45 protein-coding genes and 2 pseudogenes (1 of these 47 cut by a window edge) are annotated in these 57,671 nt (G+C 63.9%); 20 read left to right on the top strand and 27 right to left on the bottom strand.

Annotation, left to right across the window (positions count from 1 at the left end; all coding sequences use genetic code 11):
* Window positions 1-55 carry the 3' end of a hypothetical protein gene (locus GSQ90_RS20540; protein WP_158816766.1) on the top strand. The gene continues 203 nt to the left of window position 1, outside the view, so the window shows 55 of its 258 coding nt (coding positions 204-258); its start codon lies beyond the left edge, outside the window; its stop codon occupies window positions 53-55.
* A 192-nt stretch (window positions 56-247) separates the two neighbouring features.
* Here the strand turns inward: GSQ90_RS20540 and GSQ90_RS20535 are convergent, their stop codons facing one another.
* Window positions 248-1,039: an SDR family oxidoreductase gene (locus GSQ90_RS20535; RefSeq protein ID WP_158816765.1), complete on the bottom strand. Its 792-nt coding sequence runs from the start codon at window positions 1,037-1,039 to the stop codon at window positions 248-250.
* A 155-nt stretch (window positions 1,040-1,194) separates the two neighbouring features.
* On the opposite strand from GSQ90_RS20535, the gene cobT reads away from it, so the two are divergent.
* From cobT to GSQ90_RS20510, 5 genes are all read left to right on the top strand, one after another.
* On the top strand, window positions 1,195-2,217 hold the full coding sequence (gene cobT / locus GSQ90_RS20530) for a nicotinate-nucleotide--dimethylbenzimidazole phosphoribosyltransferase (protein WP_158816764.1): 1,023 nt from the start codon (window positions 1,195-1,197) through the stop codon (window positions 2,215-2,217).
* 4 nt (window positions 2,218-2,221) lie between these two features.
* Window positions 2,222-2,386, top strand: coding sequence for a DUF4160 domain-containing protein (locus GSQ90_RS20525; RefSeq protein ID WP_174247512.1), 165 nt, complete (start codon window positions 2,222-2,224; stop codon window positions 2,384-2,386).
* A gap of 61 nt (window positions 2,387-2,447) precedes the next feature.
* Complete coding sequence (locus GSQ90_RS20520) at window positions 2,448-2,708, top strand: DUF2442 domain-containing protein (protein WP_158816763.1); 261 nt, start codon at window positions 2,448-2,450, stop codon at window positions 2,706-2,708.
* Window positions 2,705-2,824, top strand: coding sequence for a nicotinate-nucleotide--dimethylbenzimidazole phosphoribosyltransferase (locus GSQ90_RS20515; RefSeq protein WP_246731693.1), 120 nt, complete (start codon window positions 2,705-2,707; stop codon window positions 2,822-2,824). Before GSQ90_RS20520 ends, GSQ90_RS20515 begins: the two co-directional genes overlap by 4 nt.
* Complete coding sequence (locus GSQ90_RS20510; protein WP_158816762.1) at window positions 2,817-3,629, top strand: class I SAM-dependent methyltransferase; 813 nt, start codon at window positions 2,817-2,819, stop codon at window positions 3,627-3,629. Before GSQ90_RS20515 ends, GSQ90_RS20510 begins: the two co-directional genes overlap by 8 nt.
* 21 nt (window positions 3,630-3,650) lie before the next feature.
* Here GSQ90_RS20510 and GSQ90_RS20505 read toward each other — a convergent pair whose 3' ends face one another.
* Entirely contained in the window at window positions 3,651-6,236 is a 2,586-nt protein-coding gene (locus GSQ90_RS20505; protein WP_158816761.1) for an MMPL family transporter, read from the bottom strand.
* A gap of 245 nt (window positions 6,237-6,481) precedes the next feature.
* Here GSQ90_RS20505 and GSQ90_RS20500 point away from each other — a divergent pair, with 245 nt between their 5' ends.
* From GSQ90_RS20500 to GSQ90_RS20490, 3 genes are all read left to right on the top strand, one after another.
* A complete protein-coding gene (locus GSQ90_RS20500; RefSeq protein ID WP_158816760.1) occupies window positions 6,482-7,618 on the top strand; it encodes an ABC transporter substrate-binding protein in 1,137 nt (378 codons plus the stop codon).
* Between the two features lie 147 nt (window positions 7,619-7,765).
* Window positions 7,766-7,984 carry a DUF3311 domain-containing protein gene (locus GSQ90_RS20495; RefSeq protein WP_158816759.1) on the top strand — a complete coding sequence of 73 codons (219 nt, stop codon included), beginning with the start codon at window positions 7,766-7,768 and terminating at the stop codon, window positions 7,982-7,984.
* Window positions 7,981-9,450, top strand: a complete 1,470-nt coding sequence (locus GSQ90_RS20490; protein ID WP_158816758.1) for a sodium:solute symporter — start codon at window positions 7,981-7,983, stop codon at window positions 9,448-9,450. The genes GSQ90_RS20495 and GSQ90_RS20490 overlap by 4 nt, the downstream gene beginning before the upstream one ends.
* Window positions 9,451-9,504: 54 nt before the next feature.
* Here GSQ90_RS20490 and GSQ90_RS20485 read toward each other — a convergent pair whose 3' ends face one another.
* Complete coding sequence (locus GSQ90_RS20485) at window positions 9,505-10,410, bottom strand: protein-L-isoaspartate O-methyltransferase (RefSeq protein WP_158816757.1); 906 nt, start codon at window positions 10,408-10,410, stop codon at window positions 9,505-9,507.
* A 113-nt stretch (window positions 10,411-10,523) separates the two neighbouring features.
* Window positions 10,524-11,228: a helix-turn-helix transcriptional regulator gene (locus GSQ90_RS20480; RefSeq protein ID WP_158816756.1), complete on the bottom strand. Its 705-nt coding sequence runs from the start codon at window positions 11,226-11,228 to the stop codon at window positions 10,524-10,526.
* 185 nt (window positions 11,229-11,413) lie between these two features.
* On the opposite strand from GSQ90_RS20480, the gene GSQ90_RS20475 reads away from it, so the two are divergent.
* Together GSQ90_RS20475 and GSQ90_RS20470 are read left to right on the top strand one after the other, a co-directional pair.
* Window positions 11,414-11,725 (top strand): NIPSNAP family protein, encoded by a 312-nt coding sequence (locus GSQ90_RS20475; protein WP_158816755.1) that lies wholly within the window; start codon window positions 11,414-11,416, stop codon window positions 11,723-11,725.
* Window positions 11,722-13,173 carry an MFS transporter gene (locus tag GSQ90_RS20470; RefSeq protein WP_158816754.1) on the top strand — a complete coding sequence of 484 codons (1,452 nt, stop codon included), beginning with the start codon at window positions 11,722-11,724 and terminating at the stop codon, window positions 13,171-13,173. Before GSQ90_RS20475 ends, GSQ90_RS20470 begins: the two co-directional genes overlap by 4 nt.
* 27 nt (window positions 13,174-13,200) lie before the next feature.
* On the opposite strand, the gene GSQ90_RS20465 is transcribed toward GSQ90_RS20470, so the two are convergent.
* On the bottom strand, window positions 13,201-14,034 hold the full coding sequence (locus GSQ90_RS20465; RefSeq protein WP_158816753.1) for a helix-turn-helix domain-containing protein: 834 nt from the start codon (window positions 14,032-14,034) through the stop codon (window positions 13,201-13,203).
* Window positions 14,035-14,207: 173 nt separating this feature from the next.
* Here GSQ90_RS20465 and GSQ90_RS20460 point away from each other — a divergent pair, with 173 nt between their 5' ends.
* Together GSQ90_RS20460 and GSQ90_RS20455 are read left to right on the top strand one after the other, a co-directional pair.
* On the top strand, window positions 14,208-14,573 hold the full coding sequence (locus GSQ90_RS20460; protein ID WP_158816752.1) for a nuclear transport factor 2 family protein: 366 nt from the start codon (window positions 14,208-14,210) through the stop codon (window positions 14,571-14,573).
* 17 nt (window positions 14,574-14,590) lie between these two features.
* Window positions 14,591-15,598: an NAD(P)-dependent alcohol dehydrogenase gene (locus GSQ90_RS20455; protein ID WP_158816751.1), complete on the top strand. Its 1,008-nt coding sequence runs from the start codon at window positions 14,591-14,593 to the stop codon at window positions 15,596-15,598.
* A gap of 107 nt (window positions 15,599-15,705) precedes the next feature.
* Here GSQ90_RS20455 and GSQ90_RS20450 read toward each other — a convergent pair whose 3' ends face one another.
* The 5 genes from GSQ90_RS20450 to GSQ90_RS20430 all read right to left on the bottom strand — a co-directional run bounded on the left by GSQ90_RS20450 (window position 15,706) and on the right by GSQ90_RS20430 (window position 22,067).
* The gene (locus GSQ90_RS20450) at window positions 15,706-17,154 is read right to left on the bottom strand and encodes an NCS1 family nucleobase:cation symporter-1 (RefSeq protein WP_158816750.1); all 1,449 of its coding nucleotides are present in this window, start codon (window positions 17,152-17,154) and stop codon (window positions 15,706-15,708) included.
* Between the two features lie 123 nt (window positions 17,155-17,277).
* Window positions 17,278-18,267 (bottom strand): PDR/VanB family oxidoreductase, encoded by a 990-nt coding sequence (locus GSQ90_RS20445; RefSeq protein WP_158816749.1) that lies wholly within the window; start codon window positions 18,265-18,267, stop codon window positions 17,278-17,280.
* An 8-nt stretch (window positions 18,268-18,275) separates the two neighbouring features.
* Window positions 18,276-19,031 carry a GntR family transcriptional regulator gene (locus GSQ90_RS20440; protein WP_158816748.1) on the bottom strand — a complete coding sequence of 252 codons (756 nt, stop codon included), beginning with the start codon at window positions 19,029-19,031 and terminating at the stop codon, window positions 18,276-18,278.
* Window positions 19,032-19,036: 5 nt separating this feature from the next.
* Window positions 19,037-20,125, bottom strand: coding sequence for a Rieske 2Fe-2S domain-containing protein (locus GSQ90_RS20435; RefSeq protein WP_371418417.1), 1,089 nt, complete (start codon window positions 20,123-20,125; stop codon window positions 19,037-19,039).
* A 379-nt stretch (window positions 20,126-20,504) separates the two neighbouring features.
* A complete protein-coding gene (locus tag GSQ90_RS20430) occupies window positions 20,505-22,067 on the bottom strand; it encodes a HAMP domain-containing sensor histidine kinase (RefSeq protein ID WP_158816747.1) in 1,563 nt (520 codons plus the stop codon).
* 311 nt (window positions 22,068-22,378) lie between these two features.
* On the opposite strand from GSQ90_RS20430, the gene GSQ90_RS20425 reads away from it, so the two are divergent.
* Window positions 22,379-22,990: a glutathione S-transferase family protein gene (locus GSQ90_RS20425; protein WP_158816746.1), complete on the top strand. Its 612-nt coding sequence runs from the start codon at window positions 22,379-22,381 to the stop codon at window positions 22,988-22,990.
* 66 nt (window positions 22,991-23,056) lie between these two features.
* On the opposite strand, the gene GSQ90_RS20420 is transcribed toward GSQ90_RS20425, so the two are convergent.
* The 3 genes from GSQ90_RS20420 to GSQ90_RS20410 are packed head-to-tail and all read right to left on the bottom strand — an operon-like array spanning window position 23,057 to window position 26,734.
* Complete coding sequence (locus GSQ90_RS20420) at window positions 23,057-24,106, bottom strand: substrate-binding domain-containing protein (protein ID WP_158816745.1); 1,050 nt, start codon at window positions 24,104-24,106, stop codon at window positions 23,057-23,059.
* Window positions 24,107-24,134: 28 nt separating this feature from the next.
* Window positions 24,135-25,172 (bottom strand): ABC transporter permease, encoded by a 1,038-nt coding sequence (locus tag GSQ90_RS20415; RefSeq protein WP_158816744.1) that lies wholly within the window; start codon window positions 25,170-25,172, stop codon window positions 24,135-24,137.
* On the bottom strand, window positions 25,169-26,734 hold the full coding sequence (locus tag GSQ90_RS20410; RefSeq protein WP_158816743.1) for a sugar ABC transporter ATP-binding protein: 1,566 nt from the start codon (window positions 26,732-26,734) through the stop codon (window positions 25,169-25,171). Before GSQ90_RS20410 ends, GSQ90_RS20415 begins: the two co-directional genes overlap by 4 nt.
* Window positions 26,735-28,187: 1,453 nt before the next feature.
* On the opposite strand from GSQ90_RS20410, the gene GSQ90_RS20405 reads away from it, so the two are divergent.
* The 4 genes from GSQ90_RS20405 (at window position 28,188) to GSQ90_RS20390 (ending at window position 32,306) form a co-directional block, all read left to right on the top strand.
* Entirely contained in the window at window positions 28,188-29,033 is an 846-nt protein-coding gene (locus GSQ90_RS20405; RefSeq protein ID WP_158816742.1) for an AraC family transcriptional regulator, read from the top strand.
* Window positions 29,034-29,061: 28 nt separating this feature from the next.
* On the top strand, window positions 29,062-29,418 hold the full coding sequence (locus tag GSQ90_RS20400) for a VOC family protein (protein WP_158816741.1): 357 nt from the start codon (window positions 29,062-29,064) through the stop codon (window positions 29,416-29,418).
* Between the two features lie 215 nt (window positions 29,419-29,633).
* Window positions 29,634-29,900 (top strand): SRPBCC family protein, encoded by a 267-nt coding sequence (locus GSQ90_RS20395; protein ID WP_371418416.1) that lies wholly within the window; start codon window positions 29,634-29,636, stop codon window positions 29,898-29,900.
* Window positions 29,901-30,092: 192 nt separating this feature from the next.
* Window positions 30,093-32,306, top strand: coding sequence for a caspase family protein (locus tag GSQ90_RS20390; protein WP_158816740.1), 2,214 nt, complete (start codon window positions 30,093-30,095; stop codon window positions 32,304-32,306).
* A 39-nt stretch (window positions 32,307-32,345) separates the two neighbouring features.
* Here GSQ90_RS20390 and GSQ90_RS20385 read toward each other — a convergent pair.
* Window positions 32,346-33,224, bottom strand: a pseudogene (locus GSQ90_RS20385) (NAD(P)-dependent oxidoreductase); the annotation flags it as partial.
* A 215-nt stretch (window positions 33,225-33,439) separates the two neighbouring features.
* On the opposite strand from GSQ90_RS20385, the gene GSQ90_RS20380 reads away from it, so the two are divergent.
* Window positions 33,440-34,564, top strand: coding sequence for a TRAP transporter substrate-binding protein (locus tag GSQ90_RS20380; RefSeq protein WP_158816738.1), 1,125 nt, complete (start codon window positions 33,440-33,442; stop codon window positions 34,562-34,564).
* A gap of 69 nt (window positions 34,565-34,633) precedes the next feature.
* Here GSQ90_RS20380 and GSQ90_RS20375 read toward each other — a convergent pair.
* The 13 genes and pseudogenes from GSQ90_RS20375 to GSQ90_RS20315 all read right to left on the bottom strand — a co-directional run.
* Window positions 34,634-35,533, bottom strand: a pseudogene (locus tag GSQ90_RS20375) (SMP-30/gluconolactonase/LRE family protein); the annotation flags it as partial.
* A 40-nt stretch (window positions 35,534-35,573) separates the two neighbouring features.
* The gene (locus tag GSQ90_RS20370) at window positions 35,574-35,786 is read right to left on the bottom strand and encodes a tautomerase family protein (RefSeq protein WP_158816736.1); all 213 of its coding nucleotides are present in this window, start codon (window positions 35,784-35,786) and stop codon (window positions 35,574-35,576) included.
* Between the two features lie 25 nt (window positions 35,787-35,811).
* Window positions 35,812-36,762 carry an ABC transporter permease gene (locus GSQ90_RS20365; protein ID WP_371418415.1) on the bottom strand — a complete coding sequence of 317 codons (951 nt, stop codon included), beginning with the start codon at window positions 36,760-36,762 and terminating at the stop codon, window positions 35,812-35,814.
* A complete protein-coding gene (locus GSQ90_RS20360; RefSeq protein ID WP_158816735.1) occupies window positions 36,762-37,733 on the bottom strand; it encodes an ABC transporter permease in 972 nt (323 codons plus the stop codon). Before GSQ90_RS20360 ends, GSQ90_RS20365 begins: the two co-directional genes overlap by 1 nt.
* A 1-nt stretch (window position 37,734) precedes the next feature.
* On the bottom strand, window positions 37,735-39,207 hold the full coding sequence (locus GSQ90_RS20355; protein WP_158816734.1) for a sugar ABC transporter ATP-binding protein: 1,473 nt from the start codon (window positions 39,205-39,207) through the stop codon (window positions 37,735-37,737).
* Window positions 39,208-39,258: 51 nt separating this feature from the next.
* Window positions 39,259-40,227 carry a substrate-binding domain-containing protein gene (locus tag GSQ90_RS20350; protein WP_371418419.1) on the bottom strand — a complete coding sequence of 323 codons (969 nt, stop codon included), beginning with the start codon at window positions 40,225-40,227 and terminating at the stop codon, window positions 39,259-39,261.
* A gap of 272 nt (window positions 40,228-40,499) precedes the next feature.
* The gene (gene mctP, locus GSQ90_RS20345; protein ID WP_158816732.1) at window positions 40,500-42,071 is read right to left on the bottom strand and encodes a monocarboxylate uptake permease MctP; all 1,572 of its coding nucleotides are present in this window, start codon (window positions 42,069-42,071) and stop codon (window positions 40,500-40,502) included.
* Window positions 42,068-42,244 carry a DUF3311 domain-containing protein gene (locus GSQ90_RS20340; protein ID WP_158816731.1) on the bottom strand — a complete coding sequence of 59 codons (177 nt, stop codon included), beginning with the start codon at window positions 42,242-42,244 and terminating at the stop codon, window positions 42,068-42,070. The genes mctP and GSQ90_RS20340 overlap by 4 nt, the downstream gene beginning before the upstream one ends.
* Window positions 42,245-42,378: 134 nt before the next feature.
* Window positions 42,379-43,710 (bottom strand): aspartate aminotransferase family protein, encoded by a 1,332-nt coding sequence (locus GSQ90_RS20335; protein ID WP_158816730.1) that lies wholly within the window; start codon window positions 43,708-43,710, stop codon window positions 42,379-42,381.
* A gap of 39 nt (window positions 43,711-43,749) precedes the next feature.
* Window positions 43,750-44,775, bottom strand: coding sequence for a GTP 3',8-cyclase MoaA (gene moaA, locus GSQ90_RS20330; RefSeq protein WP_158816729.1), 1,026 nt, complete (start codon window positions 44,773-44,775; stop codon window positions 43,750-43,752).
* Between the two features lie 86 nt (window positions 44,776-44,861).
* Window positions 44,862-45,446 (bottom strand): L,D-transpeptidase, encoded by a 585-nt coding sequence (locus GSQ90_RS20325; RefSeq protein ID WP_158816728.1) that lies wholly within the window; start codon window positions 45,444-45,446, stop codon window positions 44,862-44,864.
* Window positions 45,447-45,792: 346 nt separating this feature from the next.
* On the bottom strand, window positions 45,793-46,053 hold the full coding sequence (locus tag GSQ90_RS20320) for a hypothetical protein (RefSeq protein WP_158816727.1): 261 nt from the start codon (window positions 46,051-46,053) through the stop codon (window positions 45,793-45,795).
* A 185-nt stretch (window positions 46,054-46,238) separates the two neighbouring features.
* Complete coding sequence (locus tag GSQ90_RS20315) at window positions 46,239-46,508, bottom strand: hypothetical protein (RefSeq protein ID WP_158816726.1); 270 nt, start codon at window positions 46,506-46,508, stop codon at window positions 46,239-46,241.
* 561 nt (window positions 46,509-47,069) lie between these two features.
* Between GSQ90_RS20315 and GSQ90_RS20310 the strand changes: the two genes are divergently transcribed.
* Window positions 47,070-57,671, top strand: a 10,602-nt coding sequence (locus GSQ90_RS20310; RefSeq protein ID WP_210254935.1) for a VWD domain-containing protein, incomplete at its 3' end; no start/stop codon positions are given.

Raw genomic sequence — 57,671 nt, 5'->3', positions numbered from 1 at the left:
CCTAGCCGAAGGATCCGCGTCGCAACGAGGTTCGCTGTCGCCGCTGTGGGCGTGAGAGAACGGTCTATTCTGGCGAGATCGGGTGCGCGTCAACCGGACGCGGCGGTATAGGGAACAAGGTGGTTTTTCCGGTTTCTCACCTTGACCATCGAATGGGTAGTCGAGCGCTTGTCCCGCCCGCCCCGATCGCGCCAGATTGTTCCGCGCCCTCGCGCGGCGGTTCAATCGTCGCCGCTCCCTAGCGCCCTCAAAGGCTCTCCACATTGCCGTCGACGCCGATCGACTGCCCCGACATGTTACGCCCCGCGTCCGAGACCAGGAACAGCACGGTCGCCGCGACGTCCTGCGCTGACGTCATGCGGCGCAGCGAGATGCGGTCGACATAGGTTTTCTCCATCTCTTGATAGGCGACGCCGACTTGTTTGGCGCGCGCCTCGATGACGCCGGTCATGCGCGGCCCCTCGATGATGCCGGGCAGGATCGCATTGACGCGGATATTGGCGGGGCCGAGTTCCTTGGCCAGACTCTGGGTGAAGCCGATGACGCCCCATTTGGCGGCGGAATAGGGCGTGCGGAGCGCATAGCCAAAACGCCCGGCGGCCGACGAGAGATTGACGATCGCGCCGCCGCCCGCCGCCTTCAGCATCGGAACGGCGTGATGGGCGCAGAGGAACTGGCCCGTCAGGCAGATGTCGATCGTGCGCCGCCAGTCGGCCGGCTTTATGTCCTCGACGCCGCCGGTCGGGCCAGCGATCCCCGCATTATTGATCAGCACGTCGAGCCCGCCAAGATTGGCGCGCACGTCCGCGAACAAGCGCGCGACATCGGCCTCCGAAGAGACGTCCGCCTTGCTGCGCCCGGCGTCCGGCCAGGCCTTGGCGAAATCGCCAAGGAATTCCTCCGACACGTCGCAGATATGGACCCGCGCGCCATGAGCGAGCAGAAGATCGGCGATCGCGCGCCCGATGCCCGAAGCGCCGGCTGTGACGAGGACGCGCATTCCCGGCGGAAGCGCGAAAGTGTTGGGCGGTTGCGGCATGGGGCTCCCTCGATTCCTCGCGATTTTCGAGTCGCGTCGTCGCCCATCGTATAGGAACTCGCCGGCCAATGAAATTTGACGCCGGCGGCGCCCATTTCCGTTTGCCGCGAAATTGCTTTACGAGGCGGCGTCCTTAAATCTTGCGAGACCTTCTCATGAATACCGCGCCGCGACCCTTCGACGACATACGCGCGCTGATCAAAGCCATGCCGGGCCCCGATGAGGCTGCGGCCGCCGCAGTGCGGGCGCGCGAGGCCGAGCTGACCAAGCCGGCCGGTTCGCTGGGACGGCTGGAGACGATCGTCGAATGGCTCGCCGCCTGGCAGGGCGCGCCGCGCCCGCATATCGATCAGCCGCTGGTCGCGGTCTTCGCCGGCAATCATGGCGTCGTCGCGCAAGGCGTTTCGCCGTTTCCCCAATCGGTGACGCAGGCGATGGTCGCCAATTTCGCTTCCGGCGGCGCAGCGATCAATCAGATCTGCAAGACCTTCGATCTCAGTCTCAAAGTATTCGAACTCGCGCTGGAAGTGCCGACCGGCGATATCACGCAAGGCCCCGCGCTCGACGAAAAAGCCTGCGCGGCGACGATGGCCTTCGGCATGGAGGCGCTGGCTTCAGGCGCCGACCTCCTGTGCCTTGGCGAAATGGGCATCGGCAACACCACGGTGGCGGCCGCCATCTATCATGCGCTCTGGGGCGGCAAGCCAGAAGATTGGGTCGGGCGCGGCACGGGCGTCGACGACGAAGGCCTGAAGCGCAAGGCGGGCGCGGTGGCGGCCGCGGTCGCGCTGCATCGCGAACATCTCGGCGATCCGCTGGAGGTTTTGCGCCGCGTCGGCGGGCGCGAGATCGCGGCGATCGCGGGGGCGATCCTGGCCGCGCGCATTCAGCGCACGCCCGTGCTGCTCGACGGCTTCGTCGTCTGCGCGAGCGCGGCGATCCTGCAGGCGCTCGACCCTTCCGCGCTCGACCATTGCATGGCCGCGCATGTGTCGGCCGAAAGCGCGCATGCCGAAGTCCTGCGCCGCCTCGGCAAACCGCCGATCCTTGATCTGGGCATGCGGCTTGGCGAAGGCTCAGGCGCGGCGCTGGCGGTCGGCATCGTCAAAGGCGCGCTCGCCTGCCATATCGGGATGGCGACCTTCGCGGAAGCGGGCGTGGCGGGGAAAGAGGGGTGAACGCGTGCCGGTCGTTTTCCGTCACAAAGGCTTTCGTTTTCTCTTTTACGCAAATGAAGGCGACCCGCGCGAGCCTGTGCATATTCACGTGCTGAAGGACGGAATAGAAGCCAAATTTTGGCTGTCTCCCGAGGTGATTGTCGCCTATAATGATGGCTTCAACGCTTAGACTTTGCGTGAACTGCTCGAACTCGTCACGCATCGGAGAAGCTTTATTTTGAGGGCCTGGGATGAGTTCTTTGGTGAGAGCTAACAGTGTCCGTTTCGATGAGGACAGCTTCTGGGTCGAGTTGTCGGACGGTCGTACGCTCGGCGTTCCGCTGGCGTGGTTTCCGCGCCTGTTGCGCGGCTCGTCGGCGCAGCGCGAGCAGGTCTCTATCAGCGCGCGTGGCCTGCACTGGGAAGATCTGGACGAGGACATCTCCATCGAAGGGCTGCTGGCGGGGCGAGGCGATCAGACACGCCCACGGCCAAAGGCCGGGGTTGCTTGACGCTCGATCTTGGCATGCGGCTGGGCGAAGGTTCGGGCGCGGCGCAGGCGGTCGGAATTGTTGAGGGCGCGCTCGCCCATCATGTCGGTTCCTCCTTTGGAGCGTATCATGGCTGATCCAAACGCGGCATTCGTCGGATCGATCCCTCACGCCTACGATGCGTATCTCGGCCCGCTTCTGTTCCACGAATTCGCCGACGACCTGGCGGCGCGCGTCCCCGTCGCGCCTAGCGCGCGCGTGCTCGAGACGGCTTGCGGCACCGGCATCCTCACCGAACGCCTGCTCAGGCGGCTGGGCGGCCAGGGTGCAATCGTCGCGACCGACCTCAACGAGGCGATGTTCGCTCACGCGCAGCGGCGCGGCGTCGCCGGTCTCGGGCTGGAATGGCGGCAGGCGGACGGGACCAATTTGCCATTCGACGACGCGTCGTTCGATGCTGTTGTCTGCCAGTTCGGCTTGATGTTCTTTCCTGACAAAGCCGCGGGCGTGCGCGAGGCTTTTCGCGTGCTGAAGCCGGGCGGCCGCTATCTCTTCAACGTCTGGGACGCGATCGACGCCAACCCGGTCCCGAAAATCGCCTTCGAAGCGAGCGTTCAATATTTTCCCGAGAGCCCGCCGCAATTCATGCGCGTTCCCTTCAGCCTGCATGACCCCGCGCCGATACGGGCCTGGCTGGCCGACGCCGGATTTCAGAATATCGAATCGCGCACGCTGTCAAAGGTCGGCGCAAGTCCGTCCGCCGCGGAGGCCGCGATTGGCCTCGTCGAAGGCAGCCCGCTTTACACCGAGATCATGAACCGCCGCCCCGAAGCGCTTGCCGATATCAAGGCGATGGTCGCAGCCAATATCGCCGCGGGCTTTGGCGACCATCCGGTGCGCTGTCCGCTGCGCGCGCACGTCTTCTCCGCGCAGCGCCCATAATCTGCGAGGCCTTGCGCAAGATCAATCGTGCTTGCGGGTCGCGAGCAGCGCCGGCTGGAACAGCAGCGCGGCCGAGAGCGTCGTCACAAGCGCGAGCGCCATCAGCTTGCCCATGCTCGACGTGCCGGGGTGGTGCGAGAACCACAGGCTGCCGAAGGCCGTCGCGGTCGCCAAAGCGCTGAAGAAGACGGCGCGCGTCAGGCTCAATTGCAGGAAATTGGTTTCGCCGGCGCGCCACGCCATCACGTAATAGATTTTGAACGCGACGCCCACCCCGAGCAGCAGGGGCAGCGCGATGATATTGGCGAAATTGAGCGGCAGGTCGATCAGCACGCATATTTCGAGGGTTGCGACGATCGCCACCATCAGCGGGATCAGGGTCAGCGCCACATCGGTCAGCCGCCGCAGCACCAGGAACAGCAGAAGCGCGATCGAGACGATCGACCACAGGCCCGCCTGCCAGAAAGCCCTGACGATCGTCTTGGCCGCCTCAAGGATGAAGATCGGGCTGCCCGTCGCCTCCGGCGCGACTTTGAGGACCGCGTCGGCGAATTGACGCATCGTCTTATTGTCGTTCGAGTCGCCTTTCGGCGCGACCTCGATGCGCGCGCGCCCGTCGCTCGCCACCCAATCCTGGACCAGCGAGGGCGGCAGGCTCTCGATCGAGGCGGGCGCCGCGTTCAGCAAGCTGCGGACCTGGTCGAGCGTGACGACGAGCGGTTTGACGAGGGCGTCGCGAATAATCTGGCGCGCGCCGGGCGTCCCGTTGGCCAGGTTGGTCAGGAGGCGGCTCAGTCTGCGCGCATCGTCGGCCGTCTTGCCGCCGGCCTCGCCGATGGAATCAAGCAGGTCCCGCGCCGTCGCTTTGAGCGCCTCGATGTCCTCGGCGTCCGTCGGGGTGGGCGCGACCGATGGCGGATTGAGGGCGTCCTTCAACAGACTAGCCGTGTCCTTGATGATGGCGAGTTTTTCCGGCTGCTCGGTCGGCACGAAGCTTTGCAGGGTGCGCGTCTCGGCGACTTCCGGGACTTGCGACAGCTTGGCCGCCAGCGCCGTCGCCTTGGCCAGATCGGGCGTCAGCACGTCGATCGAGTTGGGGCTGGCGTGCGGGTCCTTCATCAGGTCCAGTAGGGTCGATACGGATTCCGTGCTGGCGCTGCGCAGATTCAAGGGATTGAAGTCGAACCGCAAATTGAAAAGAAGCGGCGCGCCAAGCAGCGTGACGCCCAGCGTCCCGCCGATGATCCAGAAGCGCCAGCGCGTCAGGAAGCGGTCGAGGGGAGCCAGCGCGGCAAAGCCGATCGGATCGGGCTCGCCTTTCGGCTTCAGCGCGGCGATCAGGGCGGGCAACAGGGTGACGCTGGTCGCGAAGGCGATCAGCATGCCCGTTCCGGCGATAAGCCCGAGCTCCGATAGCCCGCGATACGCCGTCGGCAGGAAGGAATAGAAGCCGGCGGCCGTCGAAGCCGCCGCGAGCAGCAGAGGACCGCTGACGCCTGCGCCTGTGTTGCGCAGCGCCGCGCCGATGTTGGCTTCGCTGTGGCGCGCGTCGCGATAGCGCACGGTGAACTGAATGCCAAAATCAACGCCCAGCCCGACGAACAGGACCGCGAAAGCGACCGAGATCAGGTTCAGCGTCCCGACCATCCAGAGGCCGACTGCCGCGGTGATGGCGAGCCCGGCGACCAGATTGGCGAGAACCGCGACGATGAGGCGCGGCTGCTTCAGCGCGAGCCAAAGGATCAGGATGACGATGAGCGCCGTCGCCACGCCGTTGACGGCGGCGCCGTCGGCGACAGTCGCGAATTCCTCATCCGAAAGCGCGACCGGACCCGTCAGGCGCACCTTCACGCCGTGTTCGGGCGTCAGCGAAAGCGCTTTGGCGGCGTCGCGAATGGCCTTGGCGGCGCGCCCGCCCGGTTGCAGATCGCCAAAGTCGAGCTTGGGCTGGAAATAGACGAATTGGCGCAGATCGGCGGGTTCAGGCGCCCGGCCGGCGATCAGCCTGCGCCACGAAAATGCCGGATCGCGCCCGGCGGCCGACCGTTCAAGCGCGTCCGCGATCAGCGCGATCGGTTGCGAAAAGTCCTCAAGCCTACCTTGCCTGAGGCGCACCCCCTGCAGCCCCTGCGATAAAACGCCCATGATTCCGCGCAGGCTCGGATCGGCGGCAAGACCGGTCAGGAAGAACTGCGCGCGGAGGAATTCGTCGCAATTGCGCCGGACCTCCGCCAATGTCCCGAACAGAAGCCCCTCTTGCGCGAAAAAGGGCTCGCCGCCGGGCTGGCGCACGGTGTGAAAGAGATCGGTGCGTGGGGCGAGGCGTTCGCTCAGCGCGCCGGCGGCCGCCGCGGCGGCTTCAGGCGTCGCCGCGTCGACGACCGCGACGATCAGGTCCGTGCGCCCCGGAAACGCACGGTCCAGCACGATTTCCTGTTGCCGCCAAGGCAGCGATTCCGACAAGAGCTTGCTGCTGTCGGTGGTGATCGCGAAATTCTGAACAAGATAGAAAGCCGAGACGCAGGCGAGCGGCAGGAACGCGCCGATGACGGCCCAGCAGTTTCGGCCGCAAAACACGACGATCCGTGCGATCGTTGCGACAATCATCACGTATCCGTCATCTTGCGGGCCGCCTGCTTCCGGAACGAGCCATATGGAATAGCGCCGCGCGTCCGGTCAAGGTCGAGCCCGTCGGGCAAAGCGCGCCGACGCCCCTGCCGCCACGCGAGCACGCAAGATTGATCTCCGACAGGCGATGCATCGTGGCGGCGGCAACGCGGACAGGCTAGCCTGTTTTGCCTGATCTGGCGCTCGCGGAATGGCGCTATCGAATATTCCAAGGGAAAATACCGATGATGTTCAGAACCGCTTTCCTGACAGGATGTCTCCTGGCCATCGGTCCGGCTTTCGCCGCTGAACCCGTGCGCATCGGCGTCACGACCATTCTCAGCGGACCTCTCGCCGATCGCGGACAAAGCGAACAATATGGCGTCGAACTCGCTCTTCAGCGCATCAACCAGGCGGGCGGCGTGCTCGGCCGTCCGGTGGAGGCCGTCTACGGCGACAATGCCGCCGATATCCCCGCGGGGATCGCCGCGACGAAAAGGCTGATCGAGGAGCAGCATGCGCCGGTGCTGCTGGGCGCCCTGGCGACGCCGGTCACGCATGCGATCATGCCCATAGTGCAAGAGGCGAAAGTTCCCCTCGTTATCGATATTTCGGCGGGCCAGGATTTCGTCGATGCGTCCGGCGTCGGCGGCAATGACTATGTCTTCAAGACGATCCCGTCTGATCTCGATATCGCGACCGACATGATGGATTGGCTGAAGGGGCAGGGCGTTCATAGCGTCGCGATCGTCGCCGACGATAACGACTTCAACAAGACCAATGCCGCGAGCATGGAGAAGGCGGCCGCGGCCGCCGGTTTGAAAATCCTCGCCAATGAAACGATCGCCAAGGGGACGACCGATCTTGCGCCGCTGCTCGCGCGCTTCAAGGCGCTGGCGCCGGATCGGATCGTCACTGTGCTGGGTGTTTCCACCGCGGCGTTCTTTCACGCCTATGAACACGCCGGCTGGAGCGTGCCGGTTACCGGACGCATCGACTTTGCGACGGCGATCGGCGCGGTGTCGCCGCAGTTCCTCGCCAAAGGCGGCCTCGACAGCGCCGCGGGCGTCACGGTGTTCACCCCTTTCCTTGAGACGCCGGGCGTTCAGGATTTCGTTCACGCCTATCGCGCCAAATATGGGCTGACGCCGACCCAGCGGTCGTTCTTCGCCTATGAGGCGACCTATCTTGTGGTCGACGCCATCCGCCGCGCGAATTCAGACAGGCCAGGGGACATTCAGCAGGCGCTGAAATCATCCAAAATGCCGTCTCTTCTTGGCGGGACTTATGCGATGGACGACCACAATCATCCCCACACGCCGATGCAGATCGTCGGCGTGCGCGAGGGGAAGATCAGCGTGATCGCGCAAGTGGGCGGCTGACGCGCGCGGCAAGGCCCGTGCTTGCTCGCGTATCGCGCAGGGGCGCCGCGCATTCGGGCTTGCCGGGGCCGCGAGCATGAGAATAAGCTTCATCGGGGCTTTGCAAATTCGTCACAGTGGGACGGCCCTGCCCGGGGAGGCGCTGCTATGAACAATGTCCGGTGGCTCGCAATTCTGCCTTTTCTGGGCATGCTGATCGGCACGGCCTTCGTCAACAATGTCGAGCCTCTGGTCTTTGGAATGCCCTTCGTGCTGGCCTGGATCGTCGGCTGGGTCGTGCTCAGCTCGGTCATCATGGCGATCGTCTATGCCTGCGATCCGGCCAATGCGAAGGCGGACGAAAGCGATGAGAGGGCGGACCGATGAACAGCGCGCTCGTCATCATCTTCCTCGTCGCGGCCTTCTCGCTTGGCCTCGGCCTCCTGGCGCGAAGCGGCAAGCAGATGACGCTGGAGCAATGGACGGTCGGGGGGCGCGGCTTTGGCGCCCTGCTCGTCTTCCTGCTCACCGCGGGCGAGATCTATACGACCTTCACCTTTCTGGGCGGCAGCGGCTATGCCTATGGCAAAGGCGCCTCGGCCTATTACATCCTCGCTTATGGCACGCTCGCCTACGTCCTCTCCTATTGGCTGCTCCCGCCCATCTGGCGCTACGCCAAGCAGGAGCGCCTCGTCTCGCAATCGCATTTCTTCGCGCGCAAATACGAAAGCCCTATGCTCGGCGTGCTCGTCGCGGCGGTTGGCGTGGTCGCGCTCGTTCCCTATCTCGAATTGCAATTCAAAGGGCTCGGCATCATCGTCTCCGTCGCCTCCTATGGTTCGATATCCTCGGATGTCGCGATCTGGATCGGCGCGGCGATCGTCACGATCTATGTGATCGTTTCGGGCGTACGCGGCACCGCCTGGAACGCGGCGGTGAAGGATTTCCTCATCCTCGCCATCGTGATCTTCCTGGGAATCTATCTGCCCTTTCACTATTACGGCGGCTATGGCGACATGTTCCGCGCCATCGATGCGGCCAAGCCCGGCCTCCTCGCTTTCAAGCCGCAGGGCGAGAGCGTCTTGTGGTTTCAGTCGACGGTGCTGCTCACTGCGCTCGGCTTTTATATGTGGCCGCACTCCTTTGGCGCCGCGCTCACCGCAAGAGAAGAGCGCACATTCCGCCGCAACGCGATCGTGCTGCCGGTCTATCAGCTCATCCTGCTGTTCGTGTTCTTCTGCGGCTTTGCGGCGATCCTCAAAATTCCCGGCCTGACGGGGCCGGACATCGATCTTTCGCTGTTTCGTCTCTCGATCCAGACTTTCGATCCTTGGTTCATCGGCGTGATCGGTGCGGCGGGCGTGCTCACCGCGCTGGTGCCGGGCTCGATGATCCTCATCGCGGCGTCGACGCTGATCGCCAACGACATTCTGCGCGGCCTGCGGCCGCAGACGAGCGACGAGACGGTGACGCTCGTAGCGCGCTGCCTTGCGCCCGTTGTCGCGCTCCTCGCCGTATGGCTCGCGCTGCTGGGCGGACAGACGATCGTCGCTTTGCTGTTGATGGGCTATTCCTTCGTCACGCAATTGTTCCCGGGGCTGCTCTGCAGCTTGATGCGCAACAATCCGGCGACCAAAGCGGGCGTCTCCGCGGGGATCATCGTCGGCGTCGCGACGGTCGCCGTGATCACGCTCACCCACAGCACGATCGTCGGCTTGCTGCCCTTCCTGCCGCTTGGGGTGAACGATATCCATATCGGCTTCATCGCGCTCGCGCTGAATGTGATCGTCACCGCCGCGGTAAGCGCGGCGACCGGCCCGGCCGCGGCGCCGGCGCTTGCCGGGCGCGCGTGACAGCGCGGTCGGTTGCTAGGCGCGGGGCAGGCCGGCGATGAAGGTTCGCCCGTCTCAGTCCGCCGGAGCGCGCGGCTCAAGAGACGCGTTGCGCAGCCATTTCGCATCGGTCTGAATGGGGTCGCGACACGACAGGCACCAGCCGTCGCCATGCAGCCAACAGCTCTCGTCTTCTTTGTGATCGTCGCGGCGCAGCGACATCACGCTCTCGCCCCTGTCGCGTTTGAGCGCCTCGGCCAACCGGCGGCTGGCTTCCGGGTCGCGCGCGCCTTGGAAATCGATAAATCCGACATCGCACAGGAAATGAGCGGCGAAGGCGTTCTGTGTCCGGCGCGTGACGAGCAGCATCCGGCCCGGTCCGCGCGTCGTCGTCATGGGAAACAGCAGCCTGCCGCCGACCGTGAGCGCGTTGATCCATGCGAGCGGCGGGTGCGTCGCGCCGGCGCTTGCGACGATTACATCAGCCGGCTCCAGCGAAGCGCTGGCGCCGTCGGCGCGGGCGACAGCAACTTGCGGCCAAGGGGCGAGCGCGACGCGCGCCCTTTCCGCGATCGCAGCATCGATCTCGATCGCTGCGACGCTTCCCTGCGGCCCGACGAGTTCGGCCATCAGCGCGGTATAATAACCCGTGCCGCAGCCCAGATGCACCACATGTTCGCCGGCGGCGAGGCCAAGCCTGTCGAACAGAAAGGCCCAAAGGCTGGGCTGGCCATTGTTGACGCCGCGCGCTTCGTCGAGCGCGACGAGCACGTCGTGATAAATGCTCCGCGGATCGGCGTCGCGCGTCGTCCAATATTCATCGAGGCCCCATGGGCTTTTGACCCGCCAAGGGCCCGGGCCTAGGAAGCGCTCGCGCGGGACGGTCGCGAACGCGGCTAAGAGAGCCTGAGAGCGCATGCGGGTGGTGAATCGCAGTTCTTCTGCATAGGATTGCCGGGCCGCTTCGATCGTTTCGCTCATGGCGGGTTCATACTATTCGATTGCGTCCCGGCGTAGGCGCAACGGCGATGACGGTGAATTGTATGATAAATTTTGTTCGCAAATTCACGCTAACGCGTGCAGGGCGCGGCGATCTACAGGACGCTCCTGAGTAAATACGCGCCAAAGGCGCGCGGCAGCATCTTGCGGCCTTGGCCGGTGACGGTCAGGACGCGGCTGGCGACGTTGCGCGCGAGCCATTGGCGCTCGATGCACATGCCGGCGATTTCCGCCCCGACGCGGCCCGCGATGTGCGGCCGCCGTTCGCTCCAGTCGAGACAGGAACGGCAGAAGACCCTCCGGCTCTTGACCGGCGCCGACAGATCGATGCCGAGGCCGGCGAAGAATTCGCGCCCGGAATCGGTTACCTCGCCCGCGTCGCCCTCAAAAACGATATGGCCGCAATCGATCAGCGCGTCGGCAATGCCGACGCCGATCCGGCCGGCGATATGGTCGTAACACATGCGCGCCGTCCGGAGTTCGTCGTCGGGCCTGGATTTGGCGCGATGGCGCGGCGGCGCATCGGCCGTCAGCGCCATGATCGCCTCCAGCGTCCGCGCCACCTGCTTTGACGCCAGGCGGTAATAGCGATGGCGCCCCTGTTTCTCGACCGCCAGCAGATTGGCGCCGAGCAGCTTGGCCAGATGCGAACTCGCCGTCTGCGGCGTCACATGGGCCGCGAGACTCAGCTCCAGCGCCGTCAGCGCGCGCCCGTCAATCAGCGCCGCCAGGATATTGGCCCGCGAAACGTCGCCGATGAGGTTGGCGATCTCCGCCATTTCAAGGGCGTTGCGTGACATCGCGGCCTCCTGTCGCGCGCTTGCCGGGGATGGCGCGCCCGCCTCCCGCCATTGAACATCAGACGTCGCGCCGGCCAAGGGGAAACTTCGCCCAAAGCTTCGACCGCGGTCGAAGCGAAGGCGTGGGACCAATGGCGGCTTGGCGCGTTATGGAATTGTGCGTTGGATCCAAAGGAGAGGCGCTCATGATGACCTTGTGCATTCGTTATACGCTCGACGCCAACAAGCTCGCTGATTTCGAGACCTATACGCGGACCTTGCAGCAGCCCATCGAGCGCTGTGGCGGCAAAGTCGCCGGCTATTACCTGCCGACCAAGGTCGCGGGGCCGACCAATATTGCGATGGGATTGATCGACTTTCCCGATCTGGCCGCGTACCAGGACTATCGCGAGAAGCTGCTGTCCGACGCCGACGCCGTCGAAAGTCTGCGCCACGCCGAGGCGGCTGGCTGCATTCTGAACGAAGACCGATCGTTCGTCCGGCGCGTCTCGTCATGACAAAACATGTGACGAGTTCTCCTTGCGCCGTCGGAGCGGCTGCCCAGCCCATTCGAGAGGCGGACCAGACGCAGCTTTCCGGAAAAACGCCTGACCGTTCGGCGCTCGCCCAATCGCTGACGCTGGCGGCGATGAGTCTGGGCTATGGAATAGTCCAGCTCGACGTCACCATCGTCAACACGGCGTTGAACAGCATCGGCGATGCGCTGGGCGGCGGCGTGTCCGAGCTTCAATGGGTCGTCAGCACTTATACGATCGCCTTCGCCGCGCTCATTTTGACGGCCGGCGCGCTGGGCGACCGCATCGGCGCGAAAAAGGTCTTTATGGCGGGCTTCGCCATCTTCACCGCCGCATCCCTCGCCTGCGCGTTGGCGCCGAATGCGGCGACGCTGATCGCCGCGCGGGCCGCGCAGGGCGTGGGCGCGGCGATCCTGGTGCCGAACTCGCTGGCGCTCCTGCATCATGCCTATTCCGACGCGAAGGAGCGGGGACGGGCGATTGGCATCTGGGCGGCCGGCGCCAGCCTTGCGTTGACGGCCGGCCCGCTCGCGGGCGGCGCGCTCATCGCTCTCATCGGCTGGCGCAGCATATTCCTGGTCAACCTGCCCATCGGCCTCGCCGGCCTCTGGCTGACGTGGCGCTACGCCAGCGAAACACCGCGATCGGCGAACCGCGAACTCGATCTTGCCGGACAAGCCGCGGCGATCGGCGCGCTGGCTTGTCTGGCGGGTGCGACGATCGAAGGCGGCGCCCTGGGCTGGAGCAATTCCTGGGTGCTCGCAGGCTTCGCCGGTTTCGCGATTCTCGCCGCGCTGTTCATATGCCAGGAATGGCGGGCGCGACAGCCGATGCTTCCGCTTTCGCTGTTCAGGCACAGAATGTTCGCGCTGACCTCGATCGTCGGTCTCGTGGTGAACGTCGCCTTTTATGGTCTCATCTTCGTGCTCAGCCTGTATTTCCAGCGCGTCAACGGCCTGTCGCCTTTCGCGACGGGTCTCGCCTTTCTCCCGATGATGGGCGCCGTGCTGCCGATGAATTTGCTGGCCGCCCGCGCCAGCGAGCGCCTCGGCGCGCCCGTCGTCATTGCTATCGGCGCGGCGGTCGCCGGCGCGGGCTGCATCGCGCTTCTTGGCGTCGCGCCTGGCGCGCCTTACTGGGCGATGGGCGCGCAGCTTCTGGCGATCGGCGCGGGCCTCGGGCTGCTGGTTCCCCCGCTCACCGCCACGCTGCTCGGCAGCGTCGAACAGGCGCGCTCGGGCGTCGCGGCGGGCGTTCTCAACGCCACGCGACAGACCGGCAGCGTCGTCGGCGTCGCTCTATTTGGATCGCTCGTCGGCCAGGCGAACGCGTTCATCCCCGGCGCCCGGGAAGCGCTCATCATCTCCGCGGCGCTGCTCATCGGCGCGGCGGCGATAATTGTCTTCGGCCGCGTCAATCCGAAGAAATAATTTCGTTGCGAGACTGTCGACGCGCCATCAACGGGCGCCGACGAGGGCGCGCTCGCGTTCGAGCCGGGCGGCCTCTTCCGCGGTCAGCTTTCTGGCGATGGCGACGGTTTCCTCGTCGGCGGGAAAGAGCATCTCCAAAGCAAGCTCGGACAGAGTGACATCGGTCGGCGTGCCGAAGATCGTCGTGGTGCTCAGGAACGAGACCACGCCCGCGCCCGTCGCGATCCGCAACGGCGTCGCATAGCGTTGCGGGCCTTCGCTAGACGCCGCCGCATCGCCCGTCGGCGCGGGATAGGCCATGATTTCGGCCAGCAGAGCCTGGGCGCCGGAATCGGCTCTCGCTTCGATTTGCTGACGCAGGACGGCGACGATGTGCGCGCGCCATTCGGCCAGATTGACGATCCGCGGCGCGAGGCCAAACGGATGCAGCATGAGACGGATGGCGTTGACCGGCCGGCGCAACAATTCGGGCGAGCAGTCGACATAGAGTTGCGGCAACGCGCTATTGGAGAGGACGATGTCCCAATGGCGGTCGACGGCGAAAGCCGGATAGGGTTTGTGCGCCTCGAGGATCTGTTCGATCGCCCGGTGCGCCGAAGTCAGTTCCGCCAGCGATCGTTCCGCAAAAGCCGGCGCGAAGCCGGCGGCTAGAAGCAGCGCATTGCGGTCGCGCAGCGGAATCTCCAGACGTTCGGCAAGGCGCATGACCATTTCGGCGCTCGGCTGCGCCCGCCCCGTCTCCAGACAACTCAGGTGGCGCGTCGAACTGTCGGCCGCGGCGGCAAGGTCCATCTGGGTCATCCGCCGGCGCTGCCGCCAACGGCGAAGAAGAACCCCGAACGGAAGCTGATGCGTATTCATGGGGGTAGACTAAAAGAAATTGAAGCCGCGCGCCATGACCTCCGAGGTCAAGCCAGATATGCGCCGGGGGATCGTTTCTTGACCTTGGAGGTCATCGACCAACGTCAGGCGTGCGGCCATGTTGCGGCGGAAGGCGCGATTGCCGCGCATGCCGTTTGCAAAAGGAGAGCATCATGAATGAAGCGCAGGAACTGGCGGACCGCTACACGGCTGTCTGGAACGAGACCGATCCGGATCGCCGCCGCGCCGCGATCGCTGAATTATGGGCGCCTGACGGCCGCCATTACGTCAATGCCCGCGAAGCGCGCGGCTATGACGCGCTGGAGAAGAGGATCATCGGCTCGCATGAGAAAAATGTCCGCGACGGCGGCTATCGATTCCGCGCCGTCGGCAACGCCCGGATGCTGCGCGACGCCGTCACCTTCAATTGGGAAATGATTCCCGCCGGCGGCGATGAAGTCGCGGCGGTCGGCCTTGAGTTTCTCATGGTCGACGCCGAGCGTCGCATTCTCGTCGACTACCAGTTCATCGTACAATAACGCGGAGGGCGACTCGCATGCGGGCGTACTATTTCGACAAGCTCGGCGCCGGAATCGACGGTCTGGCGCTGGGCGAGCGCCGCGATCCACGGCCCGGCCCGGGCGAGGCTCTCGTTAAAATCCGCGCCCGGTCGCTGAATTATCGCGACCTTCGGATTCTGACCGGGCTCTATCCGGTTCCAGGCCGCGTCGGCCTGGTCGCGCTGTCCGATGGCGCGGGCGAAGTTGTCGCGCTTGGCGAGGGCGTCAGCCGCGTCGCCATCGGCGACCGGGTCGCCGCGACCTATTTTCCGCAATGGATCGAGGGTCGTTTTTCTATGGCGATGGCGGCCGACCAGTTCGGCTGCACGCGCGACGGCGTGCTGGCGCAATTGCTGGCGGTGAGCGAGCGCGCCCTGATCAAGGTCCCTTCTCACCTGTCGTTCGAAGAGGCTGCGACTTTGCCTTGCGCCGCGCTCACCGCATGGTCCGCATTGCTCGGACCTCGGCCCATCTTGCCTCGCGAGACCGTTCTGACGATCGGCACGGGAGGCGTGGCGCTATTCGCGCTGCAATTCGCCAAATTGTTCGGCGCCCGCGTCGTCGCCATCACTTCGACGGACGCGAAGGCGGAAAGGCTGAGGCAATTGGGAGCGGACGAGGTGGTGAACTACCGGTCGAGTCCTGAGTGGCATCTTGTCGTGCGTGAACGCACCGGCGGACGGGGTGTCGACCATGTCGTCGAAACCGGCGGATTGGATACGATGCCACGCTCGATCGCGGCCGCCGCCGAAGAAGGCGTCGTCACGCTCGTCGCCGCTCTCGGACAGGGGAATATCGACGCGCGCACGTTCGCCAATCCGGTGATCGTCCGGCGCGTCTATGTCGGCAGCCGCACGCATTTCGAGGCGATGAACCAGGCGATCGCCGCGCACAAACTGCGGCCTGTCATCGACCGTACGTTCGGCTTTGACGAGGCCCGACGAGCCTACCAGCATTTCGAAGCGCGCGCCCACATTGGCAAGGTCGTCATCGCTGGCGATTGAAATCTCTTGCGCCTGTGGCGAGACCAAAGGTTTCGCTTTGAGGAACAAACTTAAAGGCGCGCGATCCGACCCTTCCGCCGGTTCGCGCGCCCAAGCTCTTATGCGCGCTAGGCCGTCGCCGTCGCCGGCGACATCACAGAGCGCAGCGCGTAATAGACCGCGCCCGCGATGCCCACCCCGAAGAACCAGCCGTAAACGCCCCACCACTCCGGCAGCAACGAGGTGAAGTTCGGCAGGATGCTGGAGAACAGAGCGCCAATCACCGCGGCGATAATGGCGGCCCAGTTCCAGCCGCCGGTGAAGCGATATTCGCCGTTCTCCTGATAGAGCGCGGGCACGTTCACCACGCCTTTGGCGATCAGATAATAATCCACCATCATCACGCCGAAGATCGGCCCCATCGTCGCGCCGATCGCCCCGACGAAAGACGCCGCATTGCCTTCCCAGGGCGCGAAGGGATAGAGGACCAGCGCGATCAACGCCGCGATATAGCCGCCCTTCTTGAAGTCGATATATCTCGGAAACACGTTGGAGAAGTCGAAGGCCGGCGAAACGAAATTGGCCACGACATTGATGCCCAGAGTCGCCACCGCGAAGGTCAGCGCGGCGAGCAAAGCGAGAAACCAGCTATCGAATTTGGCCGATATCTGATCGGGGTGCAGCAGCACTTCGCCATAGACCTGATAGGCGGCGATGGTGGTGACGCCCGCGACCAGCGAGAAAAGGATCAGATTGACCGGCAGGCCCCAGATATTGCCGGTTCTGACCGCCTTGGCGTCGGGCGCATAGCGGGAAAAGTCGCAGAAATTGAGATAGAGCGCGGCGAAATAGGTGATCCAGGTCGCCGAGACCGCCATGAGCGAGGCAAACGATCCGGGAATGCCGGGAACGCCCGCGTCCTTGGTCTTATCCAGCAGAACATCGGCCGGGATCGTGCTTGAGAATGACAGGCCGCCTGCCTTGACGACAAGGCCGATCGCCAGAATGAGCATCATCACCCAGACCGCCGGGCCGGCCCAGTCCTGGAACTTGCGCACCGTCTCCATGCCGCGCTGGATGATCAGCAATTGCAGCGCCCAGACGATGACGAAGCAGATCACCTCCAGGCCGGAATGGCCGAGCCAATGCGTCGATTGGTGAAATTCCCTAAAACTGTCGGAGCGGATCAGCAGCGCCACGATCGCGCCCGAAGCCGCACTGGTTTGCGCGCCGTACCAAAAGCACGCGACGATGGCGCGCACCAAAGCGGGGATATTGGCGCCCCAGATGCCGAATGAGGCGCGCGCCAGCACGGGATAGGGAACGCCGGTCTTGACGCCGGCATTGCCGACGAGACTCATCAGGAAAAATATGACGAGCGAGCCGATGCCGATGGCGATCACGAAATTGAGGAAACTGCCGCACAGCAGGAACAGGCTGGCGGCGAGATAATAGCCCCAAAGGCTGTGGACGTCGGACGTCCACACGTTGAAAATGCTGAATGGTCCCCAGTTGCGGACCGAGGCCGGCGCCAAGTCCTCATTGTATAGAGACGGCGAAGCGTTCGGAATATCCATGATCGTCCCCCCGATCGATTGCTTCTTGTATTTTTTTGTGACGATACGCCCAAAATTTAGGCACATCAATCGCGGGCATGCCCGCAACGGGCCGGACAGCGAGATTATCCCCAGCTTCGCAGCCTATGCGTCGAGGAGCGAAGCGGTGGAGCGGAATGCGGTGTCGATGCTGACGCCGCCGCCGAGGGCGCGCGAGACGCAGGCGCACATTTTCGCGTTCTGCGCATGCTCGCGCTCTGAGAAGAACACGTCGCGATGGTCGATCGTCCCCTCGCAGCCGAGCACGTCGACGGCGCACAGGCCGCACTCGCCGCGTTGGCAGTCGGACATGATGTCGACGCCGGCTCTTGCGAGGGCGGCGAGCATCGTCTCGGTTTCACCGACGCGCACTTCGAGGCCGGCGCGCGGTATTTTGACTGTAAAGGCCTCGGCGGCATAGCGGCCGCCGCTGGCGAAAGTTTCAAAGCGCAGGTCGGCGGCATGGCGGCCCGCCGCGCTCCAGGCGGCGCGCGCCGCCTGGAGCAGGCGCATCGGCCCGCAGAAATACAATTGGCCTTGCGGCGCCAGGCGCGCGATCTCAAGCGCCAGGTCGAGCGTCGCCCCCTCGCGCGAATAGCGCGGCTCGTAACGCGCCTGATGCGCGTCGCGAAGCTCTTGGACGAAGGCGGCCTCGGTGCGCGTCGGCGCGACATGGACGAAGCGATAGGCTTTGCCGGTGCGCGCGAGCGCCGCCGCCATGCCCATGAGCGGCGTGACGCCGATGCCGCCGGCGACAAGCAGATAATCCGTGCGGTCGAAATCCAGCGCGAAATGATTATGCGGCTCGGAAATCGTCAGCGGCGCGCCCGGCGGCAAGCGCCACATCGCTTGCGAACCGCCGCGGCTGGGTGCGCAGCGCTTGACGGCGATGCGATAGGCCTCAAGGCTTGAATCGACGATCGAATAGGAGCGGCTGTCGGCCTGGTCGTTGATGACGAGCGCGACATTGATATGAGAGCCCGGCGCGTTGGTGCGCGCGCCGCCCTCGGGAGCGATCTCGAAGAGGCGAATGTCCCGGGCGACATCGTGCGTGCGCAACAGCCTCGCCGGCGTCCAGTGGATAGCGGTCCGCACGGCGGCCTCTATCTCGCCCGGCGCTTGATGAGCGCCGAGCCGGCGACCAGATCGAACGCCGATTGGTTCTGGAATGCGAAACGCAGGTTACGCCGCGCGAGCCGCGCATGTTCGCGCGCGAGCGCGTCGGCGCGTTCGCCCTCGCGGTTTTCGATCGCCTCGACAAGACAGTGATGCTGATCTTGCGCAAGCGTGAGGATGAAGCGCGATTGCGGCAGGCGCGCCTGCGCGGCGACGAAGCCGGAGGGCGAGGCGAAGGGCAGCGCGCAGGCGCGATCGATCTGACGCATGAGCGCTGGGCTGTCGCTCAGCGCATGCAGCAGCGCATGAAAACGCGCGTTGAGCCGCACATAATCGGAGAAGCTCTCCTCGCTTCCTTCGGACAGGCCGGCCAGATCGTCGATCTCGGCAAGGCAATCCTTCAGTTCAGCGAGGCGTCCGCGCGAAGCGCCGCGTTCGGCGGCAAAACGAGCGGCCAGGCCTTCGAGCGCGCCGCGAATTTCGATCGCATCGTCGATGTCGCTTTCGGAAAAGGCGCGCACGGCGAAGCCCCCGGACGGGATCGCCTCGAGCAGCCCCTCCTCTTCGAGGCGCACGAGCGCCATACGCACCGGCGTGCGCGAGACACCAAGCCGCTCGACGACCGAGAGTTCCGACAGACGTTCGCCCTGGGGCAGGGCGCCCGATAGGATGAGGTCGCGCAACGCGAGCTGCGCCTTGACCGTGTGCGAGACCGCGCGTTCGTGATCGCCTTCGCCCGCCATCGCGATCACTCCGCCGCTTGGGCCTGGGCGCCGCGCGCCTCCGCGGCGATCATCCGCTCGATCAGGCGGCGCGCCCACATCGAGCCCGCGTCGATGTTGAGGTTGTAGAAGACGCGGTTCGGATTGGCTTCGACGCCGCGCTGCTGCGCTTCGAGAATGCGATGGTCCTCGCCGAAAATATGCGCGACGCCCTCGCGTAATTCATGGGTGCGGCGCTGCTCGTCGATCTTGTAGTTGCGCGCGAAGGCCCAGAAATAATGGCAGCTCTTGTCGGTTTCGGGCGTCATTGTGTTGAGTACGAAGCCATTGACGCCCTGCGCGCGGTCGCCCTGCGGCGCTCCGGTCCCGGCAGGGGCGACGCCCACATCGATCGCGATAGTGGCGGGCGCCTGGAAATTGATGATCTGCCAGCGGTCGACGAGGCCCGGCCTGCCGAGTTGCGCGCGCCAGAACGGCGGCGGCTCGATCCCTTCCATCCAACGCGTCACCTTGGCCCAACCCTCGCCATAGGTTGTCTCGAACGGCGCCTCGGCGACGGATTCGTCGCCGATTGATGAGCCATGCACGAAGGTCTCGTGCGTCAGGTCCATCAGATTGTCGACGACGAAACGATAGTCGCAGTGGACATGCATGAGCTTGCCGTCGCCGGCCCAGGCGGGATCGTCGTTCCAATGCAGATCGGGAATTTCAGTGGGATCGGCGAGCGCCGGATCGCCCGGCCAGAGCCAGACGAAGCGATGCTTCTCGACGAGAGGATAGGCGCGCACGCAGGCGGAGGGATTGATCGTCTCTTGCGAGGGCATGTGGGTGCAGCGGCCGAGCGCATTGAAAACCAAGCCGTGATAGCCGCACACGACCTCGTCGCCCTTGAGCCGGCCGAGCGAAAGCGGGGTCAGGCGATGCCAGCAGGCGTCGTCGAGCGCGGCCGGGGCGCCGTTCTGTTTGCGGTAGAGCACGACCTTCCGGTTGCAGATCGTGCGCGCGAGCAATTCCCGTTTGATCTCGTGGTCCCAGGCGGCGGCGTACCAGGCGTTGAGTGGAAAGGTCTGCTGGGCCGACATCTGAAACGTATCGGGCGCGGCGTCTCCCGGCATGAAACCCTCCCTATGATTACTGTATACATCGAGAATACATTATTTTTCGCGCTCGCGTCAACCGCGTCGTTGAGAGCCTGCCGATCGCCGGCGGTCGTTCGCTATTATTGAGGGAATCATGAGGTAATCCAGGATGAGCTGAGGGCGCGGCGCGCGACCGTAGCGGCGGCGGCCCGACACGCGCGTCTCAACTTCAGGATTTTGAGGTAAATGTATACAATCTAGCCGGTGCAATCCTGGCGGGCGCTATGAGCACCACGGAAAAGCCGAAGGTCAGGCGGATGACATGGGCTGCCGCCAGGAGACCTTGAAGCCGCCTTCCGCGCCTAGCGCCACGCCAGGCGCCGATAATCTCGCCTCTCTATCCAAGAACCGGGGGTTAAGCAGCCACCCGGCGCGGTGCGCGGCGCAACGGAACGGGCGCGTGTTCCGGTTCGGGCGCATTGGGATCGAGCTGGGGCAGGGCGTTCATCACGCGCTCTGGCGGGAATATGACGATGACTTCGGTGCCCTCGCGCACCTTGGACAGCAGTTTGAACTCGCCGCCGTGCAATTCAACCAGCCCCTTGACGATCGGCAATCCGAGGCCGGTCCCCTCGTCGGCGTTCTTCTGGGCGAGCGATCCCCGGCCGAAGGATGAGAGCACGACCGGAATTTCTTCTTCCGGTATGCCTGGCCCGGTGTCGCGGATCGACAGATATTGGCCGCCGAGCCGGGTCCATCCCACCTTGATGGTGACGGATCCTCCTTGCGGCGTGAATTTGATGGCGTTGCTCAGGAGGTTGAGCGTCACCTGGCGCACCGCGCGTTCGTCCGCCCAGATGCGCGGCAGCCCGTCGTCGAGCGATTGGACGATGCTGATGTCCCGGTTCTTGGCGCGCATGGCGAGCAAATGACGGCATTCCTCGACAATGTGAACCAGGGCGACCGATTCCTCCTTGAGTTCGTAACGCCCCGCCTCGACGCGCGACAGATCGAGGATTTCGTTGATCAGCATCAAAAGATGCTGGCCGCTGGAATGAATGTCTTCGGAATATTCCTTGTAGGAGGGCACCGCATGGGCGCCGAAAAGTTCGGCCTTCATCACCTCCGAAAAGCCCAGGATGGCGTTGAGCGGCGTGCGCAGTTCATGACTCATCGTCGCCAGGAAGCGGGACTTGGCGAGATTGGCTTCTTCCGCGCGCCGGCGCGCTTCGTCCGAATTGAGCTTGGCCTGTTCGAGTTCGGCGATCAGCGCGTCTTTCTCCGCCCGGAAGGATTGTCCGTCGATCGAAGTCGAATGAAGGCGATTGGCGAGGATGACGAAATAGACCAGGGCGCCCACGCACAGAAAGCAGAGCGCCAGGCTATCGAGCCGCGTCGTCGGGCCCAGCGCATAGACGATCGCGATGGTGACCGGCACCAGTCCGCCCGCGACGGCAAAGGGGATAGACGAAGCGACCATCGCGGTCATGGCCGCCACGAGCAAGAGCACCACCAGCACGAAGGTGCGCGCGCTCGGGTCATGCGCTTGCAGCAGCAGGGTGACGATCATCGCCCAGGCGAGGCCGTTGAACGATTCGGCGACGATGAATTTCAGCCGCCACGCCTTCAAATTCGCTTCTTCGGGATTCGAGTCGAGGAAGGCGATCGAGAACCCGTAGAGCAGCGCCATCGCCATGCAGACGAGGGCGCCCCAACCCAACACTCTGGGCGCCGGCACCCACATGAGCGCGCTGGCGCCGATGGCCAGCACGAGGAGGCACATGACTGGGGTGGCGCTTCTGTGGCTTTGCGCGAACAGGCGCAACAGGTCCGGGGCGTAGGGCCTGGCGCGGTCATTGACGGTCGTCAGCTTTTCGCGCGCTTGGCGCATCTTGACGGTCATCCTGCGGCGGCGGGTCGCCGACACAGGGTCGCGCGCACGGCCGTTTTCAATCATTTCCGCAGTGACTTCACTCATGATCACTCAACGCACGCTGGCAGAACTCACGGGGACGATGATGCCCATTATTCCTTAACGAGCGACTGACAAATTAGCTCCAATGAGAGCGATTTCCGAAGGGGCGCGGGGTTTTTTGCCCGGCTTCGCGCTGGTTGCGGTTAACCTTTTGGGCGCCGCGCGCAGCAGTCTGCGCGCGGATCGGCGTCGTTGACCATGATTGGGCGGCGTGATCTGTTCATGTATGGTTAGCGGGCCTGTACGGCGGAACCAACCCGCTCAAGACAGGAAATTAGCGGCGAGAGGAAGCGCAGCAGGGTGGGGCGCCGGTCATGAAGCTCTATAATTCGCCGTTCGCGCCCAATCCGCGACGCGTGCGCATCTTTCTGGCCGAGAAGAATCTTAGCGTGCCGACTGTCGACGTCGACCTTGCGCGTCTTGATCAACGATCGGAAGGATTTTCGGCGCTCAATCCCTTTCAGCGCATTCCTGTCCTTGTGCTCGACGACGGCGTGGCGATCTGCGAATCCATCGCCATTTGCCGCTATTTTGAGGAAATCCAGCCCGATCCGCCGCTATTTGGCGTCGGGCCTTTGGAGCGCGCGCTGGTCGAAATGTGGCAGCGGCGGTTGGAACTGGGACTGCTCATCCATATCGCCAATGCGTTTCGTCATTCCCATCCGCATATGGCGCAGATGGAAGTTCCGCAGATCGCCGAACTCGCGCAATCGAGCAAGCCGAAAGCGGTTGAAGCCATGGCGCATATCGACCGCGAATTGGGGAGCAGGGAGTTCATCGCGGGCGATCGCTTCAGCGTCGCCGACATCAGCGGCCTCGTGGCGCTCGACTTCGCGAGGACGGCGCGCATCGCGATTCCCGAGGAGCTGCATCAATTGCGACGATGGCATCAGGCTTTATCCGCGCGGCCCAGCGCCAAAGCGTGATCGGCGCTCGCCGGCGTCGCGCCTTTAGCCGAAGCCGCCTCGCGGCGGCTTCGGGAAAGTTTTCGTTCACTGCGTGTTGGCCGGCCCTTGCAACCATGGCGCGGTCGCCTGGTCGGAATGGCCGAAGCCCGGCAGTTTGGCGTCGAGGTCGCCGATTTTCTTGATGTCGTTCTTGATGAGATCGGCTTGGGTGATCAGGAAGGGCTTGACCTCGATCACTTTGCCCGGATCCTGGCCGGCGATCAGCAGCGCGAGCGCGCGCAGCGAAACCTCGCCGACGACGGCCGGGTTGGTGGCGGAGGTCGCGACCCACGGACTGCCGGGCTCGCGGATGTCGAGAATGTCCGAGGTCGAGACATCGGCGCTATAAATCTTGATCTTGTCCGCGACGCCCGCTTCCGTGGCGCCGAGCTTCACGCCGCGCGCGAATTCGTCATAGGGCGCGAACACGACCTTGATGTCGGGATTGGCGCGCAGCGCCGCGGCGGTCTGGTTGGCGACCGTGGTCGCCGTATTGGAATCGACCGCGCCCCATTGCGCTTTTTCGACAATGCCAGGATTGGCCTTTTTCACCGTCGCCCAGACTTCGCCGCGCAGTTCGAGAGGCCGAAAGCCCGCCACGAAGACATAGCCGGCCGGGAAGCTCTTGCCATTGTCTTTGAGCGCCTGACCAAGCGCCTGTTCGGCGATGTCGTGGTCGCTTTGGGAAATCAGCGGCACTTTCGGATTGCCGATGTCGACGTCCTTGACGACGACCTTGATGCCCGCGTCGAGCGCCTTCTGGATGACGTCTTTCAGCGCCTCCGGCTGCCCATGGCTGACGATGATGCCCGACACGCCAAGGCTGATCGCCTGTTCGATCTGCTCGCGCTGTTGGGCCGCGTCCTGTTTGCCCTGGAAGATGCGCAGGTCGATGCCGAGCGCCTTGGCCTGCCGGGCGACGCCCGCTTCATAGGCTTCGAAATAATCACCTTGCGAAAGATAGGAAACGAGCGCGACGCGCACGCCGCCCTTATCGAAAGGGGCCGGCGCGCCGGGGATGCCGGCGGCAAGCGCCGGACCGGCGAAGGCGGCCAATAGGGCGAGGCCCGCCAAGCCTTTTCTGAACGCGATCATCATGGTTCTCCATTTCTCCGTGCGGCTCTCAACGGCGGCCGCGACCGATTCCAAAAGTGATCGCCAGCGCGCCGACGAGCACGATTCCCTTGACGAAATCCTGCGTGTAATAGGGGACGTTGAGCATCGTCAGGCCGTTGAGGACGATGCCGACAAAGACGGCGCCGGTTACGGCGCCCAGAACATTGGCGTGGCGCTTGTCAAGAACGGCGAAGCCGATCAGAGCCGCCGCGACGCTGTCGAGCAGCAGCGACGACCCCGCGAAGACATCGCCGCGGCCGACGCGCGCGGCGATGAAAACGCCGCCGAGCGCAGCGAGGATGCCTGAGACGACATAGGCTGCGAGCCGATAGGTTTTGACTGGCGCGCCGGCCAGATGCGCGGCCGCTTCATTGCCGCCGACCGCATAGAAGACGCGGCCCCATCGCGTGCGCTCCATCACGAACCACGCGATCAGCGCGATGATGGCGACGATGACGACGGGCAAGGGCGCAAGGTCCCAAAGCCGATATCGTCCGATCAGCAGAAAGGCCGGATCGAAACTTCCCGCCGCCGCCGATCCATTGGGCAGGATGACGCCGGTGCTGATCGAGCGGCCGCCCGAGGGAATCAATTGCAGGCCCGACAGCAGGAACATCATGCCGAGCGTCGCCAGCAGATCGGGAATGCGAAGCCCGACGATGAGAAATCCGTTGATGAGGCCGATCGCCGCGCCGCCGAGCAGCGCCAGCCCGACCGTGGGCACGGCGCCGAGCTGCAACACGACCATCGCATAGCTCGACAGCATCAGCGTGAAGGCGGCCGTGCTGCCGACCGACAGATCGAACCCGTCCACGGCAAGCGTGACCGTCACGCCGATGCCGAGCAGCGCGACGACGGCGACGGACTGGAGCACGCTGAACAGATTGTTGACGCGCAGGAACGCCGGCTCGACCGACTGGAACAGCACGAGAAGCGCCGCCAGAACGATGAAAATCGCATAGCGGCGCAGGATGCGTCCAACATCGCGCGTTTCGCGCGCCGGTCGAGCAGCCGCTACTGGCGCCGCGTTGCTGTCGACGCTCATCGTTCTCTCCCGTCTTGGCGCGCGAGATCGCCGGCCTCGACCGCGGCGATTGCGCCCAGAAGCGAAGCGGCGCCCGCGCCGCGCAGGTCGTGCGCGCCGACGATCGCATGATCGCGCATGACCGCGACGACATCGGCGACTTCGATCGCCTCCTCGACGTCGCTGGTGGCGATCAGCGTGGCGCTGTTCGATCGCGCCGCGCGGATGGCCTGCACCAGATCCTGCCGGGCGCCGACATCGACGCCCTGGAACGGCTCATCGAGCAGCAGCAAGCGGCAGGGCGCAGCCTGCCAGCGCGCGACGACGACCTTCTGCTGATTGCCGCCCGACAGCCGATCGAGTTCGTCATGGCTGTCGCGGCAGCGTATGCCCAAAGCCTCAATGGCGCGGCGCGCCGCGTTTCGCTCCCGGCGATCTCTAAGGATTCCGCGCGGAAACCAGGATCGGCGATGGGGCAGGGCGATCGCGCCCGCAATGTCGGCGCCCGGCGTCGCCGGGGGCAGGAATGACGTTCGCCAGCGGTCCTCGCCCGCAAAGAAAACGCCTCGCGCGATGGCCTGCGCCGGACCATGGGGACGCCATGGCTCGCCTTCCAGCAAGACGTCGCCTTCAGTGAGGCGGCCAAGCCCAAACAAAGCGCGGAGCAGCCGACTTTTGCCCGAGCCGAGCGCGCCGGTGACGGCGAGAATCTCGCCGCTTCGCAGATTGAGATCGAACGGCGCGGCGCCGGGCGTGAGACGCGCTCTTTCGATTTGCAGCATCAGGCGGCCGGGCTCGCTATTCTCGCGTCCGGCGCCAATGCCATCGAGATCGCGTCCGATCATCGCGCGGATCGCGGCGCTCAAATCGAAGGGCTTCGTCTGGTCGGCGACGCGGCGTCCGTTGCGCAACACCACGATGCGATCGGCGATCCGCTTGATGTCGCCGAGGCGGTGCGAGATGTAGAGCACGCCGACGCCGCGTGATCTCACCCGGTCGATGATTTCGAACAGACGATCGGCTTCGGCGGCCGCCAGACTCGCAGTCGGCTCGTCGAGAATCAGCACTTTCGCGTCGGTCGCCGCGGCCCGGGCGATGGCGACGAGCTGACGTTGCGCGGGGCCCAGATCGCCAAATTGCCGATCGAGGGGAAGATCGAGTCCGACGCCGGCGGCGACCGCCGCCGCGCGCAAGCGAATGCGCCGCGCGCTGGTCGTCAGGCCAAAGCTTCCGCCGCACAATTCGCCGAGGATGAGATTCTCCGCGACCGTCAGGTTCGCGACGCCGAGCAATTCGGTGGACTGATGAACGGTGACGACGCCCGCCTGATGCGCCGCAAGCGGCGAGGCGAGACGGACCGGGAGCCCGGCGAGGACGATCTCACCATGGTCGGGCTGGATTACGCCGGCGGCGATTTTCGCCAGCGTCGACTTGCCGGCGCCATTGGCCCCCATCAGCGCCACGACCTCGCCGCGCTCGATCGACAGATCGACCGCGTCGAGCGCCAGGGTCGCGCCATAGGTTTTCGAAACCGACCGAAGCGTTAGAGACGACGGCTGCGCCACAGGCGGAGAGGCGGACATTCCAGGCGCAAATCCCATACCATCGCCCGAATATTCCGCGGGCGGCCATCATTTCGCATCACGCTAGCCGCCGTGGTTGGGCAATGTCAATAGTAAATATATAGAATTTATATATTTACAGTCGAAATGGACGAGCGATTGGGAAGCCGCGGGGCTCACAAAGCTGCCTGCCGCCGTCAGCTTTTCTCCGTCAGCGATTTCATGGACGTCGCAGGCCTGGGGGCCTGCTGGACAACGCGCTCTCTTGCTACTAGCGAGTCGTCGGATATTATTGCGATTGCATATTTAATTTATTTCTCACCAGTTTCCTTCGAAAAATTAACCAAATTATTCTAATAAAAAGATCTGATAAAAACCATAAAGAAACAGAAATAGAGCACAACTGAAGTATTAGATATGATCTAATCGAGTAATTTACTATATTTACAAACGTATCTACTTTCATTTGTAGATTAATATTTGTCATAAGAATTAATCCCCATCCAAATAAAATGATGTTTAGTACGAAAAGTTGAGTTATATTAAATATATGATTGCCAATCTTGTTGTAAGAAAGCATGCGTGCAAATATGTTATCGAGGTATTTAATCACTATTAGCCCATAAATTATCCTAACCGTCGCCAGCCCAAGGCAAACGCAAAAGGTAAAATCAAATGTTCTAAATAACCTAAGCAGCTCTTCATCGCTGGAATTCTTGCTCGAAAGGATCTCAAATTCTCTATTTATAAATGAAAAATATGAAATAGGCTTGTTGATATATAAAATATCTAGAAAGTATCCAAAGGGTTCTGCTATCAAGAACAGAATTATTACAAAAGCAGGATACAGCATTGCTAGCCACAAAAATAATCTAAACCAGTAAATTACATAGTTTCTTTGCATCGTTCTATCCATCGGCACACACGCCGACGAACAGAAGCTTGCTTATTTGATAGATGTGGCTGCGGTGGCGCATCAACCGATTGGCGAAGCTGGAAGAGAACTGCGATTGGAGTGGCCGGCCCATAGATGGAGAGCGCGGAGGCCGTAGAGCTTTACGCCGCTCAAGCTCAATGGCGGCTCTGACACATAAGGGTTCGGTGAAGGCGCTCATCGCGTCGCCCCGACCGGGAAAGCTACTGCGCCTTCGGAGCCCACGATATAATTTCCCCTACCCAATGATCCAATGAAGAACGATCCGTTGGCGTTTCGCAACCACCCCCACCAGACCTTAGTCAATTCCGCCACGACCCCCCTCCAGAATTCCGCCCCAAAATCTAAAGCTTTTCAAACGTAAGCCGACATTAGGTCGTTGCCCTCGTCTAACGGAAGCCCCCTTTTGAATAGCTGATGTTCAGAATTGTGCATCGATCGAACGGAGTGACTCGCCCTCACTGTTGGAAGCGACCGCCTCTCTGTTGGGAACGGTCGCGCGCAATTGCTCAAACCGATCGTCGCCCTTATGTCTAGGGCATGGTGGCGGCGACATTATTGCACAGCGGAACTGTCTCGGTGTCCGACTATCATTGCGAGGCCGGGCCGGGCGACAAGCCCTATGCCGAACGGCATCAGGACTATTCCATCTCCTATGTTCGCAAGGGCAGCTTCGGTTGTCGTTGCCGAGGACGGCATTACGAACTCGTCGCCGGATCGGTTCTGATCGGGCGTCCTGGCGATGAATATGTCTGCCTGCACGATCACAATGCCGGCGGCGACGAATGTCTGTCGTTTCATTTTCCCTCCGCATTGGTCGAGACGATCGGCGATCGCGATGAGGTCTGGCGCACAGCCGGCGTGCCGCCGCTGGCCGAACTGATGGTGCTGGGCGAACGCGCGCAGGCGGCCGCCGAAGGCGGGAGCGACATCGGCCTCGACGAACTGGGCCTCATGCTCGCCGGTCGTTTCGTTGAGATCGTCTCCGGTAAGCGGCGACCGCCGCCGGGCGCGCAGGCGCGCGATCGCCGCCGCGCAGTCGAGGCGGCGATGTGGATCGACGCGCAATCGCATCGGCCAATCGATCTCGAAAGCGCGGCCGATGCAGCGGGACTGAGCTCGTTTCACTTCCTGCGGCTGTTCGCCAATGTCTTGGGCGTGACGCCGCATCAATATCTCGTGCGCTCGCGGTTGCGGCGGGCGGCGCGGTTGTTGGCGGACGATTCGCGCTCGATCACCGATATCGCGTTTGACGTCGGTTTCGGTGATCTCTCCAATTTCGTGCGCACGTTCCATCGCGCGGCGGGCGCCTCGCCTCGCCGCTTCCGCGAAGCGACGAGAGGGGACCGCAAGATTCTCCAAGAACGTCTCGCCGCCTGCGCCTAAAGGACGGCCTCCAACAAAAGGAGACGTCATGTACGACCATATCGGCTTGAAGACGAAAGACCTCGACGCGAGCGTCCGCTTTTATACCGCCGCGCTCGCGCCGCTTGGCTATGAACTGTGCTCGCGCGATGAATCGGGCGCCGGATTTGGCCCCGCTGGAGCGCCAGCGCTTTGGCTCTATCCTAGCGCGGAAGGATCGCGTGCGCATGTCGCGTTTCGCGCTCCGGATCGCGCAGCGGTCGATCGCTTTTATAAGAGCGGGCTGAAGGCCGGCGGCCGCGACAATGGCCCGGCGGGGCTGCGCGCCGACTATAGCCCAACCTATTATGCCGCCTTCCTGTTCGACCCGGACGGCAACAATGTTGAAGCGGTATATTTGAAATAGCCGCCGCCGTCTGAACCTGATCCCCCGCCTCCTGATCTTCGCAAACAATTGAATCTGCACGAAGGGAAAACGCATGGCCTCCGTTCGCAACGAATTCCTGATCGAAGCCAGCCCTGAGCATGTCTGGGCGGCGGTTCGCGACATCGGCGCCGCCCACACGCGTCCTTGCGGTGGGTTTCGTTGTCGACACGCGCCTTGAGGGAGACGCGAGGATCGTGACCTTCGCCAATGGCCTGACGGCGCGCGAACCGATCGTCGATATCGACGACAAGGCGCGCCGGCTGGTCTGGGCGGCGGTCGGCGGGCGGGCGAGTCACTATAATGCGTCGCTGCAGGTCTTCGCCGAAGGCGAGGGCCGCAGCCGAGCGGTCTGGATCGCCGACTTCCTGCCCAACGAGCTCTCCGCCGCGATTGGCGGGATGGTGGAGCAGGGATCGGCCGCCATCAAGCGAACGCTGGAGCGTCAGAGCGCCGGCGGCTGAAAAGCGCGCGACGATCGTCCGGCGGCCCCTGTATTTCCTGCGTTCTCGTGCGGGAGCGGCGATCAGTCCGATCGGCCTTGAATCATCGCGCGCCGGGCTCGCCCGGCGCGGGAGCGACGACATTCAGCCACGGTTCAGACTCATTATAACGTTATCCGCCCGCATCGCTGATCTCAGTTCATGGGTGGATTCGTGACGGTTCAAATGAAATTCATGGCGGCAATGCTCGCGCTTCTGTCTTTTGTCGCGCTCGTTGTTTCGCCAACGCGGGCCCAGACGCCCGCCGCCGGACAAAACCCCCGCATCGCTCTGATTATCGGCAATTCCGCCTATCCCGACCATCCGCTGGCGACGCCCGCCAATGACGCCGGCCTCGTCGCGCAGACCTTGCAGGCGGCCGGCTTCGAGGTCGTCGGCGCGCGCGATCTCGATCAGGACACGCTGCGCGGCGCGCTGCGCGATTTTCTCGCCAAGGCGGTGACGATCGGGCCGGACATGCAGGCCTTTGTCTATTTGTCGGGGCGCGGCGTGCAATATGACGGCGATAATTATTTCGTGCCCGTCGATGCGAAGATCGCGCGCGACGCCGACGTTCCGATTCAGGCGATCAAGATCGCGGACTTCTCCCGCGCTCTGGCCGCGACGCCGGGGCGCGCGCGCATCATCGTCATGGACGCCGCGCGCGCCAATTCCTTCGCCGCGGACGGATCGCCGCTCGCCGGCGGCCTCGGCCTCGTCGATCCCGAGGACGGCGTGCTGATGGCTTTCAACGCCGCGCCCGGAACCGTCGCGCCTGACGAGCCGGGCCCTTACGGCGTCTATGGCAAATCGCTGGCCGGCGCGATGCGCGAGGGCGGATCGCCGATCGACGATGTCTTCGCGCAAGTGCGATTGCAGGTGAACCAGCAGACGAATGGCGCCGTGGTTCCCTGGAGCATATCGAAGGTGAAAGAGCCCTATTCGATCTTCGAGCGCGCGCCCGATGCGCCGCCGCCGCCCGCGGTCGCCGCCGCGGTTGAGGCCGCCAAGCGTCCCTTGAGCAGCTTTGGTCCCGACGAGGCCTATTCGGTCGCCTTGCAGCGCGACACGCTGGCCGGCTATCGGGATTATCTCGCCGCCTATCCCGACAGTCCGCAGGCGCGCCGCGTGCGCGCCATTCTGGCGGCGCGCCGCGAGGCGATTTTCTGGCGCCGTTCGGTCAACGAGAACAGCCCGCGCGCCTATTGGACCTATTTGCGCGTCTATCCCAGAGGGCCGCATGTGCCGGACGCCGAGCGTCGTCTGCAAATTCTCGCTGCGCAATCTGCGCCGCCGCCAGATTTCGCGCCGCTCGAATATGCCGATCTGCCGCCGCCGCCGCCGGACGAACTCGTCTACGACACCGGCCCGACATTCGTCTTCGATGGTCCCGATTACGGGCCGCCGCCCCCGCCGCCGCCCTACGCCTTCCTGCCTCCGCAGGATAACGACTGGCGCGATCTGCCGCCGCCGCCGCAGCCCCAGGGCCAGGGATTCCTGCCCGTGCTGTCGGTCGCGATTCCGCTGCTGATCGGCGCCAAGATCTACCACGATCACCAGCATGGCGCGGCCCCCGCCCAGCAGAGCGTCGGCGCGCCGCCGCCGTTGCCGCATGGGTTCAAACCGCACGATCACGCGCCGGGCGCGCCGGCCGGCGCAGCTCCGGCGGTCGTTGCGCCGGTTGGCGCGGGCAAGCCTCTGCCGGGGGCTCCCGGCGCCGCGCCTTTGGCCCAGCCGCTGAATGCGGTCAAGCCGGCGCCGGTCGTTCCCGGTCCGGCGAACGCTGCTCAGCCTTCGGAATCCGGCAAGCCGCTCAAGCCGCTTCCGACTCCTACAGAGCCACTCGCGGTCAAGCCGGGCGCCCAGCCGGGGACGGCGCTGAAACCGTTGCCGACTCCCACAGAGCCGCTCGTCGTCAAGCCGGGCGCCCAGCCAGGGGCGGGGCTGAAGCCGCCGCCGACTCCCAAGGAGCCGCTGGCGGTCAAGCCGGCTGTTCAGCCGGGGACTGCGCCGAAACCCCTATCGGCGACTCCCGCAGAGCCGCTGGTCGTCAAGCCGGCCATTCAACCGGTGGGGGGACCCAAGCCGCCCAGGCCTGAGTTCAAACCTGCGCCCCAGAAGGAATTCAGAGCCGCGCCGCAGGAGTTCAAGCCGGCGCCGCAGAAGGAATTCAAGGCGGCGCCCATCGAGTCCAGGCCCGCGCCGCAGGTGTTCAAACCCGCGCCGCAGCAGGTGGCCAAGCCTGCGCCCGTGGCGCCGCCGACGCCGCATTTCGCGCCTCCGGCGCCGGCCCCCCATGCGGCGCCTTCGGCCCCACATGCCGCGCCGCCCGCCGCCAACAAACGGCCCGCTTGCGGCGGGGCGCATGAGCCGCCTTGTCCGAAGTAACCGGCGCAGCGCGATAAAGGGGAGGGCTTCGGCCCTCCCTTATTTATTTTGCAGCAAAGCGATCAGGCTCGACGAATCCCAGCGGCCGCCGCCCATCTTCTGGACCTGGGAATAGAATTGGTCGACCAATGCGGTGGCCGGCAGATGGGCGCCATTGCGCCGCGCCTCGTCGAGGCAGATAGCGAGATCCTTGCGCATCCAGTCGACGGCGAAGCCGAACTCAAATTGGCCGGCGATCATAGTCTTGAACCGATTGTCCATTTGCCAGGATTGCGCTGCGCCTTTGGAAATGACCGCGACCACATCGGCTGCGTCGAGGCCCGCTTTGGCGGCGAACTGCAGTCCCTCGGCAAGGCCCTGAACGAGGCCGGCGATGCAGATCTGATTGACCATTTTGGTCAATTGCCCGGCGCCGGGGCCACCCATCAACCGGCAGGCGCGCGCATAGGCCGCGATGACCGGTTCGGCTTTAGCGTAAGGCTCGGAATCGCCGCCGCACATGACGGTCAGCGCGCCGTTTTGGGCGCCCGCCTGTCCGCCCGAAACTGGCGCGTCGATGAAATGGACGCCGTGCTTGGCCGCCTCGGCATGCAGTTCGCGCGCGACCTGGGCCGAAGCAGTCGTATTGTCGATGAAGATCGCGCCGGACTTCATGCCGGCGAAGGCGCCCTCGGCTCCTAGCGCAACGCCTCGCAAATCGTCGTCATTGCCGACGCAGGCGAAAACGAAGTCGCAGCCTTCGGCGGCCTCGCGGGGGCTCGCCGCGGCGCTGCCTCCGTGTTCGGCGACCCATTGCGCCGCCTTGGTCTTCGTGCGGTTATAGACCCGCAAGCGATGGCCGCCCTTGGCCTTCAGATGCCCGGCCATCGGATAGCCCATCACGCCCATCCCGAGAAATGCGACTTCAGCCAATGACGTCTCTCCTGACGATAGCGCGGGACGAAGCCCCGCTTGACCGCGCTCCTATAGCGCGACTCGCGAATTCGTGCGCGCGATGCGCGCTGATCGCGCAAAGCTGATCGAAGCTTGCCGCAATTTGGCGCCAGATCGTATATAGAGACCGTAAAACATTTGAATTTGAAGCTCTTTGTCATCTTAAATTTCGGGCGACAGGTCATGATGAGCGGTGTGAAATGAGCGCGGGGCGTCGTCGCTTCGTCACGGGCCTCGGGCTCGCCGCCGCTGGATTGGCTCTCGCCAAACCCGCTTTGGCTGACGCCAATCCGGATGTTCATTGGCGTATGACGTCGAGCTTTCAGCCCTCGCTCGATCTGATTTTCGGGGGCGCGCAAACCTTCGCCAAGGCGCTCGCCGATCTGACCGACAGCCATTTCACCGTCGCAGTTTCGCCGGCGGGCGAAATCGCGCCCGCTCTTGAGGCGCTCGACGCCGTCTCCAACGGCACGGTCGAATGCGCCCATACCGCGCTGCATTATTATTGGAGCAAGGATCCGAGCTTCGCCTTTGGATCCTCGACGCCGTTCGGCATGAACGCACGCCAGCACGCCGCTTGGCTCGCCGAGGGCGGCGGCGGCCAGCTCATCGACGAATTCCTCGCTGACCGCAACGTCTTTGCGATTCCGGCCGGCAATACGGGCGGGCAGATGGCGGGCTGGTTTCGCAAGGAAGTGCATGCCGCCGGTGATTTCCAGGGCCTGAAAATGCGCGTCGGCGGCTTTGCCGGCAAGATTTTCCAGATGATGGGCGCCGAGCCCGCGGCGACGCCCAAGGATGGCATCTATCCCGCTCTTGAATCGGGCGCGCTCGACGCGATGGAATGGGTCGGCCCCTATGACGACGAGAAGTTCGGCGAGCGCAAGGAAGGCGAAAGACTGAACCTCTCCAAAGTCGCGCCCTATTATTATTATCCCGGCTGGTGGAAAGGCGGGATGCAGTTTCATCTCATCGTCGACAAAGCGAAGTTCGATGCGCTGCCCAAGCCCTATCAGGCCGCGTTTCGCGCGGCGGCGGCGCTCGCCCATTCTTCGATGCAGGCAAAATATGACGCGTTGAATCCGGGCGCGCTCAAACGCCTTGTCGTCGGCGGCGCGGAATTGCGGCTGTTTCCGCAAGAAGTGATTGAGGCCTGCTACAAGACCGCCAACGATCTCTACGCACAGCTCGGCGCCGAAAATCCCAAATTCAAGAAGATCGCCGATTCCTACATGGCCTTCCGCGCCGACCAGTATTTATGGTGGCAGGTCGCCGAATATTCCTTCGACAATTTTATGATCCGCCAGCGGCGCGCCAAGAGCTGACGGGCGATTTGTGATTCCTCCCGTCCGCGGTGGGGAGGCGATTGCGCCGCCTTAACGGCCAGCCGCGCCCATATAGGGTTCGCGCCGCGGTCCGACCTTCGTTGCGATTGTGTAGACCGATTGAGACGCCGTCAGGAACAGCGTCCGGAAATCCGCGCCGCCCCAGGCGAGATTGGCGCAGACTTCCGGCAGGACGATCTTGCCGATGAGTTCGCCCGAGGGCGCATAGACCCACACCCCTCCCGGCCCCGTCGCCCAGACATGACCGAGCGCGTCGCATTTCATGCCGTCGGGCGCGCCTGCTGCTTCTTCCAAACGCAGGCCCGAAGCGAATATCCGGCCTTCGGAAAGCGAGCCGTCGCTGGCGACCACGAAGGCGCGGATCAGCGCCTTGGCAGTATCATCGATGTAGAGAATCGTCTCGTCGGGCGAAAAGCAGAGCCCGTTCGGCTGGTCGAACAGATCGCGCTCGACGAGAAGTTGCAGGCCGCCGCCTGGCGGAACCCGATAAACGCCCTGAAAGCCAAGCTGGCGCGGGCGCTCGACGCCAAAGACCGGCATGCGCCCGTACCAAGGATCGGTGAAATAGATCGACCCGTCGGACCGCACGCAGACATCGTTGGGACTGTTCAGCTCCCGCCCTTCGAAATGCGAGGCGAGAATTTCGCGCCGTCCATCCGGTCGTTCGCGCGCCAACGTGGAAGTTGAATGTTCGCAGACGATCAGGTTGAGATCGGAATCGTAGGTCATGCCGTTGCATTTGTTCGCAGGACGGCGCACCTCGACGACGCCTTGGCCCGCATCCCAGCGTCGCCGCACGTCGGCCGGCATATCGGAAAATAGCAGATAGCGATCAACAGGTTGCCAGATCGGCCCCTCGGTGAAGGTGAACCCGGTTGCGAGCTGCGTGATGGATGCGGCGGGGTCGATCAGATCGTCGAATTCGGGGCTCAGCGAAACAATATTCATCGAAAGCGCTCCTTCAAGAGAAATTCGCGGGGAGGCCGCTTCACCCCGCGCCGCGGCGTCGTGTTTCGACATTGGTCGCGCCGACGTACCAGTCCCGCGCCGCCACTTCCTCGAACACGACCCAGACGTCGTCCTTACCGACGCCGGTCGCTTCGACGATCGCGGCGGCGACCTTGGCGGCGATCGCCGCTTTCTTGGCCTCGGGGTCCGAGGCGATCACTTCTTTGACAATTCTGATGTTCACAAACGGCATTTCATTCTCCTGTCCCATTCATGATTCAGCGCGTCGTCTTTTGTCCTCCCGCCGCGGTGATGACCGCGACGATAATCAGACCGGTGAGCAGGAGGCGGACGCCCGCGCTGACCCCGAATGTATTGAGCATCGTCAATAGCAGCACGAGAAACAGGGCGCCGCCCCATACGCCCGGGATATTCGCCTTGCCGCCGGCGACCGACGTGCCGCCAATGACAACGACGGCGATGGAGGCGAGCAGATATTCACCGCCGATGTCGACATTGGCGCCGCGGAAATAGCCGGCGAGCAAGGCGCCGTCGAGACCGCCGAGCATCCCGCAAATCGAATAGGTGAGGAATCGAATCGGCTCGACCTTCAGGCCCGCCAATCGCGCCGCTCTGATGTTCTGTCCGATCGCCAGGACCGAGCGGCCATAGACCATGCGATGCAATGCGATCCCCGCGCCAATGGTGAACAGCACCGTCAGAACCGCGATCAGCGGCACGCCGAGAATTTGAATATTCGTAAAGTCCGCAAAACCTGGCGGCGGCTTGATCTGCAATCCCCGGCCATAGCTGATGTCGATCGACTGGATGACGAAACTCGCCGACAGCGTGGCGATGATCGGGGGAATGCGCAGCGCCCAAATCAAGAGATAATTGGCCACGCCGGCACATAGGCCGCTGGCGAGTGCGGCGGCCAGGCCGACGGCGACCATCCTATCGTCGCCGTCCATCACCTTCATCGCCACGGCGCTCGCGAGCCCGATATTGGCGGGCAGCGACAGATCGACATTGCCGGGTCCGAGCGTAATGACGAACATCTGCCCGACGCCGACGATCACCGTGAAGACGGAGAGAGAAAGCGCGGCGGTGAGCATGCCGCCGGCGCCATAGCCGGCGGTGAACGCGATAGCGGCGAGCCAGACGAGCGCGGCGCCGAGGAACGACCAGATCCATGGTTTGCTGGCGAGCTTGGCGAGCGCGGCGATCATTATTCCCGCCCTTTCTGGCTGATCATGACGCGGGCGGCGAGCACGATGACGAGGATCGCGCCATTGGCCGCGACCTGCCAATCGGGCGGAATATGCATGAATGTGAGCAGCGGCGAGGCCGCCAGCGCCAACGTCAGCGCGCCAATGACGGCGCCGATGGGCGAAACACGGCCGCCGACGAATTCGCCGCCGCCCAGTATCACGCCGGCGATCGACAGCAAGGTATAGCCATTGCCGATATTGGCGTCGGCCGAGGTCGTAATGCCCACCAGCGCCATTCCAGACAAGACGCCAAACAGCCCGGTCAGCGCGAACAAGCCGGCCTTGGCCTTCAGCAGCGACCAGCCCGCTCGGTCGATGGCGATCGCGTTGCCGCCGGAGCCGCGCAGGATGGCGCCGTACGAAGTGCGCATCAGGCCGAAATAGCTGACCGCGGCGATCGCGACGGCGGCGAGAATGGGGAAGGGAATGAAGGGCGGTTTGACGCCCATGATCGCCAGAAGCCAATCGGGCGCCTTGCCGCCGGGTTTGGGCAAGAGAAGGATCGCGAGTCCTTGCCAAACGAAACTCATGCCTAGCGTCACCACGATCGAAGGCAGGTTCCGCAAATAGATCAGAGCGCCAAGCGCCGCATAGACGCCGATGCAACCGAGCAACATGGCGGCGCCGACCAGCGGCGCATCTTTGAGCCAGGTCGCCGTGACGCAACAGACGAAGCCGACGAAAGTGCCGATCGACAAATCCAGATCGTTGCCGGCGATGACGAACATCTGTGCGATCGTCGCCAGCGCTATCGGCACGGCGAGATTGAGCATCAGGGTGAAGCCGAAATAGCTGATGGCGCGCGGGTTGAGCCAGGCGATCGCCGCCAGCACCAGAGTCAGCGACAGAGCGGGCAGCAAAGCGCGCGCGAGCCGGCGCCAATTGATTCCCGCGGATTGACGCGGCGCCGGCGGTGCGAGCGCGCTCATGTCAGTGCGCGCCCGCGAAGGAAGATTGAATGACCCGCTCTTCGCTGATTTCGTCGCGCGCCAGATCGGCGACGATCGCACCGTTGCGAAAGACATAGACGTGGTCGCAATTCTTCAACTCGTCAGTTTCCGTGGTGTACCAGAGGAACGTCCGTCCTGCGCGCGCCTCCTCGCGGATGAGCGCATAGACTTCGAGCTTGGTGCCGAAGTCGACGCCGCGCATCGGGTCGTCCATCAAGACGATGGCTGCGTCCGAGGCGAGCGCGCGCGCGAACAAAGCCTTTTGCTGATTGCCGCCGGACAGCGACAGGATGTTGTTGTGCATGTCGGGCGTTCGGATCTTGATCTTGTCGCGCCACGCATTCGCAAGGTCGTCTTCGCGTCGACGGGAAATCAATAAGCCGTCGCGCAGCTTCGACAAGGAGCGAACGCCGATGTTTTCCGATATCGACCATTGCGGAAAAATGCCGTCAGATTGCCGGTCGCCGGCCACCAAAGCGACGGGCGCGGCGACTTCGACGCCAACGCGTCGACGCGTCGAGGCGGAAAAGATCGAAAGGAGCAGGTCCGTCTGGCCATGGCCGGCGAGCCCGGCGAGTCCAATGACCTCGCCCTCATGCGCGATGAGTTCGACGCCCTCGCTCTGCCGCGCGGGCAGCGCGCGGACACGGACGGGCGCCTGGCTGCGGCCGGTCGGTACGCTTGCGCTATTGACTTCGCGTTCGCTTTGGTGGACGCCGCCCATCGCTGCGATGAGCTTGTTGCGATCGAACGCCTCGGCTCGATCGGCGACCACGACCTTGCCGTCGCGCATTACGGCGATGCGATCGCAATTGCGCAAGACTTCGCCCAGAATATGCGAAATGAAAATACAGCTCACGCCGTTGGCGACGGAACGCCGGACGAAAGCGAGCAATTGCCCGGCGGTGTGGGCGTCCAGCGAAGAGGTCGGTTCATCAAGGATGACGAGATCGGCCGGCCGGTCTGAGACGGTGAAAGCGCGCGCGACTTCGACCATTTGCCGCCGTCCGATCGACAGGTCCTGAATGAGGTCGGACGCGCCGATGCCGTGATCGGGGAATATCTCATCGAGTTTATCGACGATCAGCTTGCCCGCCTTGCGTCGCCAGTTGAAGCCGCGCAGCGCCGGGTGAAACACGCGCGCGTTCTCGGCGACGGTCAGGTTGGGGCAGAGCGAAAGTTCCTGAAAGACGCAGCGGACGCCGAGGTCTTTGGCGCGCGCGGCGGAATACTGGCGCTGCTCGACTCCAGCGATGACGATCCGTCCCTTGTCCGGCGCCGCCGTGCCCGCCAGGACATGCATCAAGGTCGATTTGCCGGCGCCGTTGTGTCCGACGAGGCCGACGCATTCGCTCCGGCTCACGCTGAAGTTCACGCCGCCAAGCGCCCGGACGGCGCCGAAAGATTTTTCGACGCCATCCAAGCTCACAATAGTCACGTCTGCGACCGCCATCAGTCTATTCGTCCAAGCAATTCAAGGGTCTGATGAGGCGCAAACCAACGGTCATTTCATGTTGGCTTTGATCGCCGCGATGGCGTCCTGTTGCGTATATTCGTGGCTGGCGACGCCGCCGGCCGCAATCTTCGGCAGTTCGGCCTCGAAATCGTCTTGCGTGAAGGCGAGGTAAGGCACCAAGAGGTCATGCGGAATCTTGTTGCCGTCGAGGACCTGCTGGGCGACCCAGAACGCTAATGTCGATACGCCAGGAGCAATCGAGGCCGACCATGTCTTGTAGCCGTCCTTGGCTTTCTGCTCCTTCCACCACTGCAACTCGTCCTGCCGGTTGCCCATGATGATTGTCGGGCGCGGCTTGCCGGCCGCTGCGATCGCCTGGGCCGCGCCGTAACCGTCGCCGCCTTGATCCACTACGCCAACGATGGCGGGTAATGACGGAAGGATCGTTGCGACCGCTTTTTGCGCTGTCGTCTGATCCCAGTCGCCCGTCACCGACCCGACGATCTTGAATTCGGGGTGGGTTTTGACGCCCTCGATGATGCCCGAATGAACCGCATCGTCGATCGACGTGCCGGCGAGCCCCCGGATCTCTAAGAGATTGCCGCCTTTGGGCTGGAATTTGGCCATTTGTTCGATTTCTTGTTTACCGACGTCCTTGAAGTCGACGACGACCCGGTAAGCGCAGGGCTCGGTAACGATGCCGTCGAAGGATACGACGACGACGCCCGCGTCGCAGGCCTGCTTTATAGCGCCATTCAGGGCGTCCGGCGAGCCGGCGTTGATGACGATCGCGTTGTAACCTTGCAAAATCAGGTTCTGGATCTGGGCCGCTTGGGTCGGCACCTCCTTGTCGGCGGTGGTAAACACATCGGCGGCGCCTACGACCTTATCGGCGACCGCTTTTTTTGCAACGATGTCGAAGCTGTTTAGCATCGCCTGACGCCAGGAATTGCCCGCGTAATTGTTGGAAAACGCTATTTTCTTGTCACTTGTGTCGGCGAAAGCCGCTCCGGCCATGAGCGTGCTCGCCAGCGCGCAAAGCGCAATTCTCTTGACCGCATATTTCATTTTTGATCCTCCCAGACGTGTTTTGGTTTACCCAGCCGGTCCAATCTGGCGGCTATGTTTGCGCTAACATTTCCGCGCGAGCAATACTTCCAACAAAAGAGCATCGAACTCAAGACCAGAATTGGTCCCGGAGGCTCGATGCCGCATTTTTGACCCCCGACGAGCGATGCGACATTTGTCTATCCGGCCGGGGTTGCAAACGGCAGCTCTGCGAACAGGCGCTACGCCGCCGCGGCTTCATCCTCATAGTCCGCCGCCTGCGTCTGATCGGGCGCCTTGCTCTTCCACACCGCCGACAAGATCGTCGCGACGAGGAAATTGACGATGACCGCGGTGAAGCCATTATAGGCGGCGAAGCCGAGGCCGAGGTCGAACTTGCCGATCAGCGGGATGTCCCAGGCCAAGCCATGCACGGAGATCCAGGCGGCCGCGCCCCAGGACAGCGAAGTGCCCAGGATCATGCCGACCGCCCAGCCGACCAGCAGCGCCGGACCGCTGTACCACCGTGTGTAAAGCCCAAGGATCATTGCCGGAAATATCTGGACCATCCAGACGCCGCCGAGCAATTGCAGATCGACCGCGAATTTCGTGGGCACGAAAAAGATGAAAGCGAGCGCGCCGACCTTGACGATCAGCGACACCAGCTTGGCGATCGTGGATTCGCCAAGCGAGGTCACCTGCGGATTAACGAAAGGCTTCCAGACATTGCGCGTGAACGTATTGGCGGCGCCGATCGACATGACCGCGGCCGGCACCAGCGCGCCGATCGCGATGGCGGCGAAGGAAAAGCCGGCGAACCAGTCGGGAAACACTTTGAGCAGCAATTGCGGCACGGCGTCCTGCGGATTGGTGACCTTGACGCCCGCCGCATGCGCCATGATTCCGAGCAAAGCGATCAGGCCGAGCACGAAGGAATAGGCGGGCAGGGTCATCGTGTTGCGGCGGATCGCCTGGCCGCTGGAGGCGGCCAATGTGCCGGTCAGCGCATGCGGATACATGAAGAGCGCCATCGCCGAGCCGATCGCCAGCGTGACATAGGGACCGATCTGCGGCGCCGTGAGGATCAGGCCGGCCTGGAGCTTGGGATCGGCGGCGACCTTCGCCTCATAGACCTTGCCCGCCGCGTCGAAAATGACGCCAAAGCCGCCAAGTTGTATCGGGATGATGATGACGGCGGCGATGATGAAGATATAGATCATGATGTCTTTGACGAAGGCGATCATCGCGGGCGCCCGTAGCCCGCTTGAATAGGTGTAAAGCGCAAGAATGATGAAGGCTATCGTGAGGGGCAAATGGGCGAGATAGCCCTCGCCATGAAAGCCGAGCGCCTGAATGACCTTTTCCATGCCGACGAGTTGCAGCGCGATATAGGGCATCGTCGCCAGAATGCCGGTCAGTGCGACAGCAAGTTCCAACCCCTTGTCGCCATAGCGCCCGAACACGAAATCGCCCGCGGTGAGATAGCCGTGTTTGCGCGACACCGCCCATAGCCGGGGCATGGTCAGATAAAGGAAGGGATAGATGAGGATCGTATAGGGAACGGCGAAAAAGCCATAGGCGCCGATTGCATAAACGAGCGCTGGAATGGCGATCACGGTATAGGCGGTGTAGAGATCGCCGCCGAGCAGAAACCAGGTGATCCACGGCCCGAAGCGGCGTCCGCCAAGGCCCCATTCGTGAAGTTGGTTGAGGTCGCCAGCCTTCCAGTGCGAGGCCATGAAGCCGATCACGGTGACCAAAGCGAAAAAGAAGACGAAGACGATCGTCGCAGTCCAGTTGAGGTTGTCGATCATGGCTGCGCTTTCGCGACGCGGTCGGCGGCCCAGATCGCCAGCGCCGAGACGGGGATCAGCAGCAACTGGAGCCAGTAGAAAAGCGGGATGCCGAGAAAATCGGGAGTGAGCGCATTATAAAGCGGCGTCAGCACAGTGAGGACGCAGGGCGCCAGCAGCAAAAGATATTTCATTCGTTTCCCCCTCGGCGGCGCGCGCCTTATTGGCTCGCGCCGAGGACTCTCGTCCTCTCCTCAGCCGCGACCGTCGACGCTCATAGCCAAGTTTTCGGCTGGGGTCGAGGGCCGCGCTGCCGCGTCGCCCGGCCTTAGCCCATCGCCGTGATCGCCGCGTCGAGGGAATCGCCCAGACGCTCGACGATGGCGTCGATGTGCCCTGCGTTGACGATGAACGGCGGGGCGAGCAGGATGTGGTCTCCGCGAACGCCGTCGATCGTCCCGCCCATCGGATAGACCATCAGGCCGCGCGCCATCGCTTCGCGCTTGACGCGCGCATGCAGCTTGCGCGCGGGATCGAAGGGCTCCTTCGCGCTACGGTCGGCGACAAGCTCGACCCCCCGGAACAGGCCGCGCCCTCTGATGTCGCCGACGTGAGGATGGTTGGCGAAACGCGCCTCCAGCCGGCGCTGGAGAGCAGCGCCCATCGCGCTCACATTGGCGAGCAGGCCGTCGCGCGCGATGACCTCCTGCACGGCGAGGCCGGCGGCGGCGGCCATGGGATGGCCCATATAGGTGTGGCCATGCTGGAAGAAGCCCGATCCCCTGGCGAAGGCTTCGAAAATCTTCTTGCCGATGAGAACGGCGCCGATCGGCTGATAGCCGCCGCCAAGGCCCTTGGCGATAGTCATCAGGTCAGGGGAAATCCCGTCCTGTTCGCAGGCGTGCAATGTGCCGGTGCGGCCCATGCCGCACATGACTTCGTCAAGGATGAGCAGCACGCCATAGCGGTCGCAGATCGCGCGGATGCGCTTGAAATAATCGGCGACCGGCGGCACGGCGCCGGTGGTGGCGCCGACGACGGTCTCGGCGACGAAGGCGATGACCTGATCGGCGCCGAGTTCGAGGATCTTGTCCTCGAGCGCCTGGGCGGCGCGCGCCGCGTAAGCCTCATCGCTCTCGCCTTCTTCCCGCAGCCGATAGGCGTAGCAGGGATCGATGTGATGGGTTTCGATCAGCAGCGGCTTGAACTGCGCGCGCCGCCATTCATTGCCGCCGGTCGCGAGCGCGCCGAGCGTATTGCCATGATAGCTCTGGCGGCGCGCGATGATGTGGCGGCGCTGAATCTCGCCTTTCTCGACGAAATATTGGCGGGCCATTTTGAGCGCCGCCTCGATCGCCTCCGATCCGCCGCTGACGAGATAGACATGGTCGAGGCCGGCGGGCGCATCGGCGATCAGACGATCGGCCAGCTTTTCCGCGACATCGGTGGTGAAGAAACCCGTATGGGCGTAAGCGAGCGCGTCGAGCTGCCGGTGCAGGGCGGCGAGGACGTCGGGATGGCCATGGCCAAGGCAGGACACTGCTGCGCCGCCCGATGCGTCGATGTAGCTTTTGCCGGCGCTGTCGAACAATTCGACGCCTTTGCCGCGGACAGCGACCGGCGGCGTGGAGGCTGCGTTGCGATGAAGGATATGGGTCATTATCGCTGTCCTGTTATTTTGCACAAAAAGACAGCATTTTCAGCCGCCGGTCACGCTCATATGGCGTCCGACGGCGGGGCGGCGGGTCGTCCGGTCGATGATGAAATCATGGCCTTTGGGCTTGCGCGCGATTGCGGCGCGGATCGCGGCGTTCAGCAGATGATCGCCGTCCGACTGGCGCAGAGGCCCGCGCAGATCGGCGGCGTCCTCCTGGCCAAGGCACATATAGAGCGTGCCAGTGCAGGTGATGCGCACGCGGTTGCAGCTTTCGCAGAAATTATGGGTCAGCGGCGTGATGAAACCGAGCCGGCCGCCCGTTTCCCTCACGTCGAAATAGCGCGCCGGGCCGCCGCTCGCATGCATCGAAGGGATCAGTGTGAAGCGGCGCGCGAGATCGGCGCGAAGCTGTGAAAGCGGCAGATATTGATCGACGCGCTGGCCCTCGATCTCGCCCATCGGCATGACCTCGATGAAGGTCATCTCAAGGCCTCGCGCATGCGCCCATTCCACCATCGCCGGCGCTTCGACTTCGTTCACGTCCTTCAACGCGACCGCATTGATCTTGACCGCGAGCCCGGCGGCCTGCGCGCGGTCGATTCCGGCCATGACTTTGCCAAGATCGCCCCAGCGGGTGATGGCGCGGAACTTCGCGGCATCCAGCGTATCGAGAGAGACATTGACGCGCCTGACGCCGCAGGCGACGAGTTCGTCCGCAAAGCGCTCGAGCTGCGATCCGTTGGTCGTCAGGGTGAGTTCGTCGAGCGCGCCGCTGTCGAGGTGGCGCGACAAGGAGCGGAACAGATGCATGATGTCGCGCCGCACCAGAGGTTCGCCCCCGGTGATGCGTAGCTTGCGCGTGCCGAGCGCTACAAAGGCCGAGCACAGGCGATCGAGTTCTTCGAGGGTGAGCACGTCGCGCTTGGGCAGGAAATTCATGTCTTCGGACATGCAATAGACGCAGCGGAAATCGCAGCGGTCCGTCACGGAAACGCGTAAGTAGTCGATCGCCCGTCCAAAGCGATCGACAAGCGCGGAGACTGCCGCGACGGGGGCGTGGGCGTTCATAGCCCCTATGTAGGTCAGAAGGCGCACAAGATAAAGGCGCCGCCTGGCCAGGCGACGCCTTGGTTCATTCCCCCGGATTTACCAAATCAGCGCAGGACCACCACTGTCGAGCCGACTTTCACCCGACCGTAAAGATCGGTCACATCGTCGTTGGTCATGCGGATGCAGCCCGAGGAAACGGCCTGGCCGATCGTGTCGGGCTCGTTCGAACCGTGAATGCGATAAAGCGTGCCAGCAATATACATCGCGCGGGCGCCCAGCGGATTGTCGATACCGCCTGCCATATGGCGCGGCAGGTCGGGGCGGCGCCTGAGCATCTGTGCGGGCGGCGTCCAATCCGGCCATTCGCGCTTGTTGGCGATGTGGCTGACGCCCGCCCATGTGAAGCCCGGACGGCCGACGCCGACGCCATATTTGATCGCCTGATGATCGGGCAGCACAAAATACAGCCGCCGCTCGCTGGTGTTGACCAGGATCGAACCGGGCGAATAGGGGCCGGAATAATTAATGGTCTCGCGTGGGATCGCGGCGGCTAGCGGGCGCCCATCGGTGCCCAAAGAAGTGCTCGGCGCAAAGCCGAAAATACTGATGTCGGCGGCGGCTTGCGCGGCCGTCGAGGCGACCAGCAGGCCGGCGAGGATGCCGACGCTAAGATGAACGATCCGGCGCATTTCCTGTCCTTCTTTCCGCGAAAGAGCGCATTGCAGCACAGCCCCATTAAAAAGCCGCACGCGATTCTCTTGCGAATCTTATTTCGGACAGGCGGATTGTTGGCAATGGCTTTGAGGCTTCACACTGGCGTGAAATGCAAATTGGGGCGACAAAGTGGCCTTCATGCCACAGTTGTGGTACTGTTGCGGATGGCGCCTGCAGGCCGGCAAGGGCGCCCAGCGTCAACCTGCCGCCGCCTGGAGGCGGAGAAGGCTCAATGCCCGACCAGCGAGCCAAGACTGAAACCGCGAGCGACGCCGGGGGGCGGCGCCAGCCCGGTCCGGAAACCGTCAGAATGCGTTTTGCCTATTGATCGCGCCTGATCTCGGTCCCGGCAAAGTCATGCGGACTCGCCGGCGCGCCATAGTTGAACCCGGGTCCAAAATCGTTGCCGAGTTGCCCATAGACATTGACCGAGTTTTCATACGCCGCCCGACCTTCGATCAATTGGCCGTTGGCCGCATCGGGCCATGAAGCGTCTGGCGAAATTGACGTGTCGGCATGGGCGTTGATCGCGCCAAAAGCAAGAAAGAGACCGGCTATTCCGGCCAAGATCGCATTGCGCATCTTGTCCTCCACAATCCGTTTCCCAACGAGAAAACGCCTTAATAGCCGTCGCGTTCCATCGCGATCGGCTGGGCGGCTTTGCTGGCCAGATGGGAGGGGCGACCGACATGCCGCGGTCGTCACCGCACAGAAAAAGGGGCCGGCGAGTTTCCTCGCCGGCCCCTTGGGGAAGCTGTCCCTTCAGGTTACCAATTCCAAGGCAGAAGATTGAATGGGAACGTCGCGTAACGCCCATTATCCTCATAGGCCGAACGGCCTTCGGTCATCCCCCCGCCGTCGCGGTTATAGGCCCACACGGGGTTGCTGGTCGGCGTGACTTCCGGCACCGAGCCAGGGACGTCCAGGAGCGTGTAAGGGGAATATGTCGGAACGTTGGGATTGGCGGCGTTGGCCGCGCCCACCGCGCCGATCGTCAGAAACAGACCGGCTGTTCCGGCCAGAAGCAGATTGCGCATGGATTATTCCTTCCGTCGTTCGTTCGTCCTAATGATGGACGCGACAAGGAAACGCCGGGCGGTTGCTCGCGTTGCCGTCCTCACGCGCAAGTGAAACATCGTCGCTTTCTGGCCATGATTGACGAGCCGGGATCGCCGGTCAGCGGAGCGCCACCAGCGCCTTCGGTCGCGGCGGACGCCACCAGATGAACGAACGCGCGCGAGCACGATTCGTTCAAATCGCACAGCAAACCGCCGCGACGCATAAACGCCTGTTCTACCGCTTCATTCAACAAGCTCGCCCGAACGTCCACTCCCGCCACAAAAACCACGACGCGACCGCTTTGCGGTCAGGGACATAATCTATTCCAAGGTCCTAGGTCCTCTCGCGGTGGTCCTAGGACTTCAATCCAATTGATCGGACCGCGCCCCAGTTTTACCTAAAGGGTTAAGAAACGCACAACACTGGGCGCGCCGGCGCCAACCGGCATGAGCGCAACGGCAATACGGGCGTTTAGGACAACATCGGCGCCACGACATAGGCGACGCGTATCTGCTTGGCCTTCGAGAGGGACGATAATCATGGCGCCCAAGAGCTGGAACGGCAACAGCGACGATTGGACCACGGCGGCGGACTGGGCCCCCGACGGGGTCCCCGGAGCCGCCGACGACGTCACGATCAACGCCGGCGATCCGCAGATCACGACCGATGTCGGCACGGTGAACTCGGTCACCGTGCTGGCTACGCTCGATCTGGCGACCGGGGGCGCCCTCGCCACGACAGGCGATTTCGACAACATAGGGTCGGTTTATCTCGATCAGAACAGCGCCAACGGCGGCTCGAGCCTTGTCGTCGGCGGCACGCTGAACAACAGCGGTTTTCTCTCGATCGGCGGCGTCGCCCAGGGCGGGGGCGCGCCCGACACTGTCGCGCGGCGCTCGGCGCTCGTCGCCATGCCCGCGTCCGGCAGCGCCGGGTCGCTTCCACCGGACACCGTCGTCGCCAATAGCTTGTCCAACGCCAATTCCGGTTTCATTGACCTGGAGGGCGCTCCGACGAATGTGGCGACGCTGGACGTCAATTCGACGGCGGGTTTTGGCGCGGCCGGCGTGCTGACCGGCGATGTCACCCTGAGCGACGATACGCTGCTGGAATTCGCGAGCGGTGAGATCACCACGCTCGACGGTAGCCTGACGATCGAGGGCGCCAACGCCTTCGTGGCCGACGCCGTGGCGGGCGGGGGCGCGCCGACCAGCAACAGCGCGCTCACCGGCCTCTCGACGATTGACGGCTCCGCCAATGGCGGCCTCAGTCTCTCGGGTGGGGCGACCGTCACGACCGTGGGTCCGTTGTCCAGCACCGGTTTCATCAACCTCGACAACGGTTCAAGCCTGGACGTCAATTCGGCGGCGGGTTTGGGAACCGCCGGCGTGCTAAGCGGAGTTGTCAATCTGTCTGAAGGGGGGGTGCTGGAGTTCGCTAGCGGCGAGATCGCCAGCATCGCCCAGGGCGCCGAAGTGTCGCTTGTAGGCCAAAACTCCTATGTGGCCGACGCCGTGGCGGGCGGGGGCGACCCGACCAGCAACAGCGCGCTCACCGGGCTCGCCAGCAATGCCGGGGGCGCGTTGGACCTGGAGGCAGGCGCGTCGATCACGACGACCGGCGACTTCGACAACAGCGGCAGCCTCAGGGTCGACGAAGAGTTTTCCGGCGGGTCGAGCCTCGCGATCGGCGGCACGCTCAGCAACATCGGCACCATCCAAATCGGGTCCGGCGCCACGGGTGGTTTTGGCGGTCTCGCCGATGCGGCGACAGTCACGGCCGAAGGTCTTTCCAATAGCACCGGCTTCATCGACCTCGCGGGCAGTTCGACGGCCACTGCGACGCTGGACGTCAATGCGGCCGCGGGTTTCGGCACAGCCGGCGTCCTGACCGGCGAAATCGAACTGAGCGGCGACGCGTTGCTGGAGTTTGCGAGCGGCGAGATCACGAGCATCGCCGCCGGCAGTTCGTTGGCGCTCTCAGGCGACAACGCCTATGTGGCCGACGCCGTCGCGGGCGGGGGCGCTCCGACCAGCAACAGCGCTCTGACCGGGCTCGCCAGCAACGCTGGGAATTTGACCGTGGAAGGGGCGTCGCTGACGACCGGTTCGTTGAACAACACCGGGACAATCCTCGTCAACTCGATCGTCACAGGCGACAACGAGCAGGTGGTGTCCAGCGGCCTGTTGGACGTCAACGGGACGCTGAGCGGCGGCGGTTCGGTGACGATCGACGGGGGAACCCTGGAATTGGGTGGCGTGGCGAGTGGGACGATCTCGTTCGGCGGCATTTTCGAGGATGCGCCAGCGACGCTCATGCTCGACGCGCCGGCGGATTTCGGCGGGACGATCGACGGTCTCTCCACCGGCGACACCATCGATCTTGCGAACATTGCCGCGACGAGCGCGGTTATCAGCGGCGACGCGCTGACGGTGACCGAGAGCAATGGTCAGACGCTGCAGTACCAATTGTCGAACGTGCAGACCGACTCGCAATTCACGATCCAAAGCGATAATGCCGACGGCTCCGATCTCGTCCTCAGCACGGGCGCGGTTCCTCCCGTCATCACCGCGCCGGCGACCGCTACGGCGACCGAGGGAATAGCCGCTTCGCTCGGGACGTTGAGCATCGCCGACGCCAATCCGGACGCGGGAACGCTGACCGTCGATCTCGAGGCAAACGGTTTTGGCCAAGGCGGGACGTTGGCTGCCGATCAGAGCGGCGCCGCGACCGTCGTCAACGAAGGCGGTACGCTCGTCCTCACGGGCGATTTGACGGACGTCAACAACGAACTCGCGACCCTCACCTATACGGGCGCCCTGCGCACCAGTTCCGCCACGACGTGGGACGATTCCATCTTCGTTGATGTCTCGGATTCGACCGGCCAGAACGCGCAGCAATCCATCGACATCACCGTGGGGGTCGGCCCGCTCGTCATCACCGCGCCGCAAACCGCGATGGCGGTCGATTTCACCGCTTCGTCGCTCGGCGGGTTGAGCCTCGCCGACAGCAACGGCGCGAGTGAGCCGTTGACGGTGACGGTGAGCGCCGGGATTGGCGCGCTGGCGGCTGCGCAGTCGGGAGCGGCGACGGTCGTTGGCGACAACACCGGCCAGCTCATCCTGACGGGCACGGCCGCCGATATCAACAACGAACTGGCGAGTCTCACCTATACCGGAACCGGTTTGCCGCCGAACAACAACGGGGATACTGCGACCGATTCCGTGACGATAGACGCGACCGACGCGCAGGGCAGCAAGGACCAGCAAATCGTCGGCGTCACCGTCGACGTGGCGCCCTACGAGAATTTCATGAACGACGCCTCCACGCTGGAGGCCGACGTCAACGCTTTCGTGTCACAGGCGCAGATCATCGCCGATGCCGTCAACGTCCAGGCGGACGCGGTGTCCGGCGCCATCGGAACGCTCGCTGGCATTGCGTTTCAGCAGGCCTATGACGGTAGCAGCCAGGTCATCCGCAACCTTGGCGCTGAGTTCGCGATGGGCGACACGAGCGATGTCCAGGATTTTTCTGACTTGCTTGATGATTCTATTTTGAACGGCGCTGTCGGAACCATCGCGGGGGGCGCGACACTGCCGGCGAACGACGGGTTCGCCGCCTCGATCCGCTCGATCATCAACGATGGCGTGAACGGCAGTACGGGCGACATAGGGATCGACAGCGAAATTTTCCAACTCGACATCAAAAATTTCGTCCAGACCCTGGCGGGAAGCGCCTTCGACGATGCCGCCTGGCAGACGGTCTACAACGACGGCATCCAGGCCGAGACCGCGTTCGTGACCGACGTGGTGAACGGCGCCGGCAGCGCTCAAATCCTCGCCGACACCAGTGGCCTCTTCACCACAATGAACACCGACGCGCTCGCCGCGATCGGCGGCGCCGCCGCTTCGCAGCAGGCCGCCGCCGCCGCCGAAAGCTCCCTATCCGCGGTCAACGCCGATATCGCCGGGGGCGCCAGCGCGGAGACGATACTTAGCGATGCGAACGGGGTCTATGAACCGCTAGTCGCACAGCAAGCGAGCGCAACAGCGACCAGCGGCGCGATCGAAGCCTACGATACGTCTGTTGCGGCCGACCAGAACTTCGGGACCGTCGTGGCCACCGAAAACGTCTCGAAAATCATGCAGGCATCCATCGCGCTCTACAATCAGACGCTTCCATCTATACTCAGTTCAACCTCGACCTCGCCTGTTTTGAGCGCGTTGCTGAGCACCATGTCGACGCTGACCGATGAGATCGGCGCCGGTGACACACAGTCTGCAGTTCAGACGGCCACGAGCTTCCTATCGCAATACCTGGGCTCGAACGGTACGACTGCGGCGCAGCTATTTCAGCAGATGATGCTGGCCGCGCCCGATCCGTCCTCTCCGAGCGCGATCTTGAACTATGATGGACAGGCGCTCGCGGTGCTTGCCACCGTTGCCGAGGACCAAAATCCGGAGGAGCAGTCCGCGATCCTACAATCGTTGCAAGCGATCGAAACCGATTTTGCGAACAGTTCCGATCAAGGGACGCAATCACAAGGCTCTCAAGGCGGATCGAACTCAAGTTCGAGCGCCGACATGGGGTTGCAGGCCCTTGAAAACTTGTTCAATACGCAAATCCCCGACACTACAACCCCGCTCGATAACCCAACTCTCCCAATTCCCTATGCTGGGACTGACCAATCGACGCAGAATCTGGTCAACGCATCGTTAAACGTAATCACCCCCTTCCTTGTTCAAGAAGTTGGCGCACCGGCGCTTCTGGCAGCTTTAGGGGAAGGAGTCTTTACGACTGCCCTCGGTGGGCTCCTCGCCGCCGAACTTGGCCCGGTGCTGCTTGTGATCGCCCTATCGCAAGCGGCCTTGGCGGCTGTCCAGTTCACGCTCGAGCACAGACAGCAGATCCAAGGAGTAGTGAATAGGCTCCCGGGGGCCTACAACCAATTCATAAAAGATCCCCAAGGAACAACCGATGGCGTCTTGACTCCTATCGATCAAGCCTTTGGTCTGGGCGACGTCCACCTGACGACTTTCACCGGCCTCTATTACAATTTTCAGGCCGAAGGCGAGTTCGTCCTTACCAAATCAACTGAGGCCGGCAATTCGTTCCAGATTCAGGTTCGGCTGCAGCCGTGGACCAACAGCACCGGCGTCACGGTTACTACCGAACTCGGCGCGCAGGTCGGTTCGGACCGCGTCACGTTCGACATCAATCGGCCGGACATGGTCTTCGTCAATGGCGCCGCCACCAACCTGTCCGCCACCAACAGCGTGCTCAACCTTGCAGGCGGCCAGATCGTCGAGCTGTCCCCGAGCGCGTTCCAACTCACCTGGAACACCGGCGAATCGCTGACGGTGACCAACGCGGGCTCCTACCTGAACTATTCCGTCCAGCTTGGTCCCAACGACGGGCCGGGGTCGGTCGAAGGCCTGCTCGGTTCGGCCGAAAGCCAAGCCAACGATCTGGCCCTGCCCGACGGTACGGTTCTCACGCAGCCGTTGACCAGCAGTCAGCTCTACGGAACTTACGCGAACGCATGGCGGATCACCGACGCGACCTCGTTGCTTGACTACGATCCCGGGCAGACGACGGCGAGCTTCACCGATGTCAACTTCCCCGGCGATTCTCTCACGCTGGCCGATCTGCCGTCCAGTCTGGTCGCCCAGGCCGCGCAGCTTGCGGCCGCGGCCGGCATCACCGACCCAACACTCGCCGCCGGTGCCGAGCTCGACTATCTCGCCACCGGCGACGCGAGCTTCTTCACCTCGGCCGCCAACGCGCAACAGCTCGACACGACGGTGACGGCCGTCGATGTGACGCCGAGCCTCGCGGCGGCGTCGCTGGGCGTAACGGCTGCGCAACAGACCATCGTGCCGGCCGCCGGCCAGTCGGTTCAAGCGACCTTCAATATCTATCTCACGAGCGCCGTCGGGACGGACACGACTGTAGACTACCAAGTGGTCGCGCCCGACGCCCAAGACCTCGGCTCGTCAAGCTTCGGCGGAACGCTGCCCTCGGGCCAAGCGACGATCGTCGCCGGACAGACGAGCGGAGCCTTCACGATCGCTCTTCCGGCCAACGTTCTTGGCGCAAACCCGACTTCGACGCTCGAGGTTGAGATCAGCTCGCCGAGCGGCGCGCCGGTCTTCGCCTCGACGGCGCAGACCGAGATCGTCAATCCCATGCCCGAGCCGGGCGCTGCGCCGCTGCCGTCCCTCGCCGAGATTACCAACTTCGGCACGCCCACCCAGGCCGGCAGCGCCTATACCCTTGATCTTGGCACGCTCGTGCAAGGAGAAACGATCCCCTATCTGCAGCTCGCCGTGCTCAATGGCGCGACCGCGCCGGCCGACGAGCTGGGAGGTACGATCAGCGCCGGCGGGACAGGCTCCGGCTTCATCCTGACGGGTGGCGGCGCTCTGTCGCCGATCGCCGCGGGCGAGGACTACGCCAATCTTCACGCGGTCGTCGACACCAGCACGGTCGGCCAGAACAGCGAGACGATTACGCTGCTGCCGACCGACGTCAACGCGAGCGGTTATTCCGCCGCCCTGTCCAACTTGACGTTGACGATCGACGACACGATCATTGCTCCGGCGCAGGTCGTGGTGAATTCGCCGACGACGATCGATTTCGGCAATTTGCGCGTCGGCGCGACGGCGAACCAGGCCGTCAGCATCACCAACAGCGCGGCGGCGGGCGCGGCCAACCTCGACGCGTCGGTCTCGGTGAACGGCGGCGCCTTGGCCAGCGGCGCGATCTCTGACCTGGCGCCGGGCGCGACCGACGCGACGGATCTTTCTGTCGGCCTGCAGACCAGCGTGGCCGGGGCGTCGAGCGGAGAAGTGACGCTGAATTTGGCGTCGGACGCCGGCGGCGGCAACACGGCGGCTCTGCTGGGTCAAGCGATCGAGGTTTCCGGCAATGTCTATCGCGAAGCGGCGGCGCAAATCGCGCCGATCAATGAAACCGTGCATGTCGGCGATCCGGGAACCGCATCGCTGATCGTCACGAACGACGATCCAGCGGACGGCTATTCCGAAAATCTCCTGGCCTCGGTCGCGACAACCACCGGCGCCATTTCCGCGACCGGCGCGACCGGCGAGATCGCGGCGGGGGGAAGCGATTCCTCTTCGCTGGCTGTGGCCTTTTCGACGCAGAGCGCCGGCACGGTGGCGGGTAGCGTCACGCTGAATCTGGAAACCGACGGAACGGGCATTGACGGGCTCGGCCCGACGTCTCTAACCCCCACGACCGTGGGCGTCGACATCACGGTTGATAATTACGCGCAGGCGGCGTTCGCCGAGACGTCGGGCGGCGGCGTCCTGAGCCAGAACGGCGCCAATTACACCTTGAATCTGGGCGATATCGCGTTGGATTCGGGGCCGCTCGCGATCGGTCTCGAAGCGCTGAACGCAGCGTCCGGAACGGCCGATCTTCTCTCCGGCAGCTTCCAGATCGCAGGATCAAGCGCTTTCGCGGCGAGCGGTCTGGACGATTTCTCCGGCCTCGGCGCGCGCCAGGCCGACTCGGCTCCTTCGGTCTCATTGAATACCAGCGCCGCTGGGACCTTCTCGACGACCATTACGCTGACTTCAACGGGTTCAAACGCCAGCGGCTATTCGGCGCCTCTCACGACTGAGACCCTGACGATCGAAGCCACGGTCCAGCCTGAGGCTGCGGTGGCGCCGACGATCACGGGGACGGTGTCGGGTCAGACGACGACGTCGGAAGCGCCGGTGGCGCCATTCTCCGGCGTCACCATCGGCGACGCCAATAGCAACGCGGCGGGCACGCTGACGGATACGCTGACGATCACGGTTGGCGGCGCGGGCGGCACGCTGAGCGGCGCCGGCGTCGCGGCCAACGGCGTTTACACGCTGATCGGGACGGCGGCGGCAATCACGAGCGCGCTCGACGCGGTCACCTTTGCGCCAACGGCGGGGGCGCCCGGCTCCAATTCGACCAGCACCTTCACGCTGAGCGACCAGAGCAGCGCCTTCGCCACGGCGACTGTCGACGACGCCACCAGCGTCATCGATAGCGATCCGGCGGTCGCCGGGCCCACAGCGCCGACCATCACCGGGACGCAGGTCGATCAGACGACGGCGTCCGAAGCGCCGGTCTCGCCCTTTTCCGGGGTGACGATCGGCGACGCCAACAGCGGCGCGACGGACACGGTGACCATCACGGTCGGCGGCCCAGGCGGCGCGTTGAGCGGCGCCGGGCTGACCGGCGGCGCCGACGGCGTCTATACGCTGACCGGGACGGCGGCGGCCGTGACCAGCGCCATTGACGCGCTGGTCTTCACGCCGACGGGCGGGGGGTCCGGTACGGAATCGGTCAACACCTTCACGGTGAGCGATACGAGCAGCGCTTTCCCCACGCCAACGGCCGGTATCGCGCCCTCGTTGATCGACATCGATCCCAACCCCGCAGTCCTGACCTATATTCCGCCTCCCAGCACCAACATCAACATCGTGCCGACCGAAGACGGCGGCGATGACGACGGCGACCCCCATCTTACGACCTTCGACGGCTTCCATTACGATTTCCAGCAAGTCGGCGAGTTCGTGCTCACCAAGTCGATAGCGCCGGGCGACAACTTCCAGGTGCAGATCCGCACCGCGCCGTACTACAATGGGGCGACCGTCGCCGTCACGACGCAGGTCGGCGTGGCGCTGGGCGCCGATAGGGTCACGATTGATCTGACCCGGCCCGACACGCTTGAGGTCGACGGCGCGGCCGTGACCCTCACCGCCAGCAACAATGCCGACACGCTGGCCGGCGGCACGATCGAACTGATCGCGCCGAACACCTATCAGATCAGCTCGATCCACGGCGAAACCGTCGACGTCACGAACTACGGCACTTTTTTGGACGTCAACACGACGCTCGGGCCGAACTTTCCTGCCGGCGACGTGGTGGGCCTCCTGGGCACCGATACCGGAAACCCCGCCAACGACTTCCAGACCGCCGACGGGACGATTCTGCAGCCGCCGCTCACCCTCAACCAACTCTACCAGGAGTTCGGCGATAGCTGGCGCGTCACCGACGCCACGAGCTTGCTCGATTATGGACCGGGCCAGACGACGGCGACGTTCACCGACCTCAATTTTCCCGCCGACGCGATCTCCCTCGCTCAGCTCCCCACGAGCGTGGTCGAGGCGGCCGCGGCCGCGGTCGCCGCGGCGGGGATCACCGATCCGACCCTGCGCGACGACGCCATCTACGATTACGCGCTGACCAACGACAAGAGCTTCATCACCGGGGCGTTGACGGCGCAGCAGGAGGGCGTGACGACGCCGTTACAGTTGACGCCGACCGACACGTCGAGCACGCTCGGCCTGGGCATTACGGCGCCGACCCTGAGCGTCGCGGAACCGACGACGGGGACGACGGCGGTGTCGTTCACCGTCTACAGCACGGCTGTCGTGACGAGCGCCACCGTCGTCGACTATGCGGTCATCGCGCCCGGCGCCGGCTTTTTGGATGCGACCGCCTTTGGCGGAACCCTGCCGTCCGGCCAGGTGACGATCGCGGCCGGCCAGTCCAGCGCGACCTTCACGATCGCGGTGCCCAGCACCGCTCTAGGATTGACGCCTTCCGATCTCATGCGGGTGCAGATCAGCGACGCTGTGGGGACGCCGGTGATCGCTCCGACCGCCGATGTCACCATCGCCAACGCCACCGCAACCCAAGGCGTTGATGCGGTCCCGGGCTTTGCCGAGACTTCGGGCGGCGGAACCCTGACACAGTCGGGCAATGCCTACACGCTCGCCCTCGGGACGCTGACGATGGGCGCGACGGCCTCCGTCGGCCTGGCCGCGACCAACGCCGCCGCGACGGGCGCCGATCAACTCGGCGGCAGCTTCGTCCTGTCCGGGGACGGCGGCTTCACCGTGACTGGTGCGGGCGCCTTTTCCGGCATCGCCGCGGGCGGCATCCAGGCTGGCATCGACGTCGCCGCCAACACCAGCGTCGCCGGCGCGCACAGCGAGACCATTACGTTCGCGCCGACGGAGAGCAACGCCAGCGGCTTCAATGGATCCTTGGCGACCGTCAGCCTGACCATCACTGACATGGTGATGGCGGGCGCCGCGCCCACCATCACCGGGACCGTGGCGGGTCAGACAGCCACGCCGGAAAATCCGATCGCGGCCTTCTCCGGCGTCACCATCGCCGACGCCAACGCCAACGCGACGGATACGCTGACGATCACGATCGGTGGTTGGGGCGGCGCGCTGAGCGGCGCCGGCGTCGCCAGCAACGGCGTTTACACGCTGACCGGCTCGGCGGCCACCGTGACGAGCGCGCTCGACGCGGTGCTGTTCACGCCGACGGCCGGGGCGCCCGGCGCCAATTTGACCAGCACCTTCACGCTGAGCGACACCAGCAGCGCCAACCCAACGCCCACCGTCGACGCCAATACCAGCGTGCTCGACATCGATCCGAACCACGTCTCGGTGGCGACCTTCGAGGCGGATCAGGCGGCGCTCGACGAGATCGCCGGCGGCTTTGCGATCTCGGATACGGCGGCGAATATCTACAACGGCCTCACCAACATCGAAGCGGATCAGAGCCACATTACCGCGATCAGCGCGACGGATATGCTGGTGGCGGTGGGGGCGCTTACATTCACGCCGGATGAGACGGTTCTCAACAAGATCGTCGGCGGCTTTGACATCCTGGGTCTGTCGACCCGCATCGAGGCAGTCTTCGATTCGCTTGAGGCCGATGTCGATCATATCAACTCCATCGCCACCGTGGACGCGCCGATCACGGTGTCTGCGACGACCTTCGAGAATGACCAGACGGCGCTGAACAAGGTCGTCGGCGGCTTCGACATTTCGGACACGGAGACCGACATCGCGAATGCTCTGCCGAACCTGTTGGCGGACGTTAGTCACATCGCCTCGATCACATCGACGGACACGCCAGTGACGGTGGGAGCGAACAGCTTCGTGTTCAACGAGGCGGTTCTCAACACGATCGTTGGCGGCTTCGACATCGTGGCCGGCGTGCCGGCGAACGTCGAGGCCGATCTTGGCGTCATGACCGCCGACATCAGCCATATCAATTCGATCGTCTCTACGGGCGGGCCGATCGTCGTCTCGGCGGCGACTTTCGAGAGC

Origin of the sequence: Methylocapsa sp. S129 (assembly GCF_009765995.1) — a bacterium.
Taxonomy (GTDB): domain Bacteria; phylum Pseudomonadota; class Alphaproteobacteria; order Rhizobiales; family Beijerinckiaceae; genus Roseiarcus.
Note: the sequence above shows the minus strand (reverse complement) of the source record. Positions and strands in the feature narration are given on the sequence as shown.

Excerpts from the sequence above, each read along its gene's own strand:
- GSQ90_RS20535 (WP_158816765.1), bottom strand. The coding sequence starts at position 1,039 with ATGCCGCAACCGCCCAACACTTTCGCGCTTCCGCCGGGAATGCGCGTC.
- cobT (WP_158816764.1), top strand. The coding sequence starts at position 1,195 with ATGAATACCGCGCCGCGACCCTTCGACGACATACGCGCGCTGATCAAA.
- GSQ90_RS20520 (WP_158816763.1), top strand. The coding sequence starts at position 2,448 with ATGAGTTCTTTGGTGAGAGCTAACAGTGTCCGTTTCGATGAGGACAGC.
- GSQ90_RS20510 (WP_158816762.1), top strand. The coding sequence starts at position 2,817 with ATGGCTGATCCAAACGCGGCATTCGTCGGATCGATCCCTCACGCCTAC.
- GSQ90_RS20505 (WP_158816761.1), bottom strand. The coding sequence starts at position 6,236 with ATGATTGTCGCAACGATCGCACGGATCGTCGTGTTTTGCGGCCGAAAC.
- GSQ90_RS20500 (WP_158816760.1), top strand. The coding sequence starts at position 6,482 with ATGATGTTCAGAACCGCTTTCCTGACAGGATGTCTCCTGGCCATCGGT.
- GSQ90_RS20495 (WP_158816759.1), top strand. The coding sequence starts at position 7,766 with ATGAACAATGTCCGGTGGCTCGCAATTCTGCCTTTTCTGGGCATGCTG.
- GSQ90_RS20490 (WP_158816758.1), top strand. The coding sequence starts at position 7,981 with ATGAACAGCGCGCTCGTCATCATCTTCCTCGTCGCGGCCTTCTCGCTT.
- GSQ90_RS20485 (WP_158816757.1), bottom strand. The coding sequence starts at position 10,410 with ATGAGCGAAACGATCGAAGCGGCCCGGCAATCCTATGCAGAAGAACTG.
- GSQ90_RS20480 (WP_158816756.1), bottom strand. The coding sequence starts at position 11,228 with ATGTCACGCAACGCCCTTGAAATGGCGGAGATCGCCAACCTCATCGGC.
- GSQ90_RS20475 (WP_158816755.1), top strand. The coding sequence starts at position 11,414 with ATGATGACCTTGTGCATTCGTTATACGCTCGACGCCAACAAGCTCGCT.
- GSQ90_RS20470 (WP_158816754.1), top strand. The coding sequence starts at position 11,722 with ATGACAAAACATGTGACGAGTTCTCCTTGCGCCGTCGGAGCGGCTGCC.
- GSQ90_RS20465 (WP_158816753.1), bottom strand. The coding sequence starts at position 14,034 with ATGAATACGCATCAGCTTCCGTTCGGGGTTCTTCTTCGCCGTTGGCGG.
- GSQ90_RS20460 (WP_158816752.1), top strand. The coding sequence starts at position 14,208 with ATGAATGAAGCGCAGGAACTGGCGGACCGCTACACGGCTGTCTGGAAC.
- GSQ90_RS20455 (WP_158816751.1), top strand. The coding sequence starts at position 14,591 with ATGCGGGCGTACTATTTCGACAAGCTCGGCGCCGGAATCGACGGTCTG.
- GSQ90_RS20450 (WP_158816750.1), bottom strand. The coding sequence starts at position 17,154 with ATGGATATTCCGAACGCTTCGCCGTCTCTATACAATGAGGACTTGGCG.
- GSQ90_RS20440 (WP_158816748.1), bottom strand. The coding sequence starts at position 19,031 with ATGGCGGGCGAAGGCGATCACGAACGCGCGGTCTCGCACACGGTCAAG.
- GSQ90_RS20435 (WP_371418417.1), bottom strand. The coding sequence starts at position 20,125 with ATGCCGGGAGACGCCGCGCCCGATACGTTTCAGATGTCGGCCCAGCAG.
- GSQ90_RS20430 (WP_158816747.1), bottom strand. The coding sequence starts at position 22,067 with ATGAGTGAAGTCACTGCGGAAATGATTGAAAACGGCCGTGCGCGCGAC.
- GSQ90_RS20425 (WP_158816746.1), top strand. The coding sequence starts at position 22,379 with ATGAAGCTCTATAATTCGCCGTTCGCGCCCAATCCGCGACGCGTGCGC.
- GSQ90_RS20420 (WP_158816745.1), bottom strand. The coding sequence starts at position 24,106 with ATGATCGCGTTCAGAAAAGGCTTGGCGGGCCTCGCCCTATTGGCCGCC.
- GSQ90_RS20415 (WP_158816744.1), bottom strand. The coding sequence starts at position 25,172 with ATGAGCGTCGACAGCAACGCGGCGCCAGTAGCGGCTGCTCGACCGGCG.
- GSQ90_RS20410 (WP_158816743.1), bottom strand. The coding sequence starts at position 26,734 with ATGTCCGCCTCTCCGCCTGTGGCGCAGCCGTCGTCTCTAACGCTTCGG.
- GSQ90_RS20405 (WP_158816742.1), top strand. The coding sequence starts at position 28,188 with ATGGTGGCGGCGACATTATTGCACAGCGGAACTGTCTCGGTGTCCGAC.
- GSQ90_RS20400 (WP_158816741.1), top strand. The coding sequence starts at position 29,062 with ATGTACGACCATATCGGCTTGAAGACGAAAGACCTCGACGCGAGCGTC.
- GSQ90_RS20380 (WP_158816738.1), top strand. The coding sequence starts at position 33,440 with ATGAGCGCGGGGCGTCGTCGCTTCGTCACGGGCCTCGGGCTCGCCGCC.
- GSQ90_RS20370 (WP_158816736.1), bottom strand. The coding sequence starts at position 35,786 with ATGCCGTTTGTGAACATCAGAATTGTCAAAGAAGTGATCGCCTCGGAC.
- GSQ90_RS20365 (WP_371418415.1), bottom strand. The coding sequence starts at position 36,762 with ATGATCGCCGCGCTCGCCAAGCTCGCCAGCAAACCATGGATCTGGTCG.
- GSQ90_RS20360 (WP_158816735.1), bottom strand. The coding sequence starts at position 37,733 with ATGAGCGCGCTCGCACCGCCGGCGCCGCGTCAATCCGCGGGAATCAAT.
- GSQ90_RS20355 (WP_158816734.1), bottom strand. The coding sequence starts at position 39,207 with ATGGCGGTCGCAGACGTGACTATTGTGAGCTTGGATGGCGTCGAAAAA.
- GSQ90_RS20350 (WP_371418419.1), bottom strand. The coding sequence starts at position 40,227 with ATGGCCGGAGCGGCTTTCGCCGACACAAGTGACAAGAAAATAGCGTTT.
- mctP (WP_158816732.1), bottom strand. The coding sequence starts at position 42,071 with ATGATCGACAACCTCAACTGGACTGCGACGATCGTCTTCGTCTTCTTT.
- GSQ90_RS20340 (WP_158816731.1), bottom strand. The coding sequence starts at position 42,244 with ATGAAATATCTTTTGCTGCTGGCGCCCTGCGTCCTCACTGTGCTGACG.
- GSQ90_RS20335 (WP_158816730.1), bottom strand. The coding sequence starts at position 43,710 with ATGACCCATATCCTTCATCGCAACGCAGCCTCCACGCCGCCGGTCGCT.
- moaA (WP_158816729.1), bottom strand. The coding sequence starts at position 44,775 with ATGAACGCCCACGCCCCCGTCGCGGCAGTCTCCGCGCTTGTCGATCGC.
- GSQ90_RS20325 (WP_158816728.1), bottom strand. The coding sequence starts at position 45,446 with ATGCGCCGGATCGTTCATCTTAGCGTCGGCATCCTCGCCGGCCTGCTG.
- GSQ90_RS20320 (WP_158816727.1), bottom strand. The coding sequence starts at position 46,053 with ATGCGCAATGCGATCTTGGCCGGAATAGCCGGTCTCTTTCTTGCTTTT.
- GSQ90_RS20315 (WP_158816726.1), bottom strand. The coding sequence starts at position 46,508 with ATGCGCAATCTGCTTCTGGCCGGAACAGCCGGTCTGTTTCTGACGATC.